This is a genomic window from Frateuria hangzhouensis (genome assembly GCF_026410505.1).
GTDB lineage: Bacteria > Pseudomonadota > Gammaproteobacteria > Xanthomonadales > Rhodanobacteraceae > Frateuria_A > Frateuria_A hangzhouensis.
The window spans coordinates 55,415-112,771 of the sequence record NZ_JAPMIU010000004.1; the positions used below are offsets into that span (position 1 = coordinate 55,415).

Sequence of the window (57,357 nt, forward strand, 5' to 3'; positions counted from 1 at the left end):
GCCGCTGGTCCGGCTCGGCCGAAGGAAGCGGCGGCGGCCGGTCCGACGGCGACGCGGTGCCGGCGGCCTCGTCCGTGGCCAGCCGCGCCGCCAGCTCCAGCCCCAGCGCACGTGCGGCCGGCACCAGCGCCTCGACCAGCTCGGCCGGCGCCTCGACCAGCCGCACGCCCTCGCGGATCAGCCGATGGCAGCCGCGCGCCAGCGGGTTGTGCACCGAGCCGGGCAGGGCGAATACCTCGCGGCCCTGCTCGCCGGCCAGCCGTGCAGTGATCAGTGAACCGGATTTCAGCCCCGCCTCGATCACCAGCGTGCCCAGCGACAAGCCGGCGATGATGCGGTTGCGCCGCGGGAAATGGTCCGCCCGCGGCGCGGTGCCGGGCGGAAACTCGCTGACCAGCGCGCCGTGCGCGGCGATCGCCTGCGCCAGTGCCTGGTGCTTGCGCGGATAGACCACGTCCGGGCCGGTGCCGACCACCGCGATGGTGGGCGCGCCGGCGTCCAGTGCGGCGCCGTGGGCAGCGCCGTCGACCCCATCGGCCATGCCGCTGGTGATGACAAAACCGGTCTGCGCCAGCGCGAGCGCAAAGCGGCGTGCCTGCGCCAACCCGTTGGCGGTGGCACCGCGCGCGCCGACCACGGCCACCTGCGGGCGCAACAGCAGGCCGGCGTCGCCGGCCACGAACAGCGCCGCCGGAGCCTGCGCGATCTGTTCCAGCGGCGGCGGGAAGTCGGCGTCGGTGCAACGCAGCAGGCGGTGGCCGGGCGCGGCGAGCCAGGCCAGGTCCGCCGCCAGGCGTTCCTCGTCCGGCCGCTTCAGCCAGCCGCGCGCTGATGCGTCCAGGTTTGCCGGCGCGTGGCGCAGCCCGGCCAGCACGGCTCCGATGTCGCCCGCTTCGGCGGCCAGCCGCTCGCGCAGCCAGGCAGGCCCGAGGCCGGGCGTCCGCAGCAGGACCAGCCAGGCGCGTAGTGCATCCGTGTCACTCATCCGGCCAGTGTAGGTTCGCGCCAACGAAAAACGGCGCGGCCAAGGCCGCGCCGTCGTGTCGGGGAAAGCCGAGCCGAAACCTTATTCAGGCATCGCCAGGCGCGCCCCGCGGTGCACCGGGCGCAGGCCGTCCATCACCAGGCCGTAGCTGACCCGGTCGAAGGTGCGGAACACCATCACGTGGCCGGCGAACTCGTCCGGCAAGGTGACGTTCTCGCCGCTGCCGCGGCTCCAGCTGCTGCTGGCGACGTCGTCGTGGATGGCCTGGCCGGGCTCGAACAGCGCGTAGGTCTGGCCGTTCTCCACGCCATCCTTCGCACCGATCGACAGCGCCACCACCTGGCGCCGGCCGGCCGCGGCCATCGCGTCGGCGAACGCGATCACTCGCGCGTTGGCCGGCACCGACTGCGGCGCGTGCGGGTAGTAGTACGGGTCGTAGGTCGGGCCATCCAGCGGCAGCACGCGGTCGCCGGCGCGGATTTCCTGGGTGGCGTCGAGCAGCAGCAGGGTCGACGGATCGCCACCGCGCAGCGCCTCGGCGGTGCCGATCACGCTCACTTCGACGCCCAGATCCTCGCCACGCCCGACATGCCCGTCGTCGCGGAAATCCTCCGCCCACGGGGTGCGCACCATCGCCACGTTGCTGTCGAGGGTGTGCGCGACGACTTCGTTCCCGGCATCGTCCGCGTCATCCTGCTCGAAACCGCGGTAGACGTGGGTCGGGCGCACGATCGCCCAGCGCTGGCCGGGCGCGCTTTCCAGCCCGCGCACGTACAGGTTCTGGCCCACTGCGCCGCGCAGCCGCGCCTCTTCGAAACCGACCACGTAGGGCGCCGAACTGACCGCGTTGGAATCCATCACCCGCATGTCCTTGAGGAACATGCGCAGCTGGTCCAGCGGGATCGCCGGCACGGCCTGGCCTTCGCGGTGCACGCTGGGCTCGAGCTTGAGCCGCGGTCCGTTGATGAAGGACAGGTTGAGCACGTCGCCCGGATAGATCAGGTGCGGATTGCGCACCTGCGGGTTGGCCTGCCAGATCTCCGGCCACAACCAGGGCTTGGAGAGGAACTTGGCCGAGATATCCCACAACGTGTCGCCACTGCGCACGGTGTAGGTGTCGGGATGATCGGCACGCAATTGCGCACCGGCGGCGTACACGGCCACGGTGACCAGCATGCCGGCCAGCAGCCCGATGGACTTCTTGATCATATAAGGGATTCCCCTACCCCCGAGGCTCGGGCGAGTGTAACCGAATGGTGAAGGCCCGCAACCGGGTGCAGTTGGCAAAATCGCCTGCCGCACGGGAGCTTGCCGCCGTACAATGAGGCCCATTCTAGTTTGCGCCGGGGCTTTCGTTTCGCCGATTCGCCCGCATCTGAGGCGCCTGAGGTGAAGATCATGTCCGTGCTTTCCATCCTTGAGTTCCCCGACCCCCGGCTGCGCACGCAGGCCACGCCGGTAACCGTGTTCGACGCCGAGCTGAAACAGTTCGTCGCCGACATGTTCGAAACCATGTACGCCGCCAATGGCGTCGGCCTGGCAGCGACCCAGGTCAACGTGCACAAGCGCGTGCTGGTGGCCGACATGAGCGATGAGCGCAACCAGCCGCTGGCGTTGATCAATGCCGAGATCGTCGGCAAGGAAGGCACCCAGGTGTACCAGGAGGGCTGCCTGTCCTTCCCGGGCATCTATGCCGACGTCACCCGCGCGCTGAAGGTCACGGTCAAGGCGCACGATGCCGAGGGCAAGGAGTTCACCGTCGAGGCCGAGGGCCCGCTGGCGGTGTGCATCCAGCACGAGCTGGACCACCTGGCCGGCAAGGTGTTCGTCGATTATCTGTCGCCGCTCAAGCGCAACATGCTGCTCAAGCGCCTGGAAAAGCAGCGCAAGCAGGCGGCCAGCGCTTGAGGATCGTCTTCGCCGGCACGCCGGAGTTTTCCGTCCCCTGCCTGGAAGCCTGCCGCGCCAGTGGCGCACAGGTGGTGGCCGTCTACACCCAGCCCGACCGCCCCGCCGGCCGCGGGCGCAAACTCGCTCCCGGCCCGGTGAAGCAGGCGGCGCTTGCCGCCGGGCTGCCGGTGGAGCAACCCGAATCGCTGAAATCGCCCGAAGCGCAGGCCGCGTTGGCTGCCTACGCGCCGGACCTGATGGTGGTGGTCGCCTACGGGCTGATCCTGCCGCGCAAGGTACTGGCAATCCCGCGGCAGGGCTGCTGGAACGTGCACGCCAGCCTGCTGCCGCGCTGGCGCGGCGCGGCGCCGATCCAGCGCGCGATCCTGGCCGGCGATGCGCAAAGTGGCGTCGACCTGATGCAGATGGAGGCCGGCCTGGACACCGGGCCGGTGTTGCTGGAAAAGCGCACGCCGATCGGCCGCGACGACACCGGCGGCACCCTGCATGATCGGCTGTCGGCCCTCGGCGCCGAGGCGCTCGCCGAAGGGCTGCGCCGCACGCTGGCCGGCGAAATGCTGGCCGCCACGCCCCAACCGGCCGAGGGCGTGACCTATGCCCACAAGCTGGACAAGGCCGAGGCGAGGCTGGACTTTGCGCGGCCGGCGATCGAACTGGAGCGCACCGTGCGCGCGTTCGATCCCTGGCCGGTCGCCGAGGGTGCGATTGCCGGCGAGCACGTACGGATATGGAGTGCGCGGGCGATCGAGCGCGGCCACGATTCGGCGCCCGGCGCGGTGCTCGCCGCCAGCCGGGAGGGCATCGAACTGGCCTGCGGCGAAGGCGCCCTGCGGGTGACCGCCCTGCAGCGCCCGGGCGGCAAGCGTATCAGCGCCGCCGACTACCTCAACGCCCGTCCGGAACTGCGCGGAGCCTCCAAGTGAACACGCTGTCGCTCCCCTCCGGGGAGAGGGCTGGGGTGAGAGGCCAAGGCTTGCGGGCAGCTGGATCCGGGGCGGACCGCGCTTTTGCTCTTCAGGTCGAGCGCGACCGTCGTACCCACAGAATTTCGGGCAAGCCCCGCCCCCTCACCCCAACTCTCTCCCAGCGGAGTGGGAGCAGGTGTCGGCCATGACCGATACCCGCGCCCTGGCCGCCACCGCGCTGGCCGATATTGCGCTGCGCGGCATGTCGCTGCGCGAGGCGATGGAACGGCACGCATCCAGGTTGCCCGATCCGCGCGACCGTGCGTTGCTGATGGCGCTGCTCAGCGAAGGCGCGCGCTGGTGGCTGCGCTTCGACCCGGTACTCGACCGCCTGCTGGCACAGCCCTTGCGCCGCAAGGAGCCGGCGGTGCACGCATTGCTGATACTCGGCATCGTGCAGCTGGAGATTCTCGAGCTCAGCGACTACGCCGCCGTCGCCGCCACGGTCGAGGCCACCCGCGCACTCAAGCGCCCGCGCCTGGCCGGGCTGGTCAATGCGGTGCTGCGCCGCTGGCAGCGCGAACGGGTCGGGCTGCTGGCGGCGCTCGATGCCGCGCCGCAGACGCGCCACGCGCACCCGCCGTGGCTGGCCGAAGCGATCACCCGGGACTGGCCGATCCACGCCGAAACGGTGATGGCGGCCGACAACCTCGAACCGCCGCTGATGCTGCGTGCCAACCGCCGCGTCACCACCCGCGAGGCGCTGCTCGAACGGCTGCACCTGGACGGCCAGACCGCCACCGCGCACCCCTGGCTGACCGACGCCATCGTGCTGCCGCACAGCGGCGACGTCACCCGTCTGTCCGGCTTCGCCTCGGGCGAGTTCGCGGTGCAGGACGGCGCCGCCCAGGTCGCCGCCGACCTGCTCGACCCGCGTGCGGACCAGCGCGTGCTCGACGCCTGCGCCGCGCCCGGTGGCAAGGCCTGCCACCTGCTCGAACGCGCCGCTCTGGCGCTGACCGCGCTGGATGCCGAGCCGTCGCGCCTGCGCCGGATCGGCGAGAACCTGCAGCGGCTGGGCCTGCACGCCGAACTGCTTGCCGGCGACGCCAGCGCCCCCGACACCTGGTGGGACGGCCAGCCGTACGACCGCATCCTGGTCGATGCGCCCTGCTCGGCCACCGGCGTGCTGCGCCGGCGGCCGGACGTGCGCCTGCATCGGCGCCAGAGCGACATCCCCACGCTGGCCGCGTTGCAGCAACGCATCCTGCTGGCGCTGTGGCCGCTGCTCAAACCCGGCGGCCGGCTGGTCTACGCCACCTGCTCGCTGCTGCGCGCGGAAAACGAGGCCTCGGTGCAGGCTTTGCTGGCGGCCGCCGGTGACGCGCGCGCGGTGCCCTTCACGCTACCGACAGGCCAGCCTGCCGCGGTCGGCTGGCAGATCCTGCCCGGCGATGGCGACCTGGACGGCATGTACTATGCCGTCATCGAAAAGCAGTAACCCAAACAGCTCAGCACCTGGTAAGCCCGTCCCGGTTACAACGCCCAAGCTGACTGGCACAGATCGCTCCATGTCCCTTCCCCATGCAAGCTCACTGGACCGCCGCCGCTTCTGGCTGCTGATGCTGATCGCCCTGGTAGTGATCGGCGCCGGCATCGGCATGCGCGATCCATGGCCGTCCGACGAACCGCGCTACACGCTGGCAGCCAGGCAGATGGTCGAGGGCGGCGACTGGCTGTTCCCGCATCGCGGCAGCGAGCTGTACGCGGACAAGCCGCCGATGCTGATGTGGGCCGAGGCGATCAGTTTCGAGCTGGTGCGCAACTGGCGCATCGCCTTCCTGCTGCCATCGCTGCTGGCCGCGCTGGGCACGCTGGCGCTGGTCTATGACCTGGGCCGCCGGCTCTGGAGCCGGCAGGTCGGCCTGTATGCCGCGGCGGGCCTGCTGCTGGCGTTCCAGTTCGTCTACCAGGTCAAGCGCGCGCAAATCGATCCGCTGCTGATGCTGCTGATCACCGCGGGCAACTGGGGCCTGCTCAGGCACATGTTGTGCGGGCCTCACTGGCGGGCGTACTGGCTGGGTTGTTTCTGCGCCGGCCTGGGCGTGATCACCAAGGGCGTCGGCTTCCTGCCATTGCTGCTGCTGTTGCCGTACGGGTTCGCGGCAAGGCGCGGCTGGGACGGCGTCGTGCGCATGGGGCCGGGCCAGGCACTGCGCTGGTGGCTGGGCCTGCTGGCCATGCTGGCGGCGATCGCGCTGTGGCTGGTGCCGATGCTGCTGGCCGCCGGCGCGCGTGACGGCAACCCGGCCTATGCCGCCTACGTGCAGGACATCCTGTTCCACCAGACCGCCGATCGCTACGCCAACTCGTGGGGGCACATCCACTCGCCGCTCTATTACATCCCGATCGTGCTGTTCAGCTGGTTGCCGCTGTCGCTGACCTATCCCGGCACGCTCCCGCGCTGGTGGCGCGCGCTGAAGGCGAAGGATGCGCGGCTGCTGCTGCCGGTGGCCTGGGTGGCGCTGGTGCTGGTGTTCTTCTCGATCCCGGCGGGCAAACGCGACGTATACATCCTGCCGGCGCTGCCGATGCTGGCGCTGGCCACGGCGCCGTTCCTGGAAGAACTGCTGCAGGCGCGCTGGCTGCGCGCGGCGGGACTGGGCTTCATCGGATTGCTCGGCACGCTGCTGCTGGCGGTGGGCGCCTATGCGCTGCTCGCGCATCCACGCTTTGCCACCGATTGGGCCACACAGCGCGAGTTCGACGATGGCGGCAGGGCGCTGTTCGGTTGGCTGACGGCCATCGGTGCGAGCCAGCTGGCGCTGGTCGCGGGATTGCGACTGCGCGGCGCGGTGTGGGCGGTCAGCGGCGCCATGGCCGTACTCTGGCTGGGTTGGAGCATCGGCATCACGCCGCGGTTGAACGATTCGAGCTCGTCCGCGGCCCTGATGGCGAAGGTGCGCGCGCAACTCGGGCCGGGCGACCAGCTCGGCCTGGTGGCCTGGAAGGAACAGAACCTGCTGATGCTCGATCGCCCCGCGGTGGATTTCGGTTTCAGCCAGCCATGGACACGGCAGTACGCCGACGCCGTCGCCTGGCAGGCAAGCGACCCGGCGCATCGCTGGCTGTTCGTGCAGCAAGCGGCGATGGGCGAGTGCGTGCTTCGCCAGCGTGCGGTCGACCTGGGCCACGCCAACCGGCGGCAATGGTGGTTGTTCAAGGCCGGCGCCGTGGTGCCTGGCTGCCTGCCCGATGCCGATGCCGAAGCGGCCGACGCCAGGGTGGGCGAATGAGCGGTGCAAGCAAGGCCCTGGGCGGCACCGGAGCGACGCGAGCCGCTTGGCGCGCCTGGCCGGACTGGACACTGTCCGCGTTGCTGGCGTTGTTGCCGCTGTCGTTCTCGATCGAACTGGACATCAAGGCGTTGCCGGCGGCGCTGTTGTTCTTCAGCGGCCTGGCGCTGTTGTGGCGTGCACCGGTGCGCCAGGCCTATCGCGCCGCCGCCGGGGTGATCGGTGCTTCGTTGTTGTTGCTCGCCGTCGATCTGGCCAACGTGTTGTGGCACGGGCTGGGCTGGCGGCCGCTCGACCACGCCGCGCACGTGCTGCTGTATCTGGTCGTGGCCGCGGTGTTTGCGCGGCAACTTTGCATGACCGTGGTGTGGGTCGGCTTCAGCCTGACCGCGATCGGACTGGGCGCCGTCTGCCTGGCACAACACTACGTGCTGGGCATCGACCGGGCCTACGGCCTCAACGGCGGCGGCTCCAGCGCGATCGAGTGCGCCACGCTGCTGCTCGGACTGGCCCTGCTGGCGCTGGTGCGCCTGCTGCACGAGCGCCCGTGGAGCTGGCGCTGGTGGCTGCATGGCGTAGGGATGGCGCTGGGCATGTACGGCGCGTTGCTGACGCAAAGCCGGGGCCCGTTGCTGGCGTTCGTGCCGGCGTTCCTATTGGTGCTGCTGGTGCAGGCCCGCCGCAGCGGTCGCTGGCGCTGGAGCCTGGCCCTGGGCGCCGCCGTCTGCCTGGGCGGCGTGGTCGCCACCGTGTCGCTGCATGGCGCGATGCTGGGCCGTTTCACCACCATCCAGAAAGAGGTGGCCGGCTTCGACCAGGGCGATCCGGACGGCTCGATCGGCGAGCGGCTGGAAATGTGGCGCACGGCGCTCAGTGCATTCGCCGCGCACCCGCTGGACGGCATCGGCATCGACCAGTACGCGGCCTACGCCCAGGCCGAGATCGGCGCCGGACGCAGCGACCCTTCGATCGCCCGCTACAACCAGCCGCACAACGAATACCTGCGCGCACTGGCCGCCGGTGGCGCGCCACTGCTGCTGGCGGTGCTGGCGATGTTCGCGCTGCCATTGCGCTACTTTGCCCGCCGGGTACGCCATGCCGACGGCACGATCGCCGCCACCGCCACGGCGGGCCTGGCGATCGTGGTGCTGTATCTGTTGTGCGCGTTGGGCGAAAGCGTGTTCTACCGCGTCATGTCGCAGTCGTTCTTCTTCTTCCTGGTACTCGGCCTGGCGTTGCGGGTGGGCTACCTGGAACGCCTCAGGGCCGCTGGCCGCGCTCCAGCAGCCACAGCTTGAGCGCCTTGCGGCGCACGTATTCCACGCGTACCAGCGCGTAGACAAGCCCGCGCCAGCCGTCCAGGAATCCACCGCGCAGCACATAGCCGCGGACGAAGCGCCACCAGGGGTTGAGCAGGATGTGCCGCAGCCGCGCGCGCTTGCCGCGCGCGTACTGGTACTCGGCCATCATCTGCGCATAGCGTTCCTGCTTGGCCAGCTGTTCGGACAGCGAGCGGTACGGGTGGTGTTTCAGGTTGCCCGCTAGGCGGTGCACCGGGCCGTCGACGCTGACCGCCTCGTGGATCTCCCGGTCGCCGCGCCAGCCGCCACGGCGGCGGTCGAAAAGGCGCAGCACGCGGTCAGGATAGGCGTTGCCGTGGCGCAGGAAGGCACCGAAGTATTCGGACAGCCGCGCGAAACGATAGCCGGCCGCGTCCCCGAAACCGCCGGCGCACGCCGCCTCGATGCCCGCGCGCAGCGTGGCGTCGACCCGCTCGTCGGCATCCAGGCACAGCACCCAGTCGTGCCGCGCCTGCTCCACGGCAAAGGCCTTCTGGCTGCGGAAGCCGTCGAACGGGCGTTCCAGCACGCGCGCACCGTGCGCCGCCGCGCGCGTGCGGGTGTCGTCGGTGGAGCCGGAATCGACCACCACCACCTCGTCGCAAAACGCGAGCGAGGCCAGGCACTCGTCGATGCGGTCGGCCTCGTTGAAGGTGATGATGCAGGCGGAGATCGGGGTGAGGGTCATCCGGAAATCGACGGGTTGTGCGTGGGAAGCGGGCCCGTCCGGGACGGCGGCATTCGCGTGGGCGGCCCCGGCATAATGCCAGTTTGTTGCCGTGTGATGCCCCCGATGGACTCGTGCCTGCTGTTCGCCACCGAACTCTACGCGCTGCCGATCCTGCGCCCGCTGGCTGCGGCGGCGCGGCGCGAAGGCCAGCGCGTGGGCTGGGTCGTGCCCGAGACCGTGGCCGGCTACCTGCGCGGGGACGAAACGCGGCTGCGCTCGGCGCGCGACGTGCGCGCCCTGGCACCGCAGGCGGTGTTCTGTGCCGCAAACTGGGTGCCGCCGGCGTTTCCGGGCGCCAAGGTGCAGGTGTTCCATGGCTTCAACGCGGAAAAGCGCGAGCCCGGTCGTGGCCACTTTCGCCTGCGCGGCTTCTTCGACCTGTACTGCACGCAAGGGCCGGCGACCACCGCGCCGTTCGAGGCGCTGGCGCGCGAGCATCGCTACTTCGCGGTGGCCGAAACCGGCTGGCCCAAGCTCGATCCGCTTTTCGCGCCGCCGCCGGGCGCGCCCGACCTGAACCCTGCCGACGGCAAACCGGTGGTGATGTACGCGGCCACCTTCACCGAATCGCTCAGCTCCGCGCGCGCCATGTTCGATACGCTGCGCGGGCTGACCTCGCGCGGCGACCGCCACTGGCTGCTGACCCTGCACCCGAAGTGCGATCCCGGGCTGATCGCCCGCTACCGGACACTGGAGGGCCCGTACGCGCGCTTCTTCGAGTCGGACCGGCTGCTGGACATGCTGCGCGCCGCCGACGTGCTGGTCTGCGACACCTCCTCGGTGATCGACGAGTTCGCGGTGCAACTCAAGCCGGTGGTCACGCTGCGCAATCGCCGGCCGAAGCCCTTCATGCTGGACGTGCAGGAGCCGGCGCAGGTGGACGCGGCGATCGACACCGCGCTGTCCCATCCGCCGGTGCTCGGGCGGGCGCTGGCCGAGCACGCCGCGGCCACGCATCCCAGCCGCGACGGCCGCTCCAGCGAACGGGTACTGGCGGCAACCGCACGCCTGCTCGCCGGCGATGGCGGCCCGCTGGCGCGCAAGCCGCTGAATCTGTGGCGGCGCTGGCAGGCCTCGCGCGACGCACGCGCGCTGCTGCCGGGCTGATCCTGTCGCTCGGGTGCGAACGGCGAACAGGCTAGACTTGGCTTTTCCCACCAGCGACCTGCCGCCCGTGCCGCCAACCGCCTTCAGTCGAACCGAACACCTGCGCGCCCTGTGGCCGTGGCTGCCGTTGTGGACGGCGGTGGCGTTGCTGGCGATCTTCTCGCACGGGCCGATGCCGCTGTATTCGACCCGTACGCTGGCGGTGGCCTGGGAGATGTGGCAGCACGGGCACTGGCTGGTGCCGTTCAACAACGGCGTGCCGTACAGCGAAAAGGCGCCGTTGCTGTTCTGGCTGATCCATGCCGGCTGGTTCGTGTTCGGCGTCAGCGATGTGTGGCCGCGCGTGCTCGAGGTGATCTTCGGCGGCAGCCAGCTGGTGCTGCTCTCGGTGCTGGCGCGGCGGCTGTTCCCCGATCGCCCGTGGGTGGCCAAGGCGGCGCCGTGGATGCTGCTGGCGCTGGGCTACGCCTTCCTGTTCGGCCTGCAGATCATGTACGACGTGCTGCTGGCGATGTGGTCGCTGGCCGCGCTGCTGTGCCTGACGCGCACGTCCACGCGCGGGGAGCCGCGCTGGTGGCTGTTCGGCGTGTGCCTTGGCCTGGGTCTGCTCACCAAGGGCCCGGTGGCGGCATTGCACGTGGTGTTTCCGTGGGTGCTTGGGCCGCTGTGGAACGACTGGGCCAACCAGCATCGCGCGCGCTGGTACGGGCGCGGCCTGCTCGCCTTCGGGCTCGGCTTCGCGATGCTGCTGGCCTGGGCGCTGCCGGCCGGCTTCAGCGGCGGCGAGGCGTACCGGCAACGGCTGTTCTTCACCCAGACCGCCGGTCGCGTGGTCAACGCATTCGACCACGCCCGCCCGCTGTGGTGGTACGTGCTGGCGCTGCCGGTGCTGATGTTCCCGTTCAGTGGCTGGCCGCGTGCCTGGGCGGCGCTGCTGCTGCTGCGCCGCCCGCTGGATGCCGGCGTGCGCTTCGCGCTGTGCTGGGTGGTGCCGGTGTTCGTCACCTTCTCGTTGATCAGCGGCAAGCAGTTGTACTACCCGCTGCCGGAGTTCGCCGGTGCGGTGCTGCTGCTGGCCGGCGCCATCGCGCTGCTGCGCGAACGGCGACCCGCGCTGTCCTACAACGGCTGGCTCGGCACCTGGCCGCTGGCGCTCGGCGGCATCGGTTTCGGCGTGTTCCTGTTCGTGCTGCCCTGGCTGGCCGCCGGCGGCTACCTGCACGGCGACTGGGTCGACGCGGCCGCCGCCTATAGCCGCTTCTTCGCCGTGGTGTTCTGGCTGCTGGGCGCGCTGCTGCTGCTGCGCGGCCGTGGCGAGATGCGCCGGCTGGCGTTTGCCGGGCTGCTCGGCACGCTGGCGATCAATACGCTGTTCACGCTTACGCTGTGGCCGCGCTACGACCTGGCCCAGGCGACCCGGTTGCTCAGTGCCGCCGATGGGCAGAATCGCGCCATTGCCTATACCGGCGTGTACGAAGGCCAGTTCCATTTCGCCGGACGCCTGCTGCATCCGATCACGGAGTTGCACGGGAGCGGCTCGGTCGAGGCGTTCGCCCGCGCCCATCCCGGCGGCCTGATCGTGACCCATCCGGACGAGCTCGACGCCGCCGCGCTGCGGTATCCGCTGCTGGCGCAGCGGTTCCGCTCCGGCTGGGTGGTGGTCTGGCCGGCGCGCGCGCTGGCCGACCTGCGCGCGGGCCATCGCCCGCCGGAGCCGGCGCAACCGACCCGCATCTACCCCAGCCCCGACGGCCGCTCGCGGCAGCTGCCGTGAGCGATGCGCTGATCGCCGGCCTGCGTGCGCAGTGCGGCGGTCCGCGCGACGGGGCGCTGCTGCGCTTTTCGCTGGGCAACGCCCTGCTGGGTGACGGCCTCGCGGCGGAGGCGGCCGAAGAGCTGCGCCGGGCGCTCGGTTTCGACCCGTCCTATTCGGCGGCGTGGAAGCTGCTCGGCAAGGCCTGCCTGGCGATGACCGACCGCGCCGGTGCAGCGGATGCCTGGCGGCAAGGAGTCGCTGTTGCGCAGCAGCGCGGCGACAAGCAGGCGGAGAGAGAAATGGCGGTGTTCCTGCGGCGGCTGGACCGGTCCTGACGAGCTGCCGGAGCGGGTGCGCTCGCGATGCTCTTGCCCGGTACTACGCACCGTGCACGGCCACGTAGGGTGGGCTTCAGCCCACCGGCGCTTCGCACACACCGCATGAAGCCGCCTGACAATGCTTACCCGTGCTTCGCCCGGTTGTACGGATTGGGCAACCCATGGCCCGACCAGCGCCGGTAATGCCACTGGTACTGCGGGAACGCCAACGCCACGCACGCCTCCACGCCACGGTTCAACGCCGCGCAGGCACGTTGCGGATCGGCATCGTCCAGCCCCGCGGGCGCCGGCAGCAGGTGGATGCGGAAACCCTGCCCGCGTGGCAAACGCTCGGCAAAAGCAAACAGCACGGTGGCCCCGGTGCGCGCCGCCAGCCGCGGCAGCAACACCATGGTCAGCGCATTGCGGCCGAAGAACGGCGCCGGTTCGCCCTCCCCGGCGCGCGGCTTCTGGTCGGGCAGGATGCCGATCGTGCCGCCCGCGGCCAGGCGCTTGTACAGCGTACGCACGCCCGCACCCTCGGCGCGCACCTGCTCGGGCGCCAGCGCGCCACGCACCTTGCGCAGCAGCGGCTCGACCGCGGCAATGCGCGGCGGCCGGTACAGGATCGCCATCGGCATGCGGCTGCATAGCCAGTAATTGAGCAGCTCCCAGCAACCCAGGTGCGGCGCGGCGATGATCACCCCCTTTCCGGTCGCCCGCGCGGCGTCCAGCAGCTCGCCGCCGCGCACCTCGCGCACCAGCCCCAGCGCACGCTCGGCGCCGGCGCCCCATACCTTGAGGATCTCGATGACGGACTTGCCGCCCTCGGCCATCGCCTCGCGCAGCAGCGCCGTGCGCGCCGGTTCGTCCAGGCCGGGCCGTGCGATCGCCAGGTTGGCCGCGGTGTCGCGTGCCGTCCCCCCATGCCACCACAGTGCCAGCTGCCCCATTCCAGCGCCCACGCCATGCAGCAGGCGCAACGGCAATCGCCCGAGCAGGCGCAGCAGGAGATAGAGCAAATAGATATCCGGGCGCATCGAGGGTCTGCCGCTTGTGCACGTTCAAGTGCGAGGTCAAGGAAACAACCGCCCTGCCGTTATGGCAGGACGATCCCTTATTCTCGCAGGGACGCCCTGCCTTTCGTTACCGTTGCCCGATGATCAGCCTGATCCAGCGCGTGCTGTCCGCCAGTGTCGAGGTCGACGGCGCCACCGTGGGTGCGATCGGCCCCGGCCTGCTCGCGCTGGTGGCAGTGCAGCCGGACGATGGCGAGCCGCAGGCCAGGCGCATGCTGGAGCGGCTGCTGGGCTACCGGGTGTTCGCCGACGAGGCCGGCCGCATGAACCGTTCGCTGGCCGACACCGGCGGCGGCCTGCTGCTGGTCAGCCAGTTCACCCTGGCCGCGGACACCCGTTCGGGAATGCGCCCCAGCTTCACCAGCGCGGCACCGCCGGAGCATGGGCGGCGCTGGTTCGAGCGGCTGCTGGAGCTGGCCCGGGCCACGCACGCGGGAGGGGTGGAAACCGGACGCTTCGGCGCCCATATGAAGGTTCGGCTGGTCAACGATGGCCCGGTCACGTTCTGGCTCGAAGTGCCTTGATCCGGTCCGCGACCCGATGGCAAGCGACACGCGATTCACCCACGCAAACGCCCGTCTGGCGCGATTTTTGCGTATAGGCCATGCGAAATTTTTCCCTTTAAAACTGGTCAAAAAAGCGCCACATCGCTATACTGATCGGTTCCTGCATCCGCGGCGGTAGGTATGAACAACAAAGCTCCCGAGCAACAGTCCGAAATCAAGGCGCTCATTTCCAAGGGCCTGGAACAGGGCTACCTGACCTACGCCGAGATCAACGACCACTTGCCCGATGACATCGTCGATCCGGAGCAGATCGAAGACATCATGGCGGTGCTCAAGGGCGTCGGCATCGAAGTGCACGACGCCGCGCCGGATGCCGACCCGCTGGCCGACAACGCCCCCGGCTCCGGCAACGACGACGAGGCCGCCGCCGAAGAAGCGGTCGCCCTGCTCTCGGCCGTCGACGCCGAAGTGGGCCGCACCACCGATCCGGTGCGCATGTATATGCGCGAGATGGGCACGGTCGAGCTGCTTACCCGCGAGGGCGAGATCGCCATCGCCAAGCGCATCGAGGAAGGCCTGGGCCAGGTGCAGACCGCGCTGGCCAGCTTCCCGCTGACCATCGAGCTGCTGCTGGAGGAATACGACCAGCACCTGGACGGCAAGCGCCGCCTGTCCGAGATCCTGGCCGGCTTCGCCGATCTGGAGCTACTCGCCGACCAGGCCCGCGAGGAGGCCGAGGAGGCCGCCGCCAACGGCGAGACGGTCGAGTCCGAGGGTGACGAGGAGGACGACGACGACGAGGAAGAGGAAGCCGGCCCGACCGGTCCCGATCCGGAGGAAGTCAAGCGCCGCATGGAGCTGTTGCGCGACTACTACGCCAAGTTCCAGAAGGCCGCGCCCAAGGCCACCGACATCACCGACAAGAAGATCGTCAAGCTGCGCGACCAGATGGCCGAGGAGTTCCTGAAGCTCAAGCTGCCGTCCGCGCTGATCGACAGCTTCGTGCGCAAGCTGCGCGAGGTGGTGGGCAACATCCGCCATCACGAGCGCGTGCTGATGGAGATCTTCATCAAGCAGGTGAAGATGCCCAAGGCCGAGTTCATCAAGACCTTCCCCAGCAACGAGGGCAACGTCGAGTGGGCGGCCGAGCTGTCGCGCAAGCGCCAGAAGTGGTCGCCGAACGTCAAGACCCATCGCGAGGCGATCGACGCCGAGCAGGAGAAGCTCGCCGCGATCGAGAAGAAGCTGTTCCTGCCGCTGACCGACATCAAGGACATCAACCGCGCCATGTCGATCGGCGAGGCCAAGGCCCGCCGCGCCAAGAAGGAAATGGTCGAGGCCAACCTGCGCCTGGTCATCTCCATCGCCAAGAAGTACACCAACCGCGGCCTGCAGTTCCTGGACCTGATCCAGGAGGGCAACATCGGCCTGATGAAGGCGGTCGACAAGTTCGAATACCGCCGCGGCTACAAGTTCTCGACCTACGCCACCTGGTGGATCCGCCAGGCGATCACCCGCTCGATCGCCGACCAGGCGCGCACCATCCGCATCCCGGTGCACATGATCGAGACGATCAACAAGTTGAACCGCATCTCCCGCCAGATGCTCCAGCAGTTCGGCCGCGAGGCGACGCCGGAAGAGCTGGCCAAAGAGATGGAGATGCCCGAGGACAAGATCCGCAAGGTGCTCAAGATCGCCAAGGAACCCATTTCGATGGAGACCCCGATCGGCGACGACGAAGACTCCCACCTGGGCGACTTCATCGAGGACACCAACGCGTTCTCGCCAGTCGAATCGGCCACCGAGACCGGCCTGATGGAAACCGTGCGCGACGTCCTCGCCGGGCTCACCCCGCGGGAAGCCAAAGTGCTGCGCATGCGCTTCGGCATCGACATGAACACCGACCACACCCTGGAGGAAGTCGGCAAGCAGTTCGACGTCACCCGCGAGCGCATCCGCCAAATCGAAGCCAAGGCGCTGCGCAAGCTGCGCCACCCGAGCCGTTCGGAGCAACTGCGCTCGTTCCTCGACCTCGAGTAAGCGCCGGCCGCACGCACCACCACGACGCCCGCCCTCGCGCGGGCGTCGTCGTTTCGGGAGCCCGGCTCTTCGTAGGAGCCCACTTGTGGGCGATGCTCTTCCGCACGATGGCCCAGGAGCATCGCCCACAAGTGGCTCCTGCAAGAAGGCACCGCGCCGCACGGCACCTACCCACACGCCGCCACCCCAAGTACCATCCCCGCCACGGGCCTATAGCTCAATGGTTAGAGCAGGGGACTCATCGAAAGGTGCCGCCGCGCCGTAATGCGCGGACGGGAACGGGATGAATTCAGGGAAACCTCAGCGGCACGGCCGGTGGCAACCCTGAGCCAAGCCGGCGGTACACCGCCGGAAGGTGCAGAGACTACCTGGGGGCTAGAGCGCCCTTGATCACAGGCTGGAGCGTCCCGCGCCCCACCCACCGCAAGGCGGAGGGCGAAGAGATAGTCCGCGCCGGAGGGAAACCTTCGGACCACGCGAATCCCTTGGTTCCAGGTTCGAGTCCTGGTGGGCCCACGAATTTGCGATACCTCACGCGCCGCCGCCGAGCGCGCGCGTGATGAGCCACGTCCCCGCGGCGATGGCCAACGCGCCGACCACACGCCGGCCGGCCTGGCCGCCGGGCGCGAGGCGCTCGACGGTGATGGCGCCGGTTACGGCGGCCATGGCACGCAGGTCCATGCAGCCGAGGGCGAGAAGGCTCGCGGTGAGGCCGGCGCAAGCGCAAACGCAATGGCGGCCGAGTCGCCAGCCCGCGCGCCAGGCGGACGCCGCGCCATCGGGCAGCGGGTCCGGATGCTGACCGGGTGCGGCGCGGCAGTAGGCCAGGTGTCGAGCCTTCCATCGGGAGAACTGGAGGAAGCCGGCTAGCGCGACGACGGTACCGACGACGAGCGGCGCGGACCGCGCCAACACCGGCAGCCCACTCCCGGCGACCGTGGCCAACGCCACCACCGGATACGTCGCCAGCCCGAACAATACCCACACCGCGAAGTACGCCAACCCCATCAGCATGATCCATCGTTGCGGCCGTGCGCCGTCGAACCGGTGCAGGGCCTCGCGATAGCGCCACAGCGAAGGCAGCAGCGAGGGCAGCATCATCGCGACCATCATGACCAGCCACATGCCGGTGAACGAGGCCACCGCAGCCCACCCAGACCCGCCCGGCACCTGCAACCGTGCCACCGACATCGTCGGGTCATCGACCATGGGCATCGCCGCCACGGATGCCCCATGGGCGAAGGTCGCCGCCGCGCAGATGGCGAAGAGCAGGACACCGGCGCCAAAGAACAGCCACCGTGCGCCCCGCCCGTCCGCCGGCGGATCGGGGACGGGCGGACCGATCGGCAGGCGTGCGTCCCGGACAGCCACGGCTCAACGCTCGCCGTATTCGTCGTGGCGCCGCCACCACACGCCCTGCTCGTTGCGACCCTTGGGTGCGCGGTCGAGCCATTGGTACATGTTCCACAGGCCGTCCAGGCCGCGCGCGTAGGTGGAATAGGTGTGGAAGATGTCGCCGCCTTCGCGCACGAAGCTGCTCAATCCGGGGCGGTCGCGCACGTAGGTGGGCGCATCGGTGCCGCAGGTGGCGGCAAACTGGTGGACCGGTTCAGAGTAGGCCTCGGCGGCCATCGGGTGCCCGCCGCGGCGGTAGTTGTATTCGACGCCCCCGGCCTGCTGTTGCGCCTCGGTGATCGAGACGTTGAAGTCGTAGTTGAAGTCGCCCTCGGACGAGGACGCCCAGGGGAAGCGCCAGCCCATGCGCTGCCTGTACGCCTGCAGCTTGGCCAGCGGCGCGCGCGAGACCGCGCAGAGCGTGACGTCGTGGTGGGCCAGGTGGGCGACGATGCCGTCGAAACCGTCGGCGATGGCCGAGCAGGATGGGCAGCCGGCGGCATAGCCGGGGCCGAACATGAAGTGGTAGACCAGCAACTGCGAGCGGCCCTGGAACAGGTCCGCCAGCGTGGCGCTGCCCTGGTCGGCGTCGAACCGGTAGGTCTTGTCGACACGGACCCACGGCATGGCCTGCCGCTGCCTTGCCAGCTCGTCGCTGCGCCGGGTCAGTTCCTTTTCCGCCTCCAGCAGCGCCAGTCGCGCTGCCAGCCATTGGTCGCGTGTTGCGAGGGTTGCCTGCGTCATTGCCGTTCTCCGTGGTCGTAAGTGGCGTCGGCTACGCTAGACCCGGAGCGCGGAATGCGGGGAGTGACAACTGTGGCGCGATTGCGCGGCCGGACCGGATGGATGCGCTGATCACTGCCGCGGCGCGCGCCTTGGCGGCGGGCGACCCGCTGGGCGCGTTGAACCGCGTCGCCCTGCGTGACGACGCGCCCGCGCTGGCCCTGCGCGGTACCGCGATGGCACAGCTCGGTGACTTGCCGCGCGCGAAGGCGCTGCTGCGCGCCGCGGCGCGTGCGTTCGGGCCGCGCGAGGCGCTGGCCCGTGCGCGCTGCGTGCTGGCCGAGGCGGAGATCGCGCTGGTCTCGCGCGACCTGCGTTGGCCGACGCGCGCGCTGGAGGCGGCGCGGATCGCGCTGGAGACACATGGCGACCGGACGAACGCCGCCCATGCGCGCAATCTGCAGGCGCGCCGGTTGCTGTTGATCGGGCGCCTGGACGAAGCCGAGCGTGTGCTCGACGGGCTCGATCCCTCGCTCTTTCCCCCACCGCTGCGCGCGGCCCACGAACTGGTGGTCGCCGGCATCGCCGTGCGCCGGCTGCACACCGCGGCGGCGCGCACGGCGCTGGCGCGGGCCACGCAGGCGGCACGCCAGGCGCGGATCCCGGCGCTGGTGGCCGAAGCCGAAGACGCGGCGCGCGTGCTGGCAGCTCCCGCGGCGCGGCGCATCGCGCACGACGGCGAGCGGCTGCTGCGACTGGACGAGGTGGAGGCGCTGCTCGGCTCGGACGCGCTGGTGGTGGACGCATGCCGCCAGGTGGTGGGCGATGCACACGCGAAGGTGCCGCTGTCCAGCCGGCCGGTGTTGTTTGCGCTGGCGCGCGCGCTGGGCCAGTCATGGCCCGGCGACGTGCCGCGCGACGCGCTGGTGGCGTTGGTCTTCCGCAGCCGCTATGCGGACGCCTCGCACCACGCGCGCCTGCGGGTGGAGATCGGCCGCCTGCGCGCGCTGTTGCGCGACGTGGCACAGGTGCGCGCGACCCGGCGCGGTTTCGAGTTGCTGCCGTTGCAGGCGCACTCGGTGGTGGTGCTGGCACGGCCGGTCGAGGAACGGCACGGGGGGGTACTCGCGCTGCTGGCCGACGGCGAGTCCTGGTCGAGCTCGGCGCTCGCGCTGGCGCTCGGCACGAGCCAGCGCAACGTGCAACGCGCGCTCGATGTGCTCGCGGCCGAGGGCAAGGTGCAACCGGTCGGGCGCGGGCGCGCGCGCCGCTGGATGACACCGCCCCTGTCGGGATTCGCGACCACCTTGTTACTCCCGCCGCCGCCATCGGAGGGCTAGGATCGCCGCATGAAACCCACCGCCGCAAACATCCTCCAGGAACTGGGTCCCTTCCCGGGCGTCGATAACGTGCATGGCGTGAGCTACGACGGCGAGCGCGTCTGGTTCGCCTCCGGCGACCGCCTGAACGCGCTCGACCCGCACAGCGGCCAGACGCTGCGCTCGCTCGATCTGGCCGCGGACGCGGGCACCGCGTTCGACGGCCGGCACCTGTACCAGATCGCCGAGCGCGAGATCCACAAGATCGACCCGCAGACCGGTCGCGTGCTGGCCACCCTGCCGGCACCGGGCGACGGCGGCGATTCCGGGCTGGCCTGGGCCGAGGGCTCGCTGTGGGTCGGGCAATACCGCGAGCGCAGGATCCACCAGGTCGACCCGCAGACCGGCGCGGTGCTGCGCACCCTCGAAACCAACCGGTTCGTCACCGGCGTCACCTGGATCGAGGGCGAACTCTGGCACGGCACCTGGGAAGGCGACCAGAGCGAGTTGCGGCGGGTCGACCCGCGCACCGGCGAGGTGCTGGAAAGCGTGGAGATGCCAGCCGGGGCGGGCGTGTCGGGGCTGGAATCCGACGGCGCGCAGCGGTTCTTCTGCGGCGGCGGCGGCAGCGGCAAGTTGCGGGTGGTGCAGCGTCCGCGGCGTTCGGTGGCGACGGACTGATCGCTACCGGCGCGCCGACGTCATCGCGGCGCCTGCCAGCGCGCGCCGCCCGGCGGCGCGGCCACCGCGAATCGCACGCTCGCCCACGCGCCATCCGACGACAGCGCGGTCAGCGCGTGCGCGCCCGGATGGGCGAGCGCCAGCGCGAGGCTGCCCTCGCCTTGCGTGCTGCCTTGCAGGCGACCATCGAGTAGCCACTGCACATGGGTCTGCGCGCCGAGCGCGCGGACGTCGATCCGCAGCGGCCGGTCGCTGTTGGGTGCCTGTCGCAGCGTGGCGCCATCGCGCAGCCCGCTGATGCGGATCGGGGTGGCGACGGCGAGCGAGTCGGGCGCGCAGCCGGGAGCCAGCGGTGGCAGCCGGGAGGCCGCGCGGTCGGCGGCGGTGAGCCACGGCGTGGCCAGGGCCGGCCAGCGGGCGAGGGTTACGCGTTGCTCGTGCGATGCGTGGCAACCGGCGCTGAGGCGGCGGCCCTCGGCATCGACCCGCAGTTCGAGGCGGCCGCTCATCCAGGCGCCGGGATCGCGTTCGGCGAAGGTGGGTGGCAGGGCGTTGTCCAGAGCCCAGGCCGTGCGGCGGTGGCGGCACAGATCGGGCTCAGTGCGGTCGGCGGGTTGGCCCAACGGCCAGCAGATGTCGACGGCGCGCACGCTGGTCGGGCGCGGCGCGTGCACGCCGCCGCGGCCGGGCAGCATGTCGACCAGCTGGAACAACAGAGGCAGCGCGGTGACGGCGCCGTATTGGCCCGGCGACGGGGTGCCGTCGGGGCGGCCGATCCACACGCCGATGGTCCAGCGGTCGGTGACGCCGATCGCCCAGGCGTCGCGGTAGCCGTAGCTGGTGCCGGTTTTCCAGGCGACGTTGGCGTGCCGCTGGATGGTGCCCTGCAGTGGCGCACCCTCGACGTCGGCGGGGTTGCTGGCGAGGATGTCGCGGACGATCCACGCCGCACCCGGCGAGAGCAGGCGGCGCGGGCGCGCCGGCTGCCCGGGCGTGTACCGCGGCGCACCGGCGATGCCGCCGTTGGCCAGCGCGCTGTAGCCGCCGACGAGATCTTCCAGCCGCGCGGCCGTGCCGCCCAGGATGATCGAGAGGTTGGGACGCGCGCCGGCGGGCAGCTGCAGGTCGATGCCGCCGCTGGCCAGCCGCGCGACGAAGCGGTTCGGGCCGACGCGGTCGAGCATGTCCACCGCCGGCACGTTGAGCGAACGCTGCAGTGCCTCGGCCACGCTGACCGGGCCGCTGAAGGCCTCGTCGAAGTTGCCCGGGTGATAGCCACCGAAGTCCTGCGGCGCATCGACCAGCAGGCTTTCGGAGGTGACCAGGCCATCGTCCAGCGCCAGCCCGTAGAGGAAGGGCTTGAGCGTGGAGCCGGGCGAGCGCGCCGCCCGCACCATGTCGATGTGCCCGGCGCGCTCCGGGTCGGCGAATTCGCCGGTGCCGACGTAGACACGGGTGGCGAGCGTGGCGTTGTCCACCGCCAGCAGCGCGACCGAACTGCGCGGCGGCAGCCGCGCGAGGTAGCTGGTGACGTGGTCCTCGGCGGCGCGCTGCAGGTTGGCGTCGAGCGTGGTGACGATGCGCCGCGCATGGGGCTGCTGCTGGTGCAGGCGCCCGGCCAGCAGCGCGGCGGTCAGCGGCGCGCGCAGCGAGCGGGCGACCACCGGTTCGATCGCCGCCTGGCGTACCTGTTCGGCCGTCCAGATGCCCTCGTCGCGCAGCCGGTGCAGTACCTTGTCGCGGGCGGCGCGCGCCCGTTCCGGGTGGCGGTCCGGGCGCAGCCGGCTGGGCGCTTGCGGCAGCACCGCCAACAGCGCGGCCTCGGCGCGGGAGAGCCGGCGGGCGCTCTTGCCCAGGTACGCCCACGAGGCGGCCTCGACGCCTTCGATCGTGCCGCCGAACGGCGCGTGGTTGAGGTAGAGCTCGAGGATCTGCGTCTTGCTGAGGTGCGCCTCCAGCTGCAGCGCGCGCAGGATCTGCCTGAGCTTGCCGCCGAAGGTGTGCGGGATCGGCTCGATGATGCGCGTGACCTGCATGGTCAGCGTGGAGCCGCCGGAAACGATGTGGCCGTGCAGCGCGCCCTGCATCGCGCCGCGGATCAGCGCGAAGGGATTGACGCCGGGGTGGTAGCGGAACCAGCGGTCTTCGTAGCCGAGCAGGGCCTGGCGGTACAGCGGCGAGACCTCGGCCGCGGTGGTGGGATAGCGCCAGACGCCGTCGCGGTCGGCGAAGGCGCGCAGCGGCGTGCCGTCGCGGGCGAGGACAACGGTGCTGCCGGTGCCGGGCGGCGGCAGCGGCAGCGGGAACAGGCGATCGAGCGCGAACGCGATTAGCAGGACGGCGACGAGGGTGATCGCCATGCCGCGCAGCCAGCGTTTGCGGCGGGAGCGGTGCTGCGGTGTGGAGCTATGGGTCATGGTCGAGGGCGGTCCGCGACCTGCGCTTGCCGCAGGGCGGCGCCTGCCGTTGCAGGAGCGCACCCCGTGCGCGACCGGGAGGATGGCGGTCGCGCACAAGGTGCGCCCCTACAGGATCTTGCGCGAGCCGGGGCTTCCATGGCTGTCGTGCGATCAGGGCTCGACCACGGTGATCTTCGCCGGCGCGGCCTTGCCGATGCCGCGCAGGGCCGGGCGGTACATGTCTTCGACCAGCGGCGGCGGCACGGTGTAGACGCCCGGGGTGACCGCGCGCACCAGGTAGAACACGTGGGCCGGATCGCCGCGGCGCAGGCGCAGCGCCGCGGCGTAGCGGTCGTCACGGTACTCCTCGTGGACCAGGTCGGCGGCGCCGGCGTGCTGGTCCATCTCGATGCCGTCGACCACCACGCCTTCCCATTGCTGCGCGCCGCCGAGGTTGAGGTTTTCCACTTCCAGGCCGCCGGGCAGCAGGTCGGTGACCAGCGCGTCGGGCATGTCGGCGCGCGCCTCGATGGTGAGCTCGACGATCAGGCTGTCGCCTTCCTTCAGCGTGTCGGCCTCCCACGGCTTGCCGTCGGTGGTGAAGTAGCGGCGGCGCACGTCGACCTGGCTGGCATCGGCGGCCGGCGGCTGTTGCGGGATGCCGGCGATGTCCAGGGTGGCGAACACGGTGCCTTCGCCGGCCGGCTGCACGGTGATGCCGCCGGCGAGCTCGGCAAGGCTCAGCTCGCGCGTCCACAGGCGCTTGTCGGCCGGTGCAGCTTCGCGCTTGCCGGCGATGGTGAGGTCGACCGCCAGCGGCGCGGCCTTGCCAGCGTCGAAGGCGCGGGCCACGCGGGCGATCGCGGCCTGCTCCTGGGTGGACAGGTAGGACCACGACCAGTGGTAGTAGGGCACCTTCTGGTTCGTGGCGTGCTCGCGCGCGGTGGCGTTGCGCGCCCACTCGATCAGCTTGGCGTCGTAGGCGGGCTTGGCCAGGCCGTAGCGGTGGGTGAGCGCGACCATCAACGCCAGGTCGCGCAACTCCGAGCCGTAGTCACCGACATACCAGGGGTGCTCCCGGGTCCAGGCAAAGGCTTCGTCGATGGCTTTCTGCGCGCGCCCGCCATCGCCCATCAGCTTGAGCGCGACGCCGAGGTGCACCAGCGGCAGCGGCGCGACCAGCTTGCTGCGGTCGTTGTCGAAGATCGCGCGCAGAGTGCCCAGCGGGGCGCGATTGACGCGGGCCAGCACGAAACCGGAATAGGCCTCGTCGGCGATGCGCAGGTGATCGTGATGTTCGTAGCTGTAGTAGCGGTGGCCGCCGCCGAGCAAGTCGTCGCTCAGGCGCTTGAGCGATTTCTGCAGCACTTCCTGCGGCACGGCGAAACCTTCCTCGCGCGCATCGAGCATGAAGTCGACCACGTAGGGCGTGATGAAGGTCTGGATCGGGCTGGTGCCGCCCCAGAAGCTGTAGTGCCCGTTGCTGGCCTGGAACGAGGCGATGCGCGCCAGCGCGCCGTCGACCGCGGCCTTGCGCACCGCCTCGTTGGTGGACTGGCCCAGCGCCTTGGCGGTGGCCGGGTCCAGGATCAGCGCGGCGTAACCCTTGCTGGTGGTCTGCTCGATGCAGCCATAGGGGTAGTCGAGCAGGTGGCGCAGCGCCGAGCCGTAGGGCAGCGGCGGCAGCGTGCTGAGGGTGAGCTGGGCGCGCACGGTGGCGGGCAGCAGGCCTTTGGCGGCGCCGGCGTCGAGGTGGGCGGGCTTGCCGGCCTCGATCGCCAGCGGCACGGTGTGCTGCTGCTCGGGCCAGGCCGGACGCACGGCGAACTCGAAGTGGCGATCCACCACGTAGTCGTTGAGCGTGGCATGGATATCCAGCTTGGCCACGGCGGCACCGGCGCCGGCGGTGACCGGCATGCTCAGCACGGTGCCGGCACCGTCCTTCAGCGCCACCTCGCGGCTGGCGTTGGCGATGCTGATCGGGCCGCTGCCCTTGACCACCACCCTGGCGGTGCCGTCGTGGCCGGAGAGGTTCTTCAGGTCCAGGCTGATGCGCGCCTTGTCGCCGGCGGCCATCACCCGCGGGGTGCCCGGCTCGACCACCAGCGGCGCCCGCACGGTGACGGCGCCCTCGGCGTTGCCAAAGCGGTCGGCGCTCCACGCCAGCGCGGCCAGCCGCAGGCGGCCGTTGAAGTCCGGCACCTCCACCCGCAGCGTCGCCTTGCCCTGCGCGTCGAAGGCGACCGGGGCGGCGAACAGGTCGACGATCTGCACCTTGGGATTGAGTCGCGCCGCGTGCGGCAGCGCCTTGCCGCTCATGTCGCCGCCGTAGCGCAGCCGGGCCTCGGCACCGTCCATCGCCTCGATGATGCGGCTGTACAGGTCGTAGGCGTCCACTCCGAACGCACGCTTGGCGAACATCCACGCCCAGGCGTCGGGCACCGGGTAGCCGGTGATGTTGATGACGCCCTGGTCGACCGCCGCCAGGGTGACGTAGGCGCGCGTGTTGGCCAGGCCTCTGGCTTGCACGGTCACCTCGAGCGGATTGCCTGGCCGCATCCGGTCGGGCGCGGTGAGGGCGAGCGGGATGCGCCGGTCGTTGCGCTCCATGGTCACGTGCTGCACGCCCAGCGCGCGCGCCGGCGTGGTGTGCTCGGTAGCCTCGCCGCCACGGAAGACCAGCGCCGAGACGTACACGTCGTGGCGCTCCCAATCCTTGGTCACCGGGATATCGAAGGTGGCGCCAGCCTTGGCGTCGATGTCGCGCACGTAGAGCAGATGGTCCGACTCGACCAACAGCAGGCCGGGGCCCTCCTGCGGCGGCGTGACCGTCACTTTCATGGTGTCGCCGGCACGGTAGCGGGCCTTGTCCAGTTGCAGCTTGACCTTGTCCGGGCGCGCCTCCTTGCCCAGGTTCTCGTCCTCCCAGCTCCAGCCGGCGAAGAACGGGAACACGGTGGTGAGCTGCGTCTGCGGGTCGTACACCTCCAGCCGGTAGCCGCCCCACTCGACCGGAAACTCGACGTGCGCGCGCTGGCCGGCCGCCAGGTCGATGTCCTTTTCCTCGATCAGTTGCAGGCGCTGGTGGGCGTCGGAGCTCCAGCCGCCGCTGCGCTCGTACAGCCAGTAGAAGTCGCGCAGCTCACGCTGCAGGCGCACCTTCAGATGTTTGGCGGCGACCAGCTTGCCGTCGGCATCGGCCCGCAGGATCTCGAACGCGGCCTGGCCCTCGCTCTGCGCGCCCTGCCCGGGATCGAACAGCGGGCGCACGCCGACCAGTTGCGGCGCCGGCCAGTACACGCGCTCGAGCAGGCGGGTGACGGCGCGGCCGCCGCTCTCGAACACACTGCCGGAAAGGGTCACCGCCAGCGGCGCGAGCGGCTTGACGTCGGCCGGCAGCGTGATGTCCTGTGTGAGCTTGCCGTTCGCGTCGAGCCTGGAGTCGACGACGTCGCTGGCGCTCTTGGGCAGATCCACCGTGGGATCGCCGAAGAAAGTGTCCTTGAGCTGCTCCAGTGGATGCACTTCGGGCGCCACCAGCAGCTTGGCGGTGAAGCGGTTGCCTTCGGCGGGCGCGCCATAGAGGTAGCTCGAGGCCACCTCGAGCTTGAGCGGCTGGTTGGGCGCAAGCCGCGCCTGTGGGCTGTCCAGCGCAAGTTTGAGGCGTTCGGGCAGGAACTCCTCGACGTGGAACGGGAACGCCTCGACCGCCTCCTTCGCCGCCGGATCCAGGCGGAACTCGAGCTGCCACAAACCGGTGGGCGCGTCGGGCGGGACCACCTCGCTGAGCTGGAAGTAGTTGAGGTCGGCCGGCTGCAGCCGGGTGTCGGCCAGTGTGCGGCCGTCCGGCTGCTTCAGGCGCACGAACAGCGACTGCGGCTTCATCGGCTTGCCGTCGCCATCGCGCAGCAGCGCGGAGACGCGCATGGTCTCGCCGGGCCGGTACAGGTCGCGGCTGGACCAGGCGTAGACCTCGAACGGCGCCTGCCGGCGGCCGGTGACGTCGAAGTTGGAGATGTCCAGCGCCGGCCGGTTGAACGGCAGCACCGAGACGTCGTCGCCATGGCGCGCGATCAGCACGTCGGCCGGATCGAGCTTGTAGGCGATCAGCGCGTTGCCGTCGCCGTCGGTGGTGGCGGTGACCCGGGCCTCGCCGGAGGGCCCGTCGATGCGCACCTCCACGCCCGCCACCGGCGAGCCGTCACGCAACGAGGCCACGTGCAGCAGCGCGTTGTCGCGGTACACGCGCAGGTGCAGCCCGAGGTCGCTGACGAAGAAGATCGCGCTGTCGTAGCTGCCCTTGAAGGTGCCGCCCTGCTTGACCACCGCCATGTACACGCCGGGGCGCTGCAATTCGTGGATGTGCTGGATCGGCAGGTAAGTGACGGTGCGTTCGTTGTCCTCGCCGCCGAGCGCGAAACGGTTGGCGTAGACCGACTCGGCCATGTCGGTGATCGGCCGCTTCACCCGGTCGCCGTGCTCGCAGACGTTCCAGCGGTTGATGTCGTGGTCGAGCTCGTAGTTGTCGCGCTGCTTGTTGGACGGATAGGCGCAGTAGAGATCCGACAGCGCGTCGTCATGCACGCGGAAGAACTCCACGTCGGCGTCGTGCACGTTGACCGACACCAGCGGCAGGCCGCGGCTGCCGCGCGCCGGCAGCACGCTGCCGTGCGAGGCGAAGCCCACCGCTGCCGGCACGCTGCCCGAGTAGATGTCGCGCTTGAGTTCATGGCCCAGCGTGCGACCGTCGGCGGCGAGCAGGCCGGCATGCAGCAGCACGGCGTAATGGGTGTCCGGCTGCACGAACGGAAAGCGCAGCGTCCTGCCGTCGTCGCCCAGGCTCCAGCTGCCGCTGACGGACGCACCGTTCGGGCCGGTCACCGCGAGCTGGCGATCGAACGGCTGTGCGGCGGCCAACGGCACGTTGAAGCGCAGCACCAGCGCGGTGCGCGCATCGCGCCGGTCGGAACCGGCCGAGGCCAGCGCGAAGGCCGCCTTGCCCGGCGCGGACGCGGCGGAGGCGCTGGCTGCCGGGGCGCCCTGCAACGCCGGCTTGTCCTGCGATGGACGTTGGCAGCCCGCCAGCGTCACCAGTCCTGCCCATGCCAGACACAACACGACCTTGCGCGCCGAAAGCACGCGGAACGACTGCCACATGACGATCCCCTTTCCTTGAGGTGCGGATGCATTATCGCCGGGATTCGTGGCAGCTCGCGGGCAGGGCGGGGACGCAGCGCTGACCGATTCCGTAGGGTGGGCTTCAGCCCACCATGTGCATCAGAGCCGGTGGGCTGAAGCCCACCCTACGATCGGCTAGATCAGCGGTTGCAGGGCGCGCGCGGCCACCTGCGCGTCGGCGTCATCGGCGCGGCTGACCATGGCGTAGTTGTAGCCGTTGCCCGAGCCGTATTGGGCCAGCAGGCCGCCGTCGATGCGCTCGCCGCGCGGCAGCAGGTGGCGGCGCGGACCGGGCGGACGCACGTAGAAGCTGATCGCGTGGCCGGCGGCGTCGCGGTAGAGCACCATCGCCGCGGCGCCCTGTTCGGTGGCGAACAGGCGCCCGCCGACCGGCCGGAAGTCGGCGGCGCGCAGGTCGGGCATCGCCACGCGGCGCTGGAAGTGGCGGTCCAGCCAGCCCTGCAGGTCACCGTCACGTTGCGGCACCAGATCCGGCCGGGTGCCGGGTTCCAGCGCGAGCAGGCGGTAGGCGGTCAGCGCGTCGCCCATCGGCAGAGCGGCGGCGCGCCAGCCGCGCACCTGCCAGCCGCCCAGTCCGCCGAGGCCGAGGCACAGCACCAGCGAGGCGGCCAGCGCCAGCCGCGCGACCGTGCGCTGGTGCCGGCGCCGGCGGATCGCGGCCGGGTCGAGCGCCGGGTTGTCCGGCAGCGCCGGGCCGCCGGCCAGGGAGGCGCGCAGGTGCTGGGCGTCGCGTTGCCAGGCCTGCAGTTCCGCGGCGCGTTCGGGGTGTCGGGCCAGGTAAAGCCCCACCGCCGCGCGGCGCTCGCCATCGAGACGGCCGTCGACGTAGGCATGGAGGTCGTGTTCGCTCGGTTGGTTCATCGCAGCACCCGCAGGGTGGGAGTGGTGGTTTCGCCCTCGCCGAGGCGGCGCAACGCCTGGCGGGCGCGCGACAGCCGCGACATCACGGTGCCGATCGGCACCTCGAGGATCTGCGCGACTTCCTGGTAGCTCAAGCCCTCCACGGTGACCCACAACAGCAGGCTGCGCTGCTCGGGGTTAAGCCGCGCAAACGCCTGCAGCATCGCGTGCGCCACCGCCTCGCGCTCGGCCGAGGGCCACTGCGGCTCCTCTTCCGTGCGCAGGCGACCGAGCAGCCAGGCGTGGCGTTGCGCGCGGCGACGGCCATCGAGGAACTGCCGGTACAGAATCGCGAACAGCCAGCTGCGCAGCGAGGCGTCCGGGCGCCGGCTGGACCAGCGCGACAGCGCGCGCTCGAGCGTGGCCTGCACCAGGTCGTCGGCCGTGGTGGGGTCGCGCGTGAGCCACTGCGCGAAGCGCCGCAACCGCGGCAGCAGTTCGCGCAAGGCATCGTCGAGCGGGTGGTGAAGCATGGCCGACTCCGGCGGGGGCTTGGTCGGGAGACGCGGTTCGGGGCCGATTATTCCATTGCGCTGCGACGCGGGTCCGTGGATGGTGGGCTGAAGCCCACCCTACGACGAGCGGCGGGCGGACGCGGTGACGGGATTACGGCGCGGCGCGATGGCGGCCGCGCTTGGCGTCGAGCATCAGCAGATCCGCCTCGCGGTACGCCTCGCCCAGGTCGCGGCCCGGACCGCGCCAGCTGTAGCCGAGGGTGGCGGCCACCCCGGCCGCGCGCAGGGTCTGCTCGATGCGGGTGGCCTGGCGGGCCAGTTCGGTGGGGCCGACGTCCAGCACCAGCACCACGAATTCGTCGCCGCCCAGGCGCGCGACCACGTCGACGCCGCGCACCGCGTTCGAGATCTCCTGTGCGGCGCGCTGGATCAACGCGTCGCCGGCGTTGTGGCCCTGGCTGTCGTTGGTCTGTTTGAGGCGGTCCAGGTCGACCACCACGACGCCGGCGGTGGTGTGTTCGTCGCGGCAGCGCTGCTCCTCCAGCGCGAGCAGTTCGCGCCAGCCGCGGCGGTTGAAGATGCCGGTCATCGGGTCGGTCATGGCTTCCAGCTCGGCCCGTTCGGCGCGGCGCTGGGTTTCCTTCAGGTCGACGTCGTGGCTCCACAGCGTGGCGAGCATCTGCGCGCACAGTTGCACGATCGGCAGCCAGCGCTCCACGTCCACCGGGACCGGCTGCGGATCGATCGCGCAAAGCGTGCCGATCGCGCCATGGTCGAGCTGCACCGGCACGCCCAGGTAGGCGCCGATGCCGCGGCCGACGATCGGCGCGGCGGCGTACGGCGCATGCGCGGCGACGTCGGCCACCACGCACGGGCCGCCGCGCACCATGCGCGAGCAGATCGAATCGGCCCATTTCAGCGCTTCGCCGCTGCGCACGCCGTAACGATCGTCCGAGGCGGCCAGCACCAGCCAGTCTTCGCCGTCGACGCGGGTGAAATACCAGGCGCCCACGCCGGTGCGCTCGCGCAGCATCGACAGGCAGGCCTGGGCCGCTTCGCGGAAGCCGCCGAACGAGGGCAGCGGAGGTAACAGCAATTCGGGCGGCGAGCTCATGGGCGGATCGATGCGATGGCGACAAACGGCGGCGGGTTTCACGAGGCCCGCCACGATCGTGCCGGCATGTCGATGAATTCCCCCCTGCCCGCGGCGCAGCAACTTCCATGCCACGGAGCCGGCTTACCAGGGCGCCAGCAGCGGCGCGCGCGTCAGCACGTCGGCCAACGCCAGCGCGATCATCACCGCCAGCCAGGCGAAGCCCGCACTGGCGACAATGCGCAGCAGCGCGTTGTCGGTTTTCAGGCGCATGAAGATCGTCAGCACGAGCAAGGCCTTGGCCACCGCGATGCCGAGGTTGGCCACGGTATTGAAGACCCCGAGCTCCAGCAGCGCACTGCCGGCGCTCAGGCCCAGCAGCACCAGCAGCGCGAGCAGCGTCCACAGGTTGCCGCCGAGCGAGGGCGGCCGCGGGCCGCTCCCGTGGCTGCGCTGTGGCCGCGCCGCGGGAGTGTTCATCCGGCCCTCCCGACCAGGTAGATCAGCGGGTAGACGAAGATCCACACGATGTCGACCAGGTGCCAGTACAGCGCGGTCAGTTCCAGCGGCGTGTGGTACCGGGCGTCGTAGGCGCGGTGCCAGGTGCGCCAGGCCATCACGATCAGCAGCACCACGCCGATGGACACGTGCAGGCTGTGGAAGAGCGTGATGAAGTAGTACAGGCAGTAGAAGATCTCCATGCCCTTCGCGTACACGCCCTGCTGGGTCCAGTGGACGGCCGGGATCAGCCCTTCCCGGTACTCGGCGTAGTACTCGAAGCCATGCATCACCAGGAAGCTGGCGCCCAGCGCCGCGGTGATCCCCAGCAATGCCGTGGCCAGCTGCCGGCCGCCCAGTTGCACCTCGCGCACGGACAGCGCCACGGCGCAGCTGCTGGTCAGCAGCACCGCCGTCTCGATCGTGCCCAGCAGCATGTCGGTATGCCGGCTGCCCGCGGCAAAGGCATCGGGAAAGCGCACGCGGCACAGCGTGTAGCCGGCGAACAGCACGCCGAAGAACAGGATCTCGGTGGCCAGGAACGCCCACATGCCCAGCGTCGCGGCCTCGCGCTGCTGCACGGGGTCGTCGAACTGCTCGGGCACGGGATGGAGGCGGGCGTTCATTGGCGGTAGGCGTAGGGGCCTTCGGTGACGGTCGGGGTCTGGGCGAAGTTGTGCAGCGGCGGCGGCGAGGGCGTCTGCCATTCCAGCCCGGTGGCGTCCCACGGGTTGGCGCCGGCGCGCGCGCCGCGGCGCAGCGACCAGCCCAGGTAGAGCAGCGGCAGCAGGTAGGACACGCCCAGGATGGTCGCGCCGGCCGAGGAGAGCACGTTCCATACCTGATACTGCGGCAGGTACTCGTGATAGCGCCGCGGCATGCCCTCCCAGCCCAGGATGTACTGCGGGAAGAAGGTCAGGTTGAAGCCGAAGAACATCAGGATCGCGGCGAACCGCGCCCAGGCTTCCGAATACAGCCGCCCGGTGATCTTCGGCCACCAGTAGTGCACGCCGCCCAGGTAGGCCATCACCGCGCCGCCGACCATGATGTAGTGGAAGTGCGCCACCACGAAGTAGGTGTCGGTGAGGTTCACGTCCAGCGCGGTGGCGGCCAGGAACAGGCCGGTCAGCCCGCCCAGCATGAACAGGCCGACGAAGCCCAGCGCATAGAGCATCGGCGCGTCGAAGGAAATGTCGCCCTTGTACAGCGTGGCGGTCCAGTTGAAGACCTTGATCGCCGAGGGCACCGCGATGATGAAGGACAGGATCGAGAACACGATGCTCGCGTACATCGACTGCCCGGCCACGAACATGTGGTGGCCCCATACCAGGAAGCCGACCACGGCGATGCCGATGATCGCCCAGACCATGAACTGGTAGCCGAAGATGCGCCGGCGCGCGCCGTGGGTGATCAGCTCGCTGACCACGCCCATCGCCGGCAGGATCATGATGTACACCGCCGGGTGCGAATAGAACCAGAAGAAGTGCTGGAACAGCACCGGATCGCCGCCCAGCGCGGGGTCGAAGATGCCCACGCCGAACAGCCGCTCCAGCGCGATCAGCGACAGCGTCATCGCCAGCACCGGCGTGGCCAGGATCATCACCAGCGCCACCGCGTACATGGCCCACACGAACAGCGGCAGGCGCATCCAGGTCATGCCCGGTGCGCGCAGCGTGTGTACGGTGACGATGAAATTCAGGCCGGTGAAGATCGAGGAGAAGCCCACGATGAACACGCCCACCACGGCCAGCATCACGTGCGAGTTGGAGAACATCGTCGAGAACGGCGTGTAGAAGGTCCAGCCGGTGTCGATGCCGCCGAGCAGCAGGCAGGCCAGGGTGAACAGCCCGCCGACGATGTACAGGTACCAGCTGAACAGGTTCAGTCGCGGGAAGGCCACGTCACGCGCACCGATCATCAGCGGCAGCAGGAAGTTGCCCAGCGTGGCGGGGATCGAGGGGATCAGGAAGAACCACACCATCACCACGCCGTGGAAGGTGAACGCCTTGTTGTAGGTCTCCGCGCTGACCAGGTCGCCGGCCGGCGTGACCAGTTCCAGGCGCACCAGCGCCGCGGCCAGCCCGCCCAGGAAGAAGAACGCGGTGATGCCGATGCCGTACAGGATCGCGATGCGTTTGTGGTCGTGCGTGGTCAGCCACGAGCGCAGGCCGAAGCCTTCCTCCAGGTAGCTGCGCGGCGGCGCCGGGCGCTCAACGGTGCTCATCATCGTTCTCCGTCTGCGTGCCGCGGGTCTTCAGGTAGGCCACCAGGGCCAGCACGTCCTCCTCGCCGATGCGGCCCTCGAAGCTCGGCATGATCGGTTCGTAGCCGGCCGCGATCTGCTTCTTCGGCAGCAGGATCGCGTCGTGCAGGTAGCGCTCGTCGGCCAGCGCCTGCGAGCCGTCGGCCAGCGGCACGGTACGGCCGTAGAGGTCGTCGAGGTCGGGCGCGTGCACGCCCGCCCGGGGATCGTGGCATCCGCTGCAGCCGAGCTGCCGGAACAGCGCCCTGCCCTGCGCGGCCAGGCCGACGCCCGCGTGTGCCTGCAGCCAGCGCGCGTAATCGCCCGCCGCCATGGCCACCACCCGACCGCGCATGCGCGAGTGGTCGGTGCCGCAGAACTCGGCGCAGAACAGATGGTAGGTGCCCGCCTTCGTGGCGGTGAACCACAGTTGCGTGTAGCGGTCGGGCAGCACGTCCTGCTTTACCCGGAAAGCCGGCACGTAGAAGCTGTGGATCACGTCCTGCGAGGTCATCATCAGGCGGATCGGCTGGCCCACCGGCACGTGCAGCTGGTCGATCTCGCGCTGGCCGCCGGGGTGCTGCACCTTCCACATCCACTGCTTGGCGACGACGTAGACCGGTGCGGCGTCCTTCGGCGGCGTGCGCAACTTGATCCACAGATGCACGCTCCAGCCGAAGATGCCCATGAACAACACGAAGGGCACCAGCGTCCAGGTCAGCTCCACGCCCAGGTGCTGTCGCGGCGGCGTGCGCTCGGCGGCGGTGCCGCGGCGGTATTTCACGCAGAACACGATCATCACCGTGAACACGCCGACCACCACCAGCGTGCACAGCGCCAGCAACGCGTTGAACAGGTCGTCGACGTTCGCGGCGACGCTGGAGGCCTGCGGCAGGATCATGCGCGCGCCCTCCGCCGCAGCCACATCAGCCAGCCGCCCAGCGCCAGCACGAACGCCACGCCCAGCACCTGCATGGTGCGGCCGATCGCCAGGCTGTAGCGGCCGGTGGAGGGGTCGTAGCCGCAACACAGCAGCACCAGGCGGTCGATCACGCTGCCCAGTTCGCCCTGCGAGGCGTGCACCAGTGCCAGGCGCAGCGAGGCCGGCGGCCAGGACACGCCGAAAAAGTACTGCGCCACCTTGCCGTCGGGGGTGATCGCCACCAGGCCGGCGGCGTGGGCGTACTGGTGGAGGTTCTCGTCGTAGAAGTAGCGGAAGCCGACCGCCCGGGCGAGCGCGGTAATGGACGGCTGGTCGCCGGTGAGGAAATGCCAGCGCGGCACCGACGCCTTCGGCTGCATGCGCGCGAGCATGGCCTGGGCGTGGCGGGCATCGGCCGGGGTTTCGGCCGGGTCGATGCTGACGAAGGCCACTTCGAAGTCGCGACCGGGTCGCAGGTCGAGTCCGGCGAGGGAGTGCGCCATGCCTTTGAGCACCACGTCGCACAGGTTGGGGCAGCGGTAATAGCCCAGCGCGAGCAACAGCGGCTTGCCGTTGGCGAGCGTGTGCAGGTCGACCGGCTTGCCGTTGACGTCGCGGAAGCCGGCATGCGCGGGGATCGAAGCGCCCAGGCGTTGGTCGAAGCCCGCGCGCTGGGTGAGATCCGGCGGCGGGAACGGCGCCTGCGTGGCCGAAACGACGGTCGCGACCAACAACAACACTAGCGCACGGAACCCTTGTAGGAGCGCACCCTGTGCGCGACCGCGACGCATGGCGTTGCCCCCCGGTCGCGCACAGGGTGCGCTCCTGCAGGTGTCCCGGAGGATCATCGGGCACGCTCCGTCGATGCGGCAGGCGCGGGCTTGGCGGCCAGCAATGCCATGGCCCGCGAAATCGGAATCCGCGCCACCGTGTGCGTACCATCCATCCACTCATAGCCATCCAGACGCGAACGCTGCAGCGCGCGCTCTGCCGCAATGTCGACGGCCGGGTCCTGCTGCAACCGCGGCTGCGGCGGGATCGGCCGCGCCGGCTGCTCACCCGCGGTCAGCACCGGCCGCGCCCACATGTACACCAGCAGCACGATCGCCAGCAGGCTGAGCGCCAGGATCGCCGCCGCCCAGTGCAGCAGGCCGGCGGCCACCGTGTAGGACTCATGCGAGTCAGGCTGCCGACTCATGCCTGCGCCTCCAGCGCGGCACGGCGCCGCGCACCGAAGCCGAGCCACCAAAGCCCACCGATGCCGATCCACGCCAGCGGATCGCTCCAGGCCAGCGCGTGTTCGCGCAGGCCCGGCAGCACCAGCCAGCCGACGTAGCCGATCTGCGCGATGAACAGCCACAGCGCCACGCCGGCGAGCCAGGCCGCGCGCTGCCTGGCCTGCCGCGAAAGCAGCACGGCGAAGGGCAACGCCAGGTGGAACAGCACCAGGAACGCGCCCAGCCAGCGCCAGCCGGTGTTGACGCGTGGCAGGTACCAGACGGTTTCCGACGGCAGGTCGGCGATCCACACGGTCAGGTAATCCATGAACGCCAGGTAGCCCCAGGCCAGCACCAGCACCATCAGGATACTGCCCAGGTCGTTCAGCCGTCTGGGCGTCCAACTGGCCGGCGCGGCGTTGCGCCCGGTCACGCTGATCCACACCGCCAGCCCGGCCGCGGCAAGCAGCTGTGCGGTGCCGAGCAGGATGCCGAGCGTCGTCGAATGCCAGCGCGGCACCAGCGACATCACCCAGTCCACCGCCGCCACCGAGACGGTCAGCGCATAGAGCACCAGGCCCCCGGCGGCGAACACCCTGGCCGAAGGCCATGCCGATCGGCGGCGGATCCCTCGCGCCAGCCACAGCCACAGCGCGAACACCACCACTGCGCGCACGATGAAGAACGGCACGTTGAGCCACCAGCGCTGGTGTTCGAGGTCGGGATCGGCCGCCTGTGCGTCCGCCCAGGGAAACAGTACCTTCGCGCCGATCAGCACCGGCAGCAGCAACAGCGCCATCAGCGGTAGCCGCCGGCTGGCGGCGAGCAGCGCCGGGCGCAACGCCAGCCCCCAGTCGCCGCCGGTCAGCGCATGGACCATCAGCAGGCCCACGCTGCCCAGCGCCGGCGCCAGCCAGAACAACCAGGCGAACAGATAGGACAGCAACACCTGGTGCGGTGCGCGCAGGCCCAGCACCAGGCAGGCGGCGAGGGCGAGCAGGCCGATCGCCGCGGCGATGCCTTCGCGGTGCGAGATGCGGGGCCAGTGGCGGTTCACCGGTGCGCTCCCGCATCTTTCGCCGGGGGGCCCGGCAGGCGTGCCAGATCCTGCGGCGCCAGCCGGTCGCGCGGTGCGTGCTGGCTGAGCTGCAGGGCGCGGACATAGGCCACGATGGCCCAGCGGTCGTGCGGGCTGAGCCGGTCGGCGTAGGGGTACATCACTCCATAGCCGTGGGTGATCACCTGGTAGAAGTGGCTGTCCGGCGCGTTGCGCAGGCGTTCGGTGTGGTAGCTCGGCGGTGCCGGGAAGCCGCGGCGCACGATCATGCCGTCGCCGTTGCCGCTGCGGCCGTGACAGGGCGCGCAATAGATGTCGAAGCGTTGCCGGCCACGCTGCAGCAGGGCCAGGGTGAGCGGCAGCGGGTTGGCGTAGCGGCGTTCGCCGACTTCGCCCTGGACGAGGTTGCGGCCCTGCGCGTCCAGCGGCAACGCGGGCCCGGGATCGGACGGCAGCGCGATCTGTCCGTGCCGCCCGCTGGCCGTGTCGGCGGCCGCGCCCTGCGCCATCGGCACGCTGCCCGGGGGCGGCGTGCGCGCACTGTTGCCGTCGGCGAACAGCGGGCTGGGTTCCAGCGGCTTGTACTTCGGCTGCGAGTACATGTCGTGCATGGCCTGCTCGCAGCCAGTGAGCGCGAATAGCGCCGCCAGCACGAACAGGTGCCTTGTAGGAGCGCACCCTGTGCGCGACCGGATGCCGCGCCGGAGAAATGGCGGTCGCGCACAGGGTGCGCTCCTACAGAGGAGGGTTTGGCGCTTCATGAACCCACCCGGTCGATTGCCAGCGGCGCCAGCCGCGCGAGGTCGTCGTGGGCCAGGGCCGCATCGAAGCAGGGATCGTCCGCGCGCAACCACAGGAAGAAGCCGTCGCGGCTGGCCGCCTCGAAGCCCGGTACGTCGAACAGCGGGTGGTTGAGCCGTGGTAGGCCATTGGCGAAGAACATGCCGACGATGCCGAACAGCGCGGCAAACAGGATGGTCATTTCCAGCGCGGCGGGAATGAAGGCCGGCCAGCTCGCGTCCGGCCGTCCGCCCACATTGATCGGGTAGTCGATCACCGAGGCGTACCACTGCAGCAACAGCGTGCCGAAGCCGCCGGCCAGGCCGCCCAGCAGGACCAGCAGCGGGATGCGGTTGCGCATCGGCCCCAGCGCCTGCGCCAGCCCCTCCACCGGATACGGCGTATAGGCCTCCAGTTGCGTATAGCCGCGGCCGCGCAGTTCGCGCACCGCCAGCAACAGCGCGCCGGCGTCGTCGAACCGGGCCAGCCAGCCCCGCTCGTGCGGCCGGCTTTCGTATGGCGTATTCATGCGCCCTCCCGCTCGAGCCGGGCGCGCAGCTTGCGCAGCTCGAACATCGGCAGCAATGGCAGCAGCCGCACGAACAGCAGGAACAGCAGGAAGAACAAGCCGATCGATCCGGCCAGGAAGGCGATGTCCCAGAAGGTCGGGTAGAACATGCCCCAGCTCGACGGCAGGAAGTCGTGGTAGAGGCTGCTGACGATGAGCAGGAAGCGCTCGAACCACATGCCGATCAGCACCAGCAGCGCGATCGCGAACAGCGCCGCGTGGCTGCGCCGCACGCGGGGGAACCACAACGCCTGGATCGACACCGCGTTGCAGCCGATGATGGTCCAGTACACCCAGGCGTAGGCGCCGGTCAGCTGCTGCATGGCGTGCGCGATCTCGTAGCGGTCGCCGCTGTAGAACGCGTTGAACATCTCGCTGGCGTAGCTGTAGTCGACGAACAGGCCGGCGGCGAGCATCAGCTTGGCCAGGTTGTCCAGGTGCCGCTCGGTGATGAAATCGCCCAGGCCGAAGAAGTGCCGCAGCGGAATGCCCAGCACCAGCACCATGCCGAAGCCGGAGAACAGCGCGCCGGCGACGAAGAACGGCGGGAAGATAGTCGAGTGCCAGCCCGGCAGCAGGCCCTCGGAGAAATCCAGCGCCACCATCGAATGCACCGAGAACACCAGCGGCACGGCCATCGCGGCCAGCAGCAGGTTGAGCGTCTCGAAGCGCTGCCAGTGCCGCGCCTCGCCGCGCCAGCCGATCGCCAGCAGGCCGTAGAAGACCTGCTTGCCGCGCGTGCGCGCGCGGTCGCGCAGGGTGGCCAGGTCGGGAATCAGGCCTACGTAGAAGTACAGCACCGAAACGATCAGGTAGGCGACGATCGCCGAGAAATCCCAGAACAGCGAACTGCGCCATTGCGGCCATAGGCCCATGCGATCGGGATACGGCGCCAGCCAGTAGAAGAACCACGGTCGCCCCAGGTGCAGGATCGGAAAGATGCCCGACACCGACACGGCGAACACCGTCATCGCCTCCGCGTAGCGGTTGAGCGCGTTGCGCCACCCCTGCCGCGCCAGGTACAGCCCGCCGGAGATGAAGGTGCCGGCCATGCCGATGGCGATCCACCAGACGTAGTCGGCGATGGCGAAAGCCCAGGCCACCGGCATGTCCAGCCCCCAGATGCCCACACCCTTCGCCAGCAGCCAGACGATGCCGGCGCCGAGCCAGGCGGTGAGCACGAACGACAGCGCAAAGGCGAGCAGCCAGAGGCGGCCGGTGGGGCGTTCCAGCGTGATGTCGCTCACCCGGTCGGTGAGGGTCGCGAAGGTTTCGCGTGGCGCGAGCAGCGGCGTGTTCATGCCGATGCTCCCGCATCGGCCGATACAACTCCCTCTCCCCCATTCTTGATAAGAGACGGGGGAGAGGGAGCCTGGACGAGGCCAGCGCGGGACAGGTGCGAAGTGGGCGGGGCGACGCGAAGCGTGCTCATGCGTCGTCCTCCAGCGCCGGGTGCGGATTGCGGATCGAGGCGAGATAGGTCGTGCGCGGGCGGGTGTTGAGTTCTTCCAGCAGCGTGTAATGCCGTGGCGAGGCCTTCTGCCGGCTCACCGCAGTGGCCGGATCCTGCTGGTCGCCGAACACGATCGCCTGGGTCGGGCACACGGCCTGGCAGGCGGTCAGCACTTCGCCGTCGGCGATGCGCCGGCCAGCCTTGTCGGCGGCGATGTGCGCGGTCTCGATGCGCTGGATGCAGTAGGTGCATTTCTCCATCACGCCGCGGTTGCGCACGGTCACGTCCGGGTTGCGCTGCGCCTTGAGCGTTTCGGTGTGCAGGTCGCTGTACTGCAGGAAGTTGAAGCGGCGCACCTTGTACGGGCAGTTGTTGGAGCAGAAGCGGGTGCCCACGCAGCGGTTGTAGACCTGCACGTTGAGCCCTTCGGCGTCGTGCACGGTGGCGCCGACCGGGCAGACCACCTCGCAGGGCGCGTGCTCGCAGTGCATGCACGGCACCGGCTGGTGGTGGATGCGCGGTGCGCGGACGTCGCCCTCGTAGTAGCGGTCGACGCGGATCCAGTGCATCTCGCGGCCGCGCTCGACCTCCGCGGCGCCCACCACGGGGATGTTGTTTTCCGCCTGGCAGGCGATCGTGCATGCGCCGCAGCCGATGCAGGCGTTCAGGTCCACGCTCATGCCCCAGGCGTAATCGCCGTGCAGGCGGTCGGGATAAAGGCTGGGCGGGTCTTGCGCGTGCCCCTGCGCGATGGCCGGGTCGGTGCGGAACGCATCGAGAGTGGTGGCGCGCACCGGAGCGCGGCCCTCCATCGCGTGATGGCGCTGGGTGGTGGCGAGCGCGTAGTGCGCGTCGGTGCGGTTCACGCGCAGGCCGTCGACGCGCCACGGCGCGGCGGCGGTGCGCAAGGCGTAGGCGTCGAAGCCCAGCTGACCGCCCACGCGCCCGGCGTGACGGCGGCCGTAACCGAGCCAGACGGTGACGCTGCGCGCGGCCTGCCCGGGCATCACCCACACCGGTGCCTGGGTGTGGCGGCCGTCGATGCGCATCTCCAGCGCGTCGCCGTTCTTCAGGTCGTGCGCGAGCGCGAGTTCGGGGCTGACCAGCGCCACGTTGCTCCAGGTCAGCGCGGTCAGCGGCTTGGGCAGTTCCTGCAGCCAGCCGTTGTTGGCGTAGCGGCCGTCCCACACGGTGGGGTCGGGGGCGAACAGCAGTTCCAGCCCGGGCTGGTCGGCGGGGGTCGGGATGTGCCCGAGGAACGCGTCATCCACCCGCGGGTGCTGCGCCGGCGGCGCGCTGTGGGGAATCACGCCGCTCTGCAGGCTGGCGCGCCACGCGTCGTCGTCGGCATGCCAGGTGGCCTGCACGCGCTCGCGGGGACTTTGCGTGTCGCCCAGGAACATGGCCAGCAATTCGTGCGTGCTGCGGCTGTCGTACAGCGGCGCGATCACCGGCTGCACCGGACTGGCGGTGCCGTCGGCGGCGCGCAGGTCGGACCAGCCCTCCAGCGCATGCGAGCGCGGCAGGTGCCACTGGCAGGCGAGGGCGGTCTCGTCGCGGTAGAGGCCCAGGTGGATGCGATGCGGCACCCTGGCCAGCAGCCGGGCGAACTGCGCGTCGACCGGGGTGGCGTACAGCGGGTTGCCATCGAGCAGCAGCAGCGTGTCGACCGTGCCCGCGGCCATCGCGCGGGTCAGTTCGCGCAGGCCATCGGCGGAAGAGACCCACGGCTCGGCCGGTTCGTAGTAGTCGACCGTATGGCCGACGTTGCCGAGCGCTTCGTTGAGCAGGTGCGCCAGCGCATGCACCCACGGCGGTTGCGTGCGGCCGGCCAGCACCAGCGAGGTGCCGCGCTGGTCGGCCAGGTCACGCGCCAGGGCGCGCAGGCGGCGCGCGGACATGCCGCTGGCTTGCGGCGCGTGCACGCCCGGCAGGCCTAGCAGGTCGCCAAGCTCCAGCGCGACCATGCCGATGTGCGCCGAATCCAGCGCCCAGCGATGGTCGGCCCTGGCGCCGGTGAGCGTGGGCGAGGCCTCGACCACGTACAGGCGGTTGAACTCCTCCGACGCCGGATCGCGGCCCGCGATGAAGTCGCGGGCATGACGCAGGCTGCCCGGCTGGGAACCGAGGAAGTCCGCCTCCAGCGCCAGGATCACCCGTGCCCGGTCGACGCGGTGGCGCGTGCGCAGCGGCGTGCCGAAAGCGAGCCGGGCGCCGGCGAGTGCGTTGTCGTCGTCGATCGCTTCGTACGCGTGCCACTGCGCGCCGGGGAAGCGTGCGAGCCAGGCGTCGCGCTGGGCCGCCAGCGTGGGCGAATCGAGCCGGCCGCCGAGCACGTGCAGGCCGTGCCCGTCGCGGGCAAAGCGCGCGGCGAGCCGGCCTGCTTCGGCGCGGAACGCGTCCCAGCTGGCCGCGACGCCGTCGTGCACGGGGCCTTGCGAACGGTCCGGGTCCCACAGCTCCAGCACCGCCGCCTGCATCGCCGGCGTGGTGGCGCCCAGGCTCATCGGGTGCGCCGGGTTGCCCTCGATCTTGGTCGGTCGGCCCTGATGGGTTTCCACCAGCACCCCGGCCACGTCGCCAGCACAGGCCAGGGTGCTGGCGTAGAAGCGCGGCAGCGCCGGCGGCAGCTGGTCGGGGCGGCGTACCCACGGCACGATCTGTTCCTGCGGCGGACGGCTGCAGGCACCCAGGCCGGCCAGCGCGAGCGAGGCGCCGATGAGCTTGAGGAAATCGCGGCGGTCGAGCGCAGGCTCCAGCCGGGCGAGCTGCGGGAAGGCTTCGTGCAGACGGCTGCGCCAGGCCGGTTGCTCGATGATTTCTTCCAGCGCGCGCCAGTAGCGCGGGCCGCGGCTGTCGCCGAGGCGTGTGCGCAGCGCGTCACGGGCGGTGGGCCGGGTCATGTCCGCGCCACCCTCCCGCGGTGCGTCCGCAGGAGCCCGCCTGTGAGCGCCGAGTGCAGGAGCATCGCCCACAAGTGGGCTCCTACAGCGGAGCGCGGTTTCCGAGGGGTCAGCGATGACATACCGAGCAGTCCGTCAGGCGGCGGGTATCGATGTGGTAGCGCTCGACCAGCGCCAGGCCGAGCTTCTCCTGGTCTTTCGCCTTCCACCCCATGGTGAACACCTGCGTGCGCGGGCGCAGGTATTTCTGCGGCGCGCGGTGGCAGTCCAGGCACCACTCCATCGACAGCGACTGCGTGCGCAGGGTCAGCGGCATGCGGTCGACGCGGCCGTGGCAGCTTTCGCAGCCGACGCCCTTGGCGACGTGAATGGAATGGTTGAAGTAGACGAAGTCCGGCAGCTGGTGCACCCGGTTCCAGTGCAGCGCCACGCCGCGTTGCCAGCTTTCGACCACCGGCTGGAGCACGGCCTGGTCGGTGTACAGCTGCGAGTGGCAGGTCATGCAGGTGGAGATCGGCGGGATGCCGGCGAAGGAGGAGGTTTCCACCGTGTCGTGGCAGTAGCGGCAGTCGATGCCGTCGTCGCCGACGTGGTGCTTGTGGCTGAAGGGGACGGGTTGCTCCACCGCCTCGCCGACGCGGTGCGCCTCGTTGGTCAATCCACGCCATGCCAATACCGCGGCGCTGGCCAGGGCCAGCAGCGCGAGCAGGGTGAGCTTGACGACCAAGCCGAAACGCGGATGGAAGATCTGGGTCATCGCCCTCTCGTGGTGATCCCTTCAAGCGAGCGTTCGCCGTCTACCATGGCAGGCGTGGCGTGAAGCGCGTGCGGCTTTTTCAAGTAGCGCGGGCGCGAAGCGCCTCCTCTCCCCTGAGGGAAGAGGATTGAGGTGAGGGGTCGCTCTTGCGGGGAGCCCCCCACGGAAATCCTTCCCCGCAAGCCCCCCGCCCCTCACCCCTGCCCTCTCCCCGAAGGGGAGAGGGAGCAGAGCGTGAGCAAAAGCATCAGCCATCCGGCGACTTGCGCAAGGTCTCGCGCAGATCCTCCACGTGGCCCGCATCCACCGCCTCGGCGTGGTTGCCCCAGGCGTTGCGGATATAGGTGGTGAGGGTGGCGATCTGGGCGTCGTCGAGGTGGTCGGCGAAGCCCTGCATGGCCAGCCCGGTCGGCTCGGCTTCGGTGCGGGGAATGCGCGCGCCGTTGAGGATCACGCCGATCAGCGTGTCGGCGCTCTGGGCTTGCACGGCGGTGCTCTTGCGCAGCGGCGGGAAGGCGCCCAGTTCGCCCTGGCCCTCGCCGAGATGGCATCCGGCGCAGTTGTCGACGTACAACGCCGCGCCGCGGCCGAGGGTGTCCTTGTCGACGCTGGCGACGGATGCATCCTTGGTCGCCGGCAGGCTCTTGAGGTAGACCGCGATGGCCTCGAGATCGGGCTTGCTCAGGTACTGGGTCGACTGCTCGATCACCTCGGCCATCGGCCCGGCGGCGGCGGTGCGGCCGTTCCGGCCGGTGCGCAGGTATTGCACGATGTCCTGCCCGGTCCATGTGCCCAGGCCGTCGCGAATGCCGCCGGCCAGGTTGGGCGCGAAGGCATGTTCGGCGAAGCCGCCGGTGAGCGGATCGTCCTCGTCGGTGGCGCCGGCCAGATTCTTGTCGCTGTGGCAGGCACCGCAGTGGCCCGGGCCCTTGACCAGATAGGCACCGCGATTCCACTGTGCCGAGCGGTCCGGATCGGGCCGGTAGGTGCCCTCGTCGAAGAACATGCCGTTCCACACCGCCAGCACGCCACGCTGGCCGAGCGGCCAGGGCAGTTCGTTTTCGCGATGGTTCTGGCGCACCGGCGCGAGCGTGTCCAGGTAGGCCTTGATCGCCCGCACGTCGTCGCGGCTCATCCGCGTGTACCAGGGATAGGGGAAGGCCGGGTACAGGTGGTTGCCGAGGCGGTCAATGCCCTCGTGCATGGCGCGATAGAAATCTTCGTCGGTCCAGCGGCCGATGCCGGTTTCCGGATCGGGCGTGATGTTGCTCGAGTAGATGGTGCCGAACGGCGTGGGAATGGCGCGGTCGCCGGCGAAGGGCGCGCCGCCGGGCGCGGTATGGCAGGCCTTGCAGTCGCCGGCATGCACGAGGTAGCGGCCGCGGGAGATGTCGCCCCACGGGCCGGCGCTCATGCGCTGGCCAAGCTTGACGGTCGAGGGGGCGGCCGGTTCGCGGTCCGGGCTGCAGGCGCTGCAAAGCACGGCGGCGAGGAGCAGGCCCGCCAGCGCCAGGCTTCTGCGCAAGCCCATCCGCCGCTGCGAAAACCTGGCAAGCGAAGCCCTCATGCCGTCACCAGCGGGCCGGGGTTCTTCAGATAGCGCTTCATCGCCGCGGCCGACCAGAAAGTCAGCGCACCCACCGTGCCGGTGGGGTTGTAGCCGGCGTTCTGGGGGAATGCACAGGCGCCCATCACCCACAGGTTGGGCACGTCCCAGCTCTGCAGGTAGCGGTTGACCACCGAGGTCTTCGGATCGTTGCCCATCACCGCGCCGCCGGTGTTGTGGGTGGTCTGGTAGGGCACGATCGAGTACGGCCCCTGGCGCTTCTTCTCGTGCACGGTGGCGCCGGGAATCGCGCGGCCGATCTGCGCGGCCTTGTCGGTGAGGAAGCCCGACATCTTCAGTTCGTTAGGCTGGAAGTCGAAGGTCAGCCGCAGCAGCGGGTTGCCGTAGACGTCGCGCCAGGTCGGATCCAGGTCCAGGTAGCTGGAGCGGTAGCTCATCACACTGCCGTGGGTGACGACGGAGCAGGCGGTCAGATAGTTCTCATGCATCGCCTTCTTCCAGCCGGCGCCCCACTTGGGCGCATTCTCGGGCAGGTAGTGCTGCAGGATCGGCCGCCCGCCGGTATTCCACAGCGCGACGTAGCCGCCGCCGATGAACCCTTGCGGGCCGTGGTCGAAGTTGTCGCCGTTGAACTCGTCGATGGCCTGGCCCAGCGCGCCGGCGCCCATGAACGGGTTGAGCCGCTCCTTCTGGAACACCTCGGCCGAGGAGGTGATCTGGTAGGCGTAGTTGCGCCCGACCACGCCGGTGTTGGAGACCGGGTCGTAGGGCTGGCCGATCTTCGACACCAGCAGCAGGTGCACGTTGTGCTGGGCGAAGGCGCACAGCACCACCATCTGCGCCGGCTGCTCGATCTCGTTGCCCTCGACGTCGACGTAGGTGACGCCGGTAGCGCGCTTGCCGGTGTGGTCGGTGTTGACGCGGGTGACCGCGCAGTGGGTCTTGAAGTGGAAGTTGTCCTTCTGCAGCAGCACCGGCAGGATCGTGGTCTGCGGGCTGGCCTTGGAGTAGTTGCCGCAGCCGAACCACTCGCAGTAGCCGCAGTAGGTGCACTGCCCCATCTGCACGCCCAGCGGGTTGCGATACGGCCGCGAGGCGTTGGCCGCGGGGCACGGGAACGGCTTGAAGCCGACCTCGCGCGCGGCCTTGTCGAACAGCACGGTCGAGGCGCTGCGCTCCAGCGGCGGCAGCGGATAACCGCGCTGGCGGGCCCCTTCGAACGGGTTGCCGCCGGCCACCAGCTGGCCGCCCACGTTGCCGGCCTGGCCGGAGACGCCGCAGAGGTATTCGAAGCGGTCGTAGTGCGGTTCGAGCTCCTCGTAGGTGACACCCCAGTCCTGCAGGTTCATGCCCTCGGGAATGAAGCCCTTGCCGTAGCGCTGCTCGGTGTGCGTGCGGATCACGAAATCCTGCGGCAGGAAGCGCCAGCACTGGCCGTTCCAGTGCACGCCGGCGCCGCCCACGCCGGCGGCGGGCAGGAACGAGCCCAGGTGGCGCATCGGCAGCGCGGTCTGGCTGGCGTCGTTGCGGAAGGTCAGCGTTTCGCGCTCGGGCGATTCGAAGATCTGCTTGCGCACCGCGTAGCGCAGCTCGTCCTGGATGTGGTCGGTGGCGAAGTCCGGCACGGTGTCGCGCCAGGCGCCGCGCTCGAGCGCCAGCACCTGCACGCCGGCGTCGGTCAGCTCCTGCGCGATGATCGAGGCGGTCCAGCCGAAGCCGACCAGCACCACGTCCACCGGCGGCATGCGCCGCGCCATCAGGCGGCCCCTGCGGCGTGCGCCATCGCCGCGGTCGGCGCGCGTCCGATCAGGCTGACGAACGGTTGCTGGTAGGGCTTCCCGTACTGGCCGATCTCGCGCACGTAGTTGTAGCGCGGGCCGGGGAAGCCGATCAGCTTCCAGCCGGCAAAATCGCGGTTGCCGCCGTAGGCCGGATCGGCAAGAAAGCCCTCCTGGGTGTTCTGCCAGAGCAGGTCGAGGAAGGTTTTCGAATGCAGGTCGCCGAGCTTCACGTTGCCATCCTCGAGCGCGTGCAGCACTTCGTCCTGCTGGTCGGCTTTCAGTTTGGCGAACGGTTGCCGGTAGTGTGCCTGGCAATGCTTGTCGATGCCGGCGATGGCCTGGCGATAGATCTGCGCCGGCGTGTAGCGCAGCTGATAGCCCTGGCTGTTGCTGCCGCGCGGCCAGGGACCCTTCATGTACCAGCGCTCGGCGCGGCCGTAGGGCCCGGCCAGTTGCAGGTCCAGGAATTCGGGCACGCCGGCCTCGTCCGCGCCGGGACCGAGCGCGTCCTTGGGGATCAGGCGTCCGGTCGCGGCGCGGATGAAGTCCATTTCCTCCGGCGCGAAGAAGGCGTTTGCCTGTCCATGGGCGCCGGTGTCCCGGCCGCCGCAGGCGCACAGCACCATGCTGGCCGGTACCGCCACGCCGACGAGCCGAAGGAAATCCCGACGTGCCGGATCATGCCTCACGATCTGCCGCTCCTGTCCGTTGAAAGAAACGAGCCTAGGCAGGTGACGGTGAAAGGCCGGCGTCATCCAGGTGAATATCCGGTGTTAACCCGGCGCAAATTTTTTGCGGTTTCCTTCAAGGGTTTACCGCCAGAAACGCGCTGTCGAAGAGCCCGTTGATCCGTTACCGACGGATTCTTAAGACTACCGATAGCAGCCTCGGCCCAACGGCGATCCACGGGACATGACATTTCTGAACCGCTGACCGAAGATCGGCTGCTCGATGCTTGACGCAGCAGCGCTTCAGCCTGCACGCTTCTGTCACTTCTGTGTCGTCAGGATTCACGGTTCTGGCCGCGCGGGCGAGTGGAGGGGTCATGGCGAAGGACAACCTTGTATTGCTGGTGGAAGACGACTCGGACACGCGCGAGGTTATGGCGCTGTTGCTTGACGCGGCCGGCTACCAGGTGCTTTCCGCACGCGATGCCAGCAGCGGCATCCGGCTCATGGACGAACAGCCCCAGATCGACGTGATCGTCACCGACGTCAACATCGGCGGCGGCCAGGACGGCATCAGCATGACCGAGGAACTGCGCCGGCGCGGCTCGAACGCCGCCGTGGTGGTGATCTCCGGCGATCCGGAAGCCTCCAGCGACCGGCTCGGCCCGACCGCCACCTTCCTGCCCAAGCCGTACGATCGCAAGGCGCTGCTGGCGGCCATCGCCGACGCCCGCGCCAAGAACGCCCGCGCCTGCGCCGTCGCGAATGAGGGCACGCCGCCCTATCCCGGTTTATCTCGCTAGCTACTTGAGGTAGCTTCGGTTGGAGCCCGCCATGCGCAACCCGGTCGCGCCGCGGCTGCAATCCTTTTGCCCGGGACCCAGATACCGATGACACCGTCGTGGACGGCCGTGGCGCGGTGCTTGCTGTGCAAGGACGGTGGCATGGAGACGAGCGCAACCAACGCCTACCAACTGCTGGTGCAGTCCATCCGGGACTACGCCATCTTCATGGTCGACCGCCAAGGCCGCATCCGCAGCTGGAATGCCGGCGCCGAGCAGATCCACGGCCATCGAGCCGCCGACATCGTCGGCCGGGCGTTCGCGTTGCTGCATACCGAAGAGGAGCGCCACGGCGGTCGCCCCGAACTGATCCTGCACATGGCCGCCGCGCACGGCCGCTTCCAGGAGGAGGCCGAACGGCTGCGCCGCGACGGCAGCCGCTTCTGGGCGCACGTGGTGTGCGACGCGATGCGCGACGAGCACGGCAGCCTGCTCGGCTTTGCCATGGTTACCCGCGACATCACCGAGCGGCGGCTCACCGAAACGCAGTTGCGCGAGGTGGATCGGCGCTTCCGCCTGTTCGTCGACGGCGTCACCGACTGCGCGATCTGCATGCTCGACGCCAACGGCATCGTCACTGACTGGAATACCGGTGCCGAACGCATCAAGGGCTACACCGCCTCGGAGATCATCGGCCGGCCGCTGTCGCAGTTCTTCGTCAATCCGCTGGTGGCGCAGACCGCGATGACGGTGGCCAGCGAGGCCGGCCGCTACGACGTGGTCGACTGGCAGGTGCGCAAGGACGGCTCGCGCTTCATGGCCGAGATCGCCGTCGACGCGATCCGCGACAACGACGGCCGACTGCTGGGCTTTGCCAAGATCACCCGCGACATCACCGAGCGCGTGGATGCCGAGCGGCACCTGGAGGACACCCGCGCGCAGCTGTTCCAGTCGCAGAAGATCGAGGCGCTGGGCCAGCTTACCGGCGGCATGGCGCACGATTTCAACAATCTCCTGCAGGGCATCATCGGCTCGCTGGAAGTGGTCGAGATGCGTCTGGCCGCCGGCCGCCAGGACGTCGACCGCTTTCTCGGCAACGCGCTGGAGTCGGCCAAGCGGGCGGCCACGCTGACCCATCGCCTGCTCGCCTTCGCGCGGCGCCAGCCGCTGGCGCCGCGCAGCGTCAACCTGAACGATCTGGTCGCGCAGATCGCCGAACTGCTGCCGGCCACGCTGGGCGAACGGGTCGAGCTGAAGCTGGATCTGGCGCCCTCGCTGCTGCCGGTGATGTGCGATCCCAACCTGCTCGAGAGCGCGATCCTCAACCTTTCGATCAATGCCCGCGACGCCATGCCCGAGGGCGGCCGCCTGACCATCCGCACCGCTTCGGTGCCGCCGGGCGAAGGCCCGCTGCACCGGCCGCACAGCCTGCGCGATGCGCCGACGCTGCTGCTGCAGGTCAGCGACACCGGCGTGGGCATGAGCGCCGACGTGCGCGCGCGCGCATTCGATCCGTTCTTCACCACCAAGCCCAAGGGCCGCGGCACCGGGTTGGGGCTGTCGATGATCCATGGCTTCGTCAGCCAGTCGCGCGGTGCCATCGAGCTGGACAGCGAACCGGGCCGCGGCACCACCGTGTCGGTCTACCTGCCCAGCGGCGAGCGCCGCAGCATGCGTGCGCTGGACGACCGCAACCCGGGCCGGGACTGGGAACCTGCCGCCGGCGAAACCATCCTGCTGGTGGAGGACGAGGACGTGGTGCGCGACCTCATCGCCGGCAAGCTGCGCGAGCTGGGCTACCGCGTGATGGAGGCGCGCGACGGCCACGCCGGCCTGTCGCGGATCGAATCGGCCGAGCACATCGACATGGTGGTCTCCGACATCGGCCTTCCGGGCCTCACCGGCCTGCAGATGATCGAGATCGGGCGGCATCACCGGCCGGACCTGAAGGTGCTGTTCGTGACCGGCTACGCCGAGACGATGCCGGAGGACTGGACGCTCGACGCCAACACCGACCTGCTGACCAAGCCGTTCGAGTTCGACACCCTGGTCCAGCGCATGCGCACGCTGCTGCCTACTCCGCTCGAGCGCGCGCAAATCCCATAGGGCGGGCTTCGGTCCACCGGGCCACACGCGCGTGGATGGACTGAATGGCGATCCCCTGACTTGCAGGCAGGCGCCTGCCTGTAAAAACTGCCGGGCCCGGTAAAAGCTGCAACGGCCGTACGCGTGGCCGGGCCTGTCGCCGTTCGCGCAGCGTGCTTGGCACGTGGCTTGTATGACCCAAGGGTGATCCTCCTTCCACGAGGTCTCCCATGCATCTGTTCCTGCCCTGTCCGCCGGCCGTCCGACCGATCCGCATGCCACGCATGCCGATCGGTGGGATGGTGCCGTCCAAGCCGGTCGGCGATCCCGAATCGCTACCGCCCGATCCCACGCCACCGCAGCCCTACGACCCGGGAGACCCGGTACGCGCGCCGCGGCCGCGCGAGCCGGACATGCCGGCGATCGATCCGCATGAGCCCGGCCTGCCGGTGCCGCGCATCGGCGAGCCCGGCACACCCACGCGCTGCTGGTTGAACTGACGCAAAAGTTGACATCGACGCTGGCAATTTTTTCGCACGTTGCCATCCGACGTGGCCCATTGCCCCCAAAGGAGTCCCCATGAGCCGACACGACGACGACGAACGCTCGCGCTACCGCACTCGCGGTGACGATATCCGCGAACGCAACCTGCGCGATCCCTACGAGGCGCGGCGGCAGGTACGCACCTACGAAAGCGACGACGGCTGGGCCGCCGAGCATCCCTGGCAGGCCGCGCATCCGCCCCGCGACGAGGGCCGCCGGGCCGAACGGTCGGCCCGCGACGGCGGCTACCGCGACGACGAGGAGCTGTGGTCGCGCCCGCGCGATGCCCGCGGCGACGCGCGCTACGGGCTGGATACCGAGGCCGAACGTCATTTCGCACAGGAGCATCCGAACCCGGGCTCGCGCCACCGCGAGCACGGCCGCGACCGCGGCGACCACCGCCAGAGCAACAGTGGCTACGACGCCACGCGCGCCTATGGCCAGGGCAGCCGGCAGGACGATGCGCGCAGCGACTACGCGCACGCGAGCTGGACGCAGGAACACGACTACCAGGGCCCGCGCTACGGCACGACCCACCGGCCCGGTCGCGGCGGAGAAGGCAGCCAGCGCGCGCACGAGGACACCTACGGCAGCGCGGGGTTCCGCCAGCAGGGCAAGCGCTACTGGTTCGACGGCAGCGACGAGCGCGGCCACTTTCGCGGCACCCCGCCGCGGGGCTACCAGCGCAGCGACGAACGCCTGCGCGAGCTGGCCTGCGAGCGCCTCACCGACGCCGACCTGGATGCCAGCGACATCGAGGTCAAGGTCAGTCAGGCTACGGTCACACTCGAAGGCAGCGTGAGTGCGCGCTGGATGAAGCATCAGGCCGAAGACCTCATCGACGACCTGGGCGGCGTCAAGGACATCCAGAACCACCTGCGCGTCGATCGCGGCGAGGGCGACGCGGGCGGCGCGCAGGCCTTGCCTGGCGCCATCGGTTCGCCGGCGCAAGGCAGCAGCGCCGGCGGCGGTTCATCGAAGCCGGCGACCGGCGCGAGCGATCCGGGAGGCGATATCGGCGGACGCAGCAGACATTAGGGGTGTCGCCGGATGCCCCGGGGGGCGGACACGCGTGCGGCATGCGCTGAGCGCGTGTCAGGCATCGCCTACAAGCTAGAACAACTCTTCGACGCAGCTTGCACTTCGCTTGCGGCAAGGTCGGTGCTGTCCACGCCGATCCGCCATGCGCTGCACAGCTGCGGCTGTCGCCGTGGATGCACGGGTACGCATGGCGCACCCGCTCCCTCCACGCGACAGCCTGTGGTCGATGACCCCACCCCGGTGAAATTGTGCCGACGAACGCTTCCATCCTGCTCGTTGACGACGACCTCCAATTCCTAGACGTGGTAACTGCCTTCGCCGAATCGAAAGAATGCACCGTCACCGGCGCCGCCAGCCTTGCGCATGCGCTCAAGCTCGTCGCCGAACAACGCTTCGACCTGCTGATGCTCGACCTGTCACTACCGGACGGGCACGGGCTGGAGCTGATCGGCCGGCTGGACCCGCAGCAGGCTGGACAGGTGGTCGTGGTGACCGGACACCCCTCGGTGGAGACCGCCGTGCGCGCACTGCAACTGCCCGTGCTGGATTACCTGATCAAGCCGATCGACGGCGTCCAGCTCAACCGCCTGCTCGACCAGGCGATCGCCGCGGCCAAGCTGTGTGCCGCGCCGGAGGGTGGTGACGAGCGCTGCGGCGAGCTGATCGGCGCCAGTGCGGTGATGCAACGCCTGTTCGACAAGATCCGCCGCGTCGCGCCGCTGGACGTGACCGTGCTGATCTACGGCGAAAGCGGCACCGGCAAGGAGCTGGCCGCGCGCGCGCTGCACGAGTTCAGCGAGCGCAGCGGGCGCTTTGTCGCGGTCAACTGCGGCGCGATCGCGCCGGACCTGCTCACCAGCCAGTTGTTCGGCCACGAGCGCGGCAGCTTCACCGGCGCGGTGAAAGACCACGCCGGCTTCTTCGAACAGGCACAGGGCGGCACGCTGTTCCTGGACGAATGCACCGAGATGCCGCTGCAGTTGCAGACCCACCTGCTGCGCGTGTTGGAGGAGCGCGACGTCACCCGCGTCGGCGCCAGCGCCAGCAAGCCGGTGGACGTGCGCGTGATCGCCGCGACCAACCGCGACCCGCTGCAGGCTGTGCGCGAGGGCGTGCTGCGCGCCGACCTCTACTACCGCCTGATGGATTTTCCCCTGGCGATGCCGCCGCTGCGCGACCACGCCAGCGACATCCCGCTGCTGGCCCAGCGCTTCCTGGACCGGCTCAATGATCGCTACGGCACCACGCGGCGGTTCGCGCCCGATGCCACGCGCCGGCTACTGACTTACGACTGGCCCGGCAACGCGCGCGAGCTCAAGCACGCCGTGCAACGGGCCTGGGTGATGTCCGGCGAAGAGCTGGACATGCACATCGCACAACCGCCGCAGCACCCGCTGCACCAGGCACACGAGCACGGCAGCATGCCTTTCCGCATCGGCATGACCATCGAGGAAATGGAAAAGCAGATGCTGCTGCGCACGCTGGCGCATTTCGACAACGACAAGACGCGAACGGCCGAGGCGCTGGGGGTCAGCCTCAAGACGATCTACAACAAGCTGTCGCGCTACCAGCACGAAGACCGCGAATGACATGAATGCACGCCCGGCAAGCTCCGCCATCACCCCCATCCCCCTGCCGCTGCCGACCACCCTGCAAGCGCTCGACGCCTCCTCCGCGGATCAGGCGATCACCCGCCTGTTGCAGCACGTCGGCATGCAGTGGCACGCCGAGGTCTGCCTGCTGGTGGCGCCGCATCGCCCGAGCGGGCAGGGCCGCTATTGCTGGCAGCTGCCGCCGCCGCCAGCCACGCGCCGCGAGGCGCGCGCGCTGGCCGGGCAACTGGCCGCGCAATCACTGCGCACGGCGCGCACCGTGGAGCGCACCGATGCACATGAGCGCAGCGGCACCGCCCGCCTGCGCGCGATCGCCCTGCCCTGCCGGCGCCAACGCCGGCCTGCCGCCGCGCTGGGCCTGGCGCTGTACCGGCCGCGCACGCTCGACGCCGAGGAACGCGCGGCGCTGGCCCATGTCGGCGCCTGGCTGGCCGTGCTGCTGCAGCGCGAACGGCGCGAAGCCAACGAACAGGAACAGAGCGCCGACCCGGTGCCAGTGGTCGACGCGATCAACAACGCGCTCAACGTCATCCTGATGCGCACGGACCTGGCCGCGCTGATGCTCGAACGCGAGGAACACGCCAAGGTGCTCGCCGTGCTCAACCAGATCGGCCGCGGCTGCCTGCGCTGTGCCGAACTGGCCCGCGGCCTGCTCGCCGACCCGCCCCCGCCACCCCCGTCCGAAATCAACTGACGCTTCGCCGCGAGCGACCTGCCCGGCTCAAGGGCGGCTGACCCGCTAGGCCTTGGCGCGAATGTTCGCCTTCATGCTTTGCGACTGCGCTGCCTGCCTGCCCTCGCCCCGCCCGGCCATCCAAACGTCTACCCGCGCTGCACGCTGCCGTCACCGCCCCTAGCTGCCCGACTCGGCAAGTTTTCCAAGCGGCTTTGTAGTTTTGCCGCGACCGCTTCCGAGCAGGCACGACAGCGTTCAGCCTGTCGACGACGTTGCCGGCGTTACGGCGGCGTTCGCCGCACTTTCGTTACTGGCATGGATGTTGCGATCACCCGGCAGCCGCCGCGCAACGCGGCGTGCCGTCGGGCCCCCGCTGCTCGACGTCCCCGAACGCACAAAGAGAGCACCGACATGTCCAGCAAGAACCCAGGCAGCGGCACCAGCAAGCGCGGCTTCGCCAGCATGGACGAGGAACGCCAGCGCGAGATCGCCAGCGAAGGTGGCCGTGCGGCGCATGCCAGCGGCCACGCCCATCAGTTCACGTCCGAGGAGGCGCGCCGCGCCGGCCAGAAAGGTGGCGAGGCGGTGAGTTCCAACCGCGAACACATGGCAGCGATCGGCCGCAAGGGCGGCGAAGCCAGCCATGGCCGCCGCGGCGGCGAGGGCGTGCAGGCCCGGTCCGGCCGGGAGGGCCAGAAGAACGAGGAAGGCGATTGACCGGGCCCCGCGCAAGCGGCGGCCCCGCAAACCCCCCACATAGGAGAACGACATGACCGCACGACGCATCACGCTGATGCTCGGTACATTGCTGCTGGCCGGCTTGGCCTGCACGGCTTTCGCGCAGGGCAACGCCAGCCCGGACCGCAGCGACAGCATGAGCAGAAGCATGAGCGGCAACGGCAACCATGACGCGATGTTCATGCGCCACGCCGCCGCCGATTCGATAGCCGAGATCCGGATGGGCAAGATCGCGCTGGACAAATCGTCCTCGACGCAGGTCAAGCAACTGGCCCAGCGCATCATCGCCGACCACACCAACGCCAACAACCAGTTGATGAGCATCGCCGCGCGCAAGCAGGTCACCCTGCCGACCGAGCCGATGCCGATGGCCAGGCAGGAGGCCGACCGCCTGCAGGCGCTCAGCGGGACCGCCTTCGACCAGGCCTATGCCGACACCATGGTCAAGGATCATCGCAAGGCCATCAAGATGTTCGGCATGCAAAGCCAGAACGCCAGCGACAGCGACCTCAAGCAGTTCGCCAGCACCACGCTGCCGGCGCTGAAGACCCATCTTCAGATGGCCGAGCAGATCGCCGGCAACCCGGACCGCGGACACGATGCCATGAGCCACCCCGATGGCACGCCGATGGACAACAGCGGCTCGATGGGCATGCCCGCTTCCGGCAGCAGTTCGCGTTGATGCCGTGAACGCCACCGCCCACCAGCGCTGCGCCCACCCGGCCTGTCACTGCAGCGTGCCGGTCGGTGACACCTACTGCTCCGACCACTGCCGCCAGGTCGTCGACGAGCCGGCCAAGGGCCCCTGCGGTTGTGGCCACACGCCCTGCGAATCGAACGATCCGCGCGTCGGCCCCGACGTCCCACCGTAGGGTGGGCTTCAGCCCACCGTCGCGATCCGACGGCGGTGGACCGAAGCGGGGATCCGTCACGCCTGTCTAGGAATGCGGCACGGGCACGCCCCGCATGGCGCCCAGGTTTACCTCCAGCCACTGCGCCAGCTGGGCCAGCACCTCGCTGCGTGCCGGCTCCGCCTCGTTGAACAGCTCATGGCACAGCGTGTCGAATACGCGCATGGTCAGCTTCCCGCCAGCCTGGGCGGCCGCGGCGAAGGCGCAGCTGCCGCGGGCGTCGACCAGCCGGTCGGCGCCGGCCACCAGCAATAGCGTGGGTACGGACAGTTCCGCGGCCCGCGCGATGCAATGCCGTCCACCGTCGAAGATGAACCGCGCCAGCCGCGGCGTGATCCAGCCCGAGCGCAGCGGATCCTTGCGGTAGGCCGCCACCACCGCGGCATCGTGCGAAAGCGCCTCGAACGGCAGTCCACTGCGCAGCGGCAGGTTCGGCAGCAGGCGCGCCAGCCGCGTGGCCAGGGCCTGTTCCCAGCGCGGCTCCCAGGTGCGCAGCGCCGGCGAGGAGAGCACCAGCGCGCGCGGCGCCACGTAGCCGTCCAGCACCGCGCGCAGCGCGACCAGCCCGCCCATGCTGTGGCCCAGCAGCAGCGGTGGCGTCGCCAGCGTTGCTGCGAAGCGCCGGTGCACCTCGGCCAGGCCATCGAGCAGTTCGAGCGGCCGCGAAAGCGCGCCGCGCCGGCCTGGCGAGCGGCCATGGCCGCGCTGGTCGTAGCTGCGCACGGTATAGCCGCGCGCATTGAACCAGGCCGCCAGCCGCCCATAGCGCCCGGCGTGTTCGCCCAGGCCGTGCACGATCAGCACGCCAGCACGCGCATCCGGCAGCGGCCAGTCATGCAGGCACAGCCGCCGGCTGTCGGCCAGGGTCAGCCAGTCGAGCTTGCCCCCGCTTGCCTGTCGTACAGCTTCCACGCGCCTGCCTTTGCGTTCCCGAACCCGTACCGTAGCCCGATCGCGACAAGCTGAACAGGCACTCGAAGCAAAGCCGCCGCGCCCCTATATCATCGGTTCCGCCCGCATCCGCTCTCAAGCCGCCGTGCCGCTCGAACACTTCCATCCCGCCGTCGCGCGCTGGTTCCAGCGCAGTTTTCCGGCGCCGACCGCGGCGCAGGCCGGCGCGTGGCCGAACATCCATGCCGGCCGCCACACGCTGGTGGCCGCGCCGACCGGCTCGGGCAAGACGCTGACCGCCTTCCTGGCGGCCATCGATGCGCTCGTGCGCGAGGGCGTTGCCCACGGCGGCGCGCTGCCGGACCAGACGCGGGTGGTCTACGTGTCGCCGCTGAAGGCGCTGTCCAACGACATCCACATCAATCTTGAAGCGCCGCTGGAGGGCATCCGCGCGGAACTGGAGCGCGAAGGCCTGCCCGACGTGGCGATCCGCACCGCCGTGCGCACCGGCGACACGCCGCAGGCCGCGCGCGCGCTGATGCGCAAGGTCAGCCCGCACATCCTGGTGACCACGCCCGAATCGCTGTACGTGCTGCTGGGGTCGGCCTCGGGACGCGCAATGCTGGAAAGCACGCGCACGGTGATCGTGGACGAGATCCACGCACTGGCCAATTCCAAGCGCGGCACGCACCTGGCTTTGTCGCTGGAACGGCTGGAATCGCTGTGCCAGCGGCCGCTGCAGCGGATCGGCTTATCGGCGACGCAGAAGCCGATCGATGAGGTGGCGCGGTTCCTGGTCGGTGCGCGCCCGCCTTTATCAGAGCTTTCGCAGCGCGAAGCGCCGCCTTCGCCTCCTCGCCCCTCCGGGGAGATGATTGAGGTGAGGGGCCAATCTTGCGGGGATCTCTTGCCGCGAATCCCCGCGAGCCCCGACCCCTCATCCGACCCTTCGGGCTACCTTCTCCCCGGATCGGAGAAGGAATGGTTGCGCTGCGCGATTGTTGACGTGGGCCACACCCGCCAGCGCGACCTCGCCATCGAAGTGCCGCCCGTCCCGCTCGAAGCGGTGATGTCCAACGACGCCTGGGACACCGTCTACGACCGCCTCGCCCAGCTCGCCCGCGAACACCGCACCACGCTGGTATTCGTCAACACCCGTCGCATGGCCGAACGCGCCGCGCGGCACCTGGCCGAGCGGCTGGGCAAGGAAGCGGTCGCCGCGCACCACGGCAGCCTGGCCAAGGAACTGCGTCTCGACGCCGAACAGCGCCTCAAGCGCGGCGACCTGAAACTGCTGGTCGCCACCGCCTCGCTGGAACTGGGCATCGACATCGGCGACGTCGACCTGGTCTGCCAGCTCGCCTCGCCACGCTCGATCGCGGCCTTCCTGCAGCGAGCCGGCCGCTCCGGCCACGCGGTCAGCGGCACGCCCAAGGCGCGCCTGTTTCCGACCAGCCGCGATGACCTGCTCGAATGCGCCGCACTGCTGGACTGCGTGCGCCGCGGCGAGCTCGATGCGCTGGTGCAA

The 57,357-nt window shown here is 70.0% G+C and carries 47 protein-coding genes and 2 pseudogenes (2 of these 49 only partly in view); 22 read left to right on the forward strand and 27 right to left on the reverse strand.

The genetic code is table 11. The annotated features are described in order from the left end of the window. A protein-coding gene (dprA, locus tag OSC30_RS05610) for a DNA-processing protein DprA (protein WP_267170861.1) crosses the window boundary here: on the reverse strand, positions 1-985 show its 5' portion. It extends 158 nt beyond the left edge of the window; only the first 985 of its 1,143 coding nucleotides appear in the window; the start codon lies at positions 983-985; its stop codon lies off the left edge, out of view. An 81-nt stretch (positions 986-1,066) separates the two neighbouring features. Continuing rightward, positions 1,067-2,194 (reverse strand): LysM peptidoglycan-binding domain-containing protein, encoded by a 1,128-nt coding sequence (locus tag OSC30_RS05615; RefSeq protein ID WP_267170862.1) that lies wholly within the window; start codon positions 2,192-2,194, stop codon positions 1,067-1,069. A 189-nt stretch (positions 2,195-2,383) separates the two neighbouring features. Here OSC30_RS05615 and def point away from each other — a divergent pair, with 189 nt between their 5' ends. The 5 genes from def to OSC30_RS05640 all read left to right on the forward strand — a co-directional run bounded on the left by def (position 2,384) and on the right by OSC30_RS05640 (position 8,395). Further along, on the forward strand, positions 2,384-2,893 hold the full coding sequence (def, locus tag OSC30_RS05620) for a peptide deformylase (protein ID WP_267170863.1): 510 nt from the start codon (positions 2,384-2,386) through the stop codon (positions 2,891-2,893). Then, positions 2,890-3,819: a methionyl-tRNA formyltransferase gene (gene fmt / locus OSC30_RS05625; RefSeq protein ID WP_267170864.1), complete on the forward strand. Its 930-nt coding sequence runs from the start codon at positions 2,890-2,892 to the stop codon at positions 3,817-3,819. The genes def and fmt overlap by 4 nt, the downstream gene beginning before the upstream one ends. 187 nt (positions 3,820-4,006) lie before the next feature. Next, on the forward strand, positions 4,007-5,302 hold the full coding sequence (gene rsmB / locus OSC30_RS05630; protein ID WP_267170865.1) for a 16S rRNA (cytosine(967)-C(5))-methyltransferase RsmB: 1,296 nt from the start codon (positions 4,007-4,009) through the stop codon (positions 5,300-5,302). Between the two features lie 70 nt (positions 5,303-5,372). Next, positions 5,373-7,097 (forward strand): ArnT family glycosyltransferase, encoded by a 1,725-nt coding sequence (locus OSC30_RS05635; RefSeq protein ID WP_267170866.1) that lies wholly within the window; start codon positions 5,373-5,375, stop codon positions 7,095-7,097. Further along, entirely contained in the window at positions 7,094-8,395 is a 1,302-nt protein-coding gene (locus tag OSC30_RS05640) for an O-antigen ligase family protein (protein ID WP_267170867.1), read from the forward strand. The genes OSC30_RS05635 and OSC30_RS05640 overlap by 4 nt, the downstream gene beginning before the upstream one ends. Here the strand turns inward: OSC30_RS05640 and OSC30_RS05645 are convergent. Further along, complete coding sequence (locus tag OSC30_RS05645) at positions 8,358-9,125, reverse strand: glycosyltransferase family 2 protein (RefSeq protein WP_267170868.1); 768 nt, start codon at positions 9,123-9,125, stop codon at positions 8,358-8,360. The two genes, OSC30_RS05640 and OSC30_RS05645, sit on opposite strands and share 38 nt — an antisense overlap. A 105-nt stretch (positions 9,126-9,230) precedes the next feature. Here OSC30_RS05645 and OSC30_RS05650 point away from each other — a divergent pair, with 105 nt between their 5' ends. From OSC30_RS05650 to OSC30_RS05660, 3 genes are all read left to right on the forward strand, one after another. Continuing rightward, positions 9,231-10,274, forward strand: coding sequence for a CDP-glycerol glycerophosphotransferase family protein (locus tag OSC30_RS05650; protein WP_267170869.1), 1,044 nt, complete (start codon positions 9,231-9,233; stop codon positions 10,272-10,274). Between the two features lie 67 nt (positions 10,275-10,341). Beyond that, the gene (locus OSC30_RS05655; protein WP_267171058.1) at positions 10,342-12,048 is read left to right on the forward strand and encodes an ArnT family glycosyltransferase; all 1,707 of its coding nucleotides are present in this window, start codon (positions 10,342-10,344) and stop codon (positions 12,046-12,048) included. Then, on the forward strand, positions 12,045-12,365 hold the full coding sequence (locus tag OSC30_RS05660) for a hypothetical protein (protein WP_267170870.1): 321 nt from the start codon (positions 12,045-12,047) through the stop codon (positions 12,363-12,365). Before OSC30_RS05655 ends, OSC30_RS05660 begins: the two co-directional genes overlap by 4 nt. 125 nt (positions 12,366-12,490) lie before the next feature. Here the strand turns inward: OSC30_RS05660 and OSC30_RS05665 are convergent, their stop codons facing one another. Then, positions 12,491-13,387, reverse strand: coding sequence for an LpxL/LpxP family acyltransferase (locus tag OSC30_RS05665; RefSeq protein WP_267170871.1), 897 nt, complete (start codon positions 13,385-13,387; stop codon positions 12,491-12,493). A gap of 119 nt (positions 13,388-13,506) precedes the next feature. On the opposite strand from OSC30_RS05665, the gene dtd reads away from it, so the two are divergent. Further along, the gene (gene dtd, locus OSC30_RS05670; RefSeq protein WP_267170872.1) at positions 13,507-13,950 is read left to right on the forward strand and encodes a D-aminoacyl-tRNA deacylase; all 444 of its coding nucleotides are present in this window, start codon (positions 13,507-13,509) and stop codon (positions 13,948-13,950) included. 162 nt (positions 13,951-14,112) lie between these two features. Continuing rightward, on the forward strand, positions 14,113-15,972 hold the full coding sequence (gene rpoD, locus OSC30_RS05675) for an RNA polymerase sigma factor RpoD (RefSeq protein WP_267170873.1): 1,860 nt from the start codon (positions 14,113-14,115) through the stop codon (positions 15,970-15,972). A 531-nt stretch (positions 15,973-16,503) separates the two neighbouring features. On the opposite strand, the gene OSC30_RS05680 is transcribed toward rpoD, so the two are convergent. Both OSC30_RS05680 and OSC30_RS05685 read right to left on the reverse strand, forming a co-directional pair. Continuing rightward, the gene (locus OSC30_RS05680; protein ID WP_267170874.1) at positions 16,504-17,343 is read right to left on the reverse strand and encodes a DUF2182 domain-containing protein; all 840 of its coding nucleotides are present in this window, start codon (positions 17,341-17,343) and stop codon (positions 16,504-16,506) included. Positions 17,344-17,346: 3 nt separating this feature from the next. Then, complete coding sequence (locus tag OSC30_RS05685) at positions 17,347-18,111, reverse strand: DUF899 domain-containing protein (RefSeq protein WP_267170875.1); 765 nt, start codon at positions 18,109-18,111, stop codon at positions 17,347-17,349. Positions 18,112-18,209: 98 nt separating this feature from the next. On the opposite strand from OSC30_RS05685, the gene OSC30_RS05690 reads away from it, so the two are divergent. Both OSC30_RS05690 and OSC30_RS05695 read left to right on the forward strand, forming a co-directional pair. Next, a complete protein-coding gene (locus OSC30_RS05690) occupies positions 18,210-19,430 on the forward strand; it encodes a helix-turn-helix domain-containing protein (RefSeq protein ID WP_267170876.1) in 1,221 nt (406 codons plus the stop codon). A 9-nt stretch (positions 19,431-19,439) separates the two neighbouring features. Continuing rightward, complete coding sequence (locus OSC30_RS05695; protein ID WP_267170877.1) at positions 19,440-20,090, forward strand: Vgb family protein; 651 nt, start codon at positions 19,440-19,442, stop codon at positions 20,088-20,090. Between the two features lie 20 nt (positions 20,091-20,110). Here OSC30_RS05695 and pbpC read toward each other — a convergent pair whose 3' ends face one another. From pbpC to OSC30_RS05795, 20 genes are all read right to left on the reverse strand, one after another. Next, entirely contained in the window at positions 20,111-22,507 is a 2,397-nt protein-coding gene (gene pbpC, locus OSC30_RS05700) for a penicillin-binding protein 1C (RefSeq protein ID WP_267170878.1), read from the reverse strand. Positions 22,508-22,660: 153 nt separating this feature from the next. Further along, a complete protein-coding gene (locus OSC30_RS05705; RefSeq protein ID WP_267170879.1) occupies positions 22,661-27,646 on the reverse strand; it encodes an alpha-2-macroglobulin family protein in 4,986 nt (1,661 codons plus the stop codon). A 156-nt stretch (positions 27,647-27,802) separates the two neighbouring features. Next, positions 27,803-28,549 (reverse strand): anti-sigma factor family protein, encoded by a 747-nt coding sequence (locus OSC30_RS05710; RefSeq protein WP_267170880.1) that lies wholly within the window; start codon positions 28,547-28,549, stop codon positions 27,803-27,805. Further along, positions 28,546-29,061: a sigma-70 family RNA polymerase sigma factor gene (locus OSC30_RS05715; RefSeq protein WP_267170881.1), complete on the reverse strand. Its 516-nt coding sequence runs from the start codon at positions 29,059-29,061 to the stop codon at positions 28,546-28,548. Before OSC30_RS05715 ends, OSC30_RS05710 begins: the two co-directional genes overlap by 4 nt. A gap of 133 nt (positions 29,062-29,194) precedes the next feature. Next, complete coding sequence (locus OSC30_RS05720) at positions 29,195-30,157, reverse strand: sensor domain-containing diguanylate cyclase (protein ID WP_267170882.1); 963 nt, start codon at positions 30,155-30,157, stop codon at positions 29,195-29,197. A gap of 123 nt (positions 30,158-30,280) precedes the next feature. Further along, the gene (locus OSC30_RS05725) at positions 30,281-30,616 is read right to left on the reverse strand and encodes a cytochrome C oxidase subunit IV family protein (RefSeq protein ID WP_267170883.1); all 336 of its coding nucleotides are present in this window, start codon (positions 30,614-30,616) and stop codon (positions 30,281-30,283) included. Continuing rightward, positions 30,613-31,260, reverse strand: a complete 648-nt coding sequence (locus OSC30_RS05730) for a cytochrome c oxidase subunit 3 family protein (RefSeq protein ID WP_267170884.1) — start codon at positions 31,258-31,260, stop codon at positions 30,613-30,615. Before OSC30_RS05730 ends, OSC30_RS05725 begins: the two co-directional genes overlap by 4 nt. Then, positions 31,257-32,858, reverse strand: coding sequence for a cytochrome c oxidase subunit I (gene ctaD, locus OSC30_RS05735; protein ID WP_267170885.1), 1,602 nt, complete (start codon positions 32,856-32,858; stop codon positions 31,257-31,259). The genes OSC30_RS05730 and ctaD overlap by 4 nt, the downstream gene beginning before the upstream one ends. Next, entirely contained in the window at positions 32,845-33,777 is a 933-nt protein-coding gene (coxB, locus tag OSC30_RS05740; RefSeq protein WP_267170886.1) for a cytochrome c oxidase subunit II, read from the reverse strand. The genes ctaD and coxB overlap by 14 nt, the downstream gene beginning before the upstream one ends. Further along, positions 33,774-34,538: an SCO family protein gene (locus OSC30_RS05745; protein ID WP_267170887.1), complete on the reverse strand. Its 765-nt coding sequence runs from the start codon at positions 34,536-34,538 to the stop codon at positions 33,774-33,776. Before OSC30_RS05745 ends, coxB begins: the two co-directional genes overlap by 4 nt. 104 nt (positions 34,539-34,642) lie before the next feature. Then, complete coding sequence (locus OSC30_RS05750) at positions 34,643-34,996, reverse strand: hypothetical protein (RefSeq protein ID WP_267170888.1); 354 nt, start codon at positions 34,994-34,996, stop codon at positions 34,643-34,645. Continuing rightward, a complete protein-coding gene (locus tag OSC30_RS05755; RefSeq protein WP_267170889.1) occupies positions 34,993-36,072 on the reverse strand; it encodes a hypothetical protein in 1,080 nt (359 codons plus the stop codon). Before OSC30_RS05755 ends, OSC30_RS05750 begins: the two co-directional genes overlap by 4 nt. Further along, positions 36,069-36,725: a c-type cytochrome gene (locus OSC30_RS05760; RefSeq protein ID WP_267170890.1), complete on the reverse strand. Its 657-nt coding sequence runs from the start codon at positions 36,723-36,725 to the stop codon at positions 36,069-36,071. Before OSC30_RS05760 ends, OSC30_RS05755 begins: the two co-directional genes overlap by 4 nt. Positions 36,726-36,829: 104 nt before the next feature. After that, positions 36,830-37,381, reverse strand: coding sequence for a DUF3341 domain-containing protein (locus OSC30_RS05765; RefSeq protein ID WP_267170891.1), 552 nt, complete (start codon positions 37,379-37,381; stop codon positions 36,830-36,832). Then, positions 37,378-38,721 carry an NrfD/PsrC family molybdoenzyme membrane anchor subunit gene (gene nrfD / locus OSC30_RS05770; RefSeq protein WP_267170892.1) on the reverse strand — a complete coding sequence of 448 codons (1,344 nt, stop codon included), beginning with the start codon at positions 38,719-38,721 and terminating at the stop codon, positions 37,378-37,380. The genes OSC30_RS05765 and nrfD overlap by 4 nt, the downstream gene beginning before the upstream one ends. A gap of 127 nt (positions 38,722-38,848) precedes the next feature. Then, entirely contained in the window at positions 38,849-41,776 is a 2,928-nt protein-coding gene (locus tag OSC30_RS05775) for a TAT-variant-translocated molybdopterin oxidoreductase (RefSeq protein ID WP_267170893.1), read from the reverse strand. A gap of 109 nt (positions 41,777-41,885) precedes the next feature. Continuing rightward, complete coding sequence (locus OSC30_RS05780) at positions 41,886-42,533, reverse strand: cytochrome c3 family protein (RefSeq protein WP_267170894.1); 648 nt, start codon at positions 42,531-42,533, stop codon at positions 41,886-41,888. A gap of 247 nt (positions 42,534-42,780) precedes the next feature. After that, positions 42,781-44,064, reverse strand: a complete 1,284-nt coding sequence (locus OSC30_RS05785; protein ID WP_267170895.1) for a c-type cytochrome — start codon at positions 44,062-44,064, stop codon at positions 42,781-42,783. A 32-nt stretch (positions 44,065-44,096) separates the two neighbouring features. Further along, positions 44,097-45,857 carry a GMC family oxidoreductase gene (locus OSC30_RS05790; protein WP_267170896.1) on the reverse strand — a complete coding sequence of 587 codons (1,761 nt, stop codon included), beginning with the start codon at positions 45,855-45,857 and terminating at the stop codon, positions 44,097-44,099. After that, entirely contained in the window at positions 45,857-46,570 is a 714-nt protein-coding gene (locus OSC30_RS05795; protein ID WP_267170897.1) for a gluconate 2-dehydrogenase subunit 3 family protein, read from the reverse strand. Before OSC30_RS05795 ends, OSC30_RS05790 begins: the two co-directional genes overlap by 1 nt. Before the next feature lie 356 nt (positions 46,571-46,926). On the opposite strand from OSC30_RS05795, the gene OSC30_RS05800 reads away from it, so the two are divergent. The 8 genes from OSC30_RS05800 (at position 46,927) to OSC30_RS05835 (ending at position 54,709) form a co-directional block, all read left to right on the forward strand. Beyond that, a complete protein-coding gene (locus OSC30_RS05800) occupies positions 46,927-47,352 on the forward strand; it encodes a response regulator (protein WP_267170898.1) in 426 nt (141 codons plus the stop codon). Positions 47,353-47,493: 141 nt separating this feature from the next. After that, a complete protein-coding gene (locus OSC30_RS05805) occupies positions 47,494-49,437 on the forward strand; it encodes a hybrid sensor histidine kinase/response regulator (RefSeq protein ID WP_267170899.1) in 1,944 nt (647 codons plus the stop codon). A 209-nt stretch (positions 49,438-49,646) separates the two neighbouring features. Next, complete coding sequence (locus tag OSC30_RS05810; protein ID WP_267170900.1) at positions 49,647-49,916, forward strand: hypothetical protein; 270 nt, start codon at positions 49,647-49,649, stop codon at positions 49,914-49,916. Between the two features lie 79 nt (positions 49,917-49,995). Then, positions 49,996-50,997 (forward strand): BON domain-containing protein, encoded by a 1,002-nt coding sequence (locus tag OSC30_RS05815; protein ID WP_267170901.1) that lies wholly within the window; start codon positions 49,996-49,998, stop codon positions 50,995-50,997. Between the two features lie 251 nt (positions 50,998-51,248). After that, positions 51,249-52,589 (forward strand): sigma-54-dependent transcriptional regulator, encoded by a 1,341-nt coding sequence (locus OSC30_RS05820; protein WP_267170902.1) that lies wholly within the window; start codon positions 51,249-51,251, stop codon positions 52,587-52,589. A gap of 1 nt (position 52,590) precedes the next feature. Beyond that, positions 52,591-53,307 carry a sensor histidine kinase gene (locus tag OSC30_RS05825; RefSeq protein WP_267170903.1) on the forward strand — a complete coding sequence of 239 codons (717 nt, stop codon included), beginning with the start codon at positions 52,591-52,593 and terminating at the stop codon, positions 53,305-53,307. Between the two features lie 393 nt (positions 53,308-53,700). Beyond that, positions 53,701-54,006 (forward strand): KGG domain-containing protein, encoded by a 306-nt coding sequence (locus OSC30_RS05830; protein WP_267170904.1) that lies wholly within the window; start codon positions 53,701-53,703, stop codon positions 54,004-54,006. A 52-nt stretch (positions 54,007-54,058) separates the two neighbouring features. After that, positions 54,059-54,709, forward strand: coding sequence for a DUF4142 domain-containing protein (locus tag OSC30_RS05835; RefSeq protein WP_267170905.1), 651 nt, complete (start codon positions 54,059-54,061; stop codon positions 54,707-54,709). Positions 54,710-54,965: 256 nt separating this feature from the next. Here OSC30_RS05835 and OSC30_RS05840 read toward each other — a convergent pair whose 3' ends face one another. After that, a complete protein-coding gene (locus OSC30_RS05840) occupies positions 54,966-55,850 on the reverse strand; it encodes an alpha/beta hydrolase (RefSeq protein WP_267170906.1) in 885 nt (294 codons plus the stop codon). A gap of 124 nt (positions 55,851-55,974) precedes the next feature. Here OSC30_RS05840 and OSC30_RS16920 point away from each other — a divergent pair. Beyond that, a pseudogene (locus OSC30_RS16920) lies at positions 55,975-56,685 on the forward strand (DEAD/DEAH box helicase); the annotation flags it as partial. A 132-nt stretch (positions 56,686-56,817) separates the two neighbouring features. Beyond that, positions 56,818-57,357 (forward strand): annotated as a pseudogene (locus OSC30_RS05845) (Lhr family helicase); its annotated part runs 3,312 nt beyond the window's last position; the annotation flags it as partial.

Excerpts from the sequence above, each read along its gene's own strand:
- OSC30_RS05615 (WP_267170862.1), bottom strand. The coding sequence starts at position 2,194 with ATGATCAAGAAGTCCATCGGGCTGCTGGCCGGCATGCTGGTCACCGTG.
- def (WP_267170863.1), top strand. The coding sequence starts at position 2,384 with ATGTCCGTGCTTTCCATCCTTGAGTTCCCCGACCCCCGGCTGCGCACG.
- rsmB (WP_267170865.1), top strand. The coding sequence starts at position 4,007 with ATGACCGATACCCGCGCCCTGGCCGCCACCGCGCTGGCCGATATTGCG.
- OSC30_RS05635 (WP_267170866.1), top strand. The coding sequence starts at position 5,373 with ATGTCCCTTCCCCATGCAAGCTCACTGGACCGCCGCCGCTTCTGGCTG.
- OSC30_RS05640 (WP_267170867.1), top strand. The coding sequence starts at position 7,094 with ATGAGCGGTGCAAGCAAGGCCCTGGGCGGCACCGGAGCGACGCGAGCC.
- OSC30_RS05645 (WP_267170868.1), bottom strand. The coding sequence starts at position 9,125 with ATGACCCTCACCCCGATCTCCGCCTGCATCATCACCTTCAACGAGGCC.
- OSC30_RS05650 (WP_267170869.1), top strand. The coding sequence starts at position 9,231 with ATGGACTCGTGCCTGCTGTTCGCCACCGAACTCTACGCGCTGCCGATC.
- OSC30_RS05665 (WP_267170871.1), bottom strand. The coding sequence starts at position 13,387 with ATGCGCCCGGATATCTATTTGCTCTATCTCCTGCTGCGCCTGCTCGGG.
- dtd (WP_267170872.1), top strand. The coding sequence starts at position 13,507 with ATGATCAGCCTGATCCAGCGCGTGCTGTCCGCCAGTGTCGAGGTCGAC.
- rpoD (WP_267170873.1), top strand. The coding sequence starts at position 14,113 with ATGAACAACAAAGCTCCCGAGCAACAGTCCGAAATCAAGGCGCTCATT.
- OSC30_RS05685 (WP_267170875.1), bottom strand. The coding sequence starts at position 18,111 with ATGACGCAGGCAACCCTCGCAACACGCGACCAATGGCTGGCAGCGCGA.
- OSC30_RS05690 (WP_267170876.1), top strand. The coding sequence starts at position 18,210 with ATGGATGCGCTGATCACTGCCGCGGCGCGCGCCTTGGCGGCGGGCGAC.
- OSC30_RS05695 (WP_267170877.1), top strand. The coding sequence starts at position 19,440 with ATGAAACCCACCGCCGCAAACATCCTCCAGGAACTGGGTCCCTTCCCG.
- pbpC (WP_267170878.1), bottom strand. The coding sequence starts at position 22,507 with ATGACCCATAGCTCCACACCGCAGCACCGCTCCCGCCGCAAACGCTGG.
- OSC30_RS05705 (WP_267170879.1), bottom strand. The coding sequence starts at position 27,646 with ATGTGGCAGTCGTTCCGCGTGCTTTCGGCGCGCAAGGTCGTGTTGTGT.
- OSC30_RS05710 (WP_267170880.1), bottom strand. The coding sequence starts at position 28,549 with ATGAACCAACCGAGCGAACACGACCTCCATGCCTACGTCGACGGCCGT.
- OSC30_RS05715 (WP_267170881.1), bottom strand. The coding sequence starts at position 29,061 with ATGCTTCACCACCCGCTCGACGATGCCTTGCGCGAACTGCTGCCGCGG.
- OSC30_RS05720 (WP_267170882.1), bottom strand. The coding sequence starts at position 30,157 with ATGAGCTCGCCGCCCGAATTGCTGTTACCTCCGCTGCCCTCGTTCGGC.
- OSC30_RS05725 (WP_267170883.1), bottom strand. The coding sequence starts at position 30,616 with ATGAACACTCCCGCGGCGCGGCCACAGCGCAGCCACGGGAGCGGCCCG.
- OSC30_RS05730 (WP_267170884.1), bottom strand. The coding sequence starts at position 31,260 with ATGAACGCCCGCCTCCATCCCGTGCCCGAGCAGTTCGACGACCCCGTG.
- ctaD (WP_267170885.1), bottom strand. The coding sequence starts at position 32,858 with ATGAGCACCGTTGAGCGCCCGGCGCCGCCGCGCAGCTACCTGGAGGAA.
- coxB (WP_267170886.1), bottom strand. The coding sequence starts at position 33,777 with ATGATCCTGCCGCAGGCCTCCAGCGTCGCCGCGAACGTCGACGACCTG.
- OSC30_RS05750 (WP_267170888.1), bottom strand. The coding sequence starts at position 34,996 with ATGAGTCGGCAGCCTGACTCGCATGAGTCCTACACGGTGGCCGCCGGC.
- OSC30_RS05765 (WP_267170891.1), bottom strand. The coding sequence starts at position 37,381 with ATGAATACGCCATACGAAAGCCGGCCGCACGAGCGGGGCTGGCTGGCC.
- nrfD (WP_267170892.1), bottom strand. The coding sequence starts at position 38,721 with ATGAACACGCCGCTGCTCGCGCCACGCGAAACCTTCGCGACCCTCACC.
- OSC30_RS05775 (WP_267170893.1), bottom strand. The coding sequence starts at position 41,776 with ATGACCCGGCCCACCGCCCGTGACGCGCTGCGCACACGCCTCGGCGAC.
- OSC30_RS05780 (WP_267170894.1), bottom strand. The coding sequence starts at position 42,533 with ATGACCCAGATCTTCCATCCGCGTTTCGGCTTGGTCGTCAAGCTCACC.
- OSC30_RS05785 (WP_267170895.1), bottom strand. The coding sequence starts at position 44,064 with ATGGGCTTGCGCAGAAGCCTGGCGCTGGCGGGCCTGCTCCTCGCCGCC.
- OSC30_RS05790 (WP_267170896.1), bottom strand. The coding sequence starts at position 45,857 with ATGGCGCGGCGCATGCCGCCGGTGGACGTGGTGCTGGTCGGCTTCGGC.
- OSC30_RS05800 (WP_267170898.1), top strand. The coding sequence starts at position 46,927 with ATGGCGAAGGACAACCTTGTATTGCTGGTGGAAGACGACTCGGACACG.
- OSC30_RS05805 (WP_267170899.1), top strand. The coding sequence starts at position 47,494 with ATGGAGACGAGCGCAACCAACGCCTACCAACTGCTGGTGCAGTCCATC.
- OSC30_RS05810 (WP_267170900.1), top strand. The coding sequence starts at position 49,647 with ATGCATCTGTTCCTGCCCTGTCCGCCGGCCGTCCGACCGATCCGCATG.
- OSC30_RS05815 (WP_267170901.1), top strand. The coding sequence starts at position 49,996 with ATGAGCCGACACGACGACGACGAACGCTCGCGCTACCGCACTCGCGGT.
- OSC30_RS05825 (WP_267170903.1), top strand. The coding sequence starts at position 52,591 with ATGAATGCACGCCCGGCAAGCTCCGCCATCACCCCCATCCCCCTGCCG.
- OSC30_RS05830 (WP_267170904.1), top strand. The coding sequence starts at position 53,701 with ATGTCCAGCAAGAACCCAGGCAGCGGCACCAGCAAGCGCGGCTTCGCC.
- OSC30_RS05835 (WP_267170905.1), top strand. The coding sequence starts at position 54,059 with ATGACCGCACGACGCATCACGCTGATGCTCGGTACATTGCTGCTGGCC.